The following is a 57,671-nucleotide window of genomic DNA, read 5'->3' as shown; positions in this document are numbered from 1 at the left end:
CCCAAGGATGTTGCGCGACCAGGTCTCCTCCAGGAAGCCGGTGGCGAGCGAGATCTGGGTCTGGTGGACGAGGTGCCACAGGACGGTGCCGCTCAGCAGGTAGACGGCCACCGCGGTGGTGGCGCCCGGACCTTCGCCCGCGGCCTCGGCGGCGAACAGGCCGATGGAGCCGTACAGCAGGGTGTCCACGAGTGGCCAGACCAGCACGTCGAAGAAGCGGTGCGGGCTGCGCTTGAGCACCAGCCAGTGCCGGCGGGCCACCGCGCGTACCCGGTGGACGGAGGCGGCGGCCGGGGAGCGGAGGGCGGGGCCCTCGGCGCCCGGGGGTGCGAGGGCGTCCTGGGCGGGGCTGCTGCTCATGCGGTGGACGCCCTTTCGCTGTCGCGGGCCTTGTCACGTTCGGCGGCGAGGTGCAGGAAGACGCCTTCGAGGTCGCTGCGGCCGAAGGAGCTGGCCACGTCGGCGGGGGCGCCGTCGGCGGCGACGCGTCCGGCGTGCAGGAACACGACCCGTTCACAGAGGCGTTCCACCTCGGTCATGTCGTGGCTGGTGACCAGGAGGGCGGTGCCGCGCTCGGCGGACAGGGCGAGCAGGGCGGTACGCACCCGGAGCGCGATGTCCGGGTCCAGGGAGGCGGTGGGTTCGTCCAGGATCATCAGGCGGGGGTGGTGCAGGGCCGCCTTGGCGATGCCGACCAGGGTGCGCTGGCCGCTGGAGAGCTGGGTGCCGATGGCGGCGGCCAGGTGCTCGATGCCGAACCGCCGCAGGGCCTCGGCGACCGCCGCGTGCGGGTCGCGGAGCCCGTACAGGTCCGCGTACAGCCGCAGGTACTCCACCACCCTGACCCGGTCGGGCAGCGGCAGGTAGCCCGCGACGAAGCCGACGCCCTGCATGGCGCGGGCCCGGTCGTCGGGCAGCCGGTGGCCGAGTATCTCGACGCTGCCCGCGTCGGGTTCGACCGCGCCCAGGCACATCAGGAGGGTGGTGGTCTTGCCCGCTCCGTTGGGACCGAGCAGCCCGAGGCGTTCGCCCGTACGGACGGTGAGCGTGACGCCGTCGACCGCGCGGCCCCGCACGTACTCCTTGACGAGGTCGCGGACCACGAGCACCGGGGGACGCGGGTCGTCGGCGGCCGGGGTCAGCACGCGGGCTCCAGGGGGGTGCGGGGCTCCAGTGACCAGACCAGTTCGGCGCGCAGGGGGCCGCCGCGGGCGAGGAAGTTGCCGTGGTCGGCGGCCAGCGGCGCGAGCTGGGAGCCGTAGCACTGGACGGCTGCCCGCTTGGCGGCCCACCGGTCGTCGTCCAGGACGAGCTGGTGGCGGACGGCGGTGCGGTGGGTGCGCAGCAGGTCCTGGTACGCGAGACCGCACATCGGGCTCCGCGCGAGGGCCTTGCTCGCGGCGTCGGTGCCCCACTCCGGGAGGTGGCCGGTGTACGGGAGGTCGGCGTAGACCAGGGGCAGGGGTGCGCCGAGCCGGTCGAGGACCTGGGTGGCGCGGCGCCGGACCGCCTCGTGGTCGGGCTGGTTGCTGCCGAGCGGAACCCATACGCCGGTGCCCGGGGGCAGGCCCTGCAGGAAGGTGTCCAGGCCGGTGAGCTCGGCGCCCTGGGCGTAGGGGCCGTCGGGGTGGTCGAGCACGACCTGCTCGACGCCGATGCGGGCGCAGGCGGCGGCGTCCTCGGCGACGCGGGCGCGGTGCGCCTCGTGCGCGGAGGAGAAGCCGCAGCTGTCGTCCCACCAGGAGACGGGGGCTCCGGCGGCGGGTGCGCCGCCGTGCACGGTGACGACGGCGGTCGGGCCGGGCAGGGCGGCGAGGATTCCCGCGAGGGAGAAGACGGCGTCGTCGAAGTGCGGGGAGAGAACGACGGTGTGCCAGGGAACGCGCGGTACGGCGGGCATGAGGTGGTGTTCCTCCTGGGGCGGCGGGCAAGGGGGCGAGGGAGCGAGGTGATGGTGAGGGGCGGGGCGGAGTGGGGGCGGGAACGGGGTCAGGAGGGCCACAGGGAGCGCGGGTCCAGGGCGTCGAACACGCGGTCCCACGCGGCGTCGGAGCCCTGCCAGCGCCCCGGCACCTCGGGAACGGTGTCCCAGACGACGCCGGGCGGCAGCGCGGCCACGCTCCCGGGCGGGGTGCGGCGCAGCCAGAGCACCGCGAACCGGTGCTGCGGCCGGCGGGACGCCAACAGGTCCCGCAGCCTGCCGAGATCGGTGTCCTTGAGCTCGTCGAAGGCGTCGTGATGGACGTAGAGAACCCGCGCCGGCGAGCGGTCCAGCTCGCGCCAGCGATCGGCGAGATACGCGAACTTGCTCCGCACAGCCGGGATTTGCTTCTCGATGTCGGCCTGGGTGATCGGTTCTCCCGGGGCGGGGTGGAACTCGTGGAAGAACCGGATCCCGGTGCCGCGGTCGTGCGCGCACAGCCCGTCGCTGAAGGGCTCGGACCGTCCGGGCAGCAGTACGTCCCGGAAGTCGGTGTCGAGGAGTGCGAGCACCGACTCGAAGTCGAGGTCGAGCCAGTCGAAGAAGTGGGCACGTTCCTCGCCGGTGATGCGGCGGATCTGATGGGTCGACTCGCAGTGGTACCCGAGCCCGGCACAGACGTCGTACGGGGCCGGGGGGCGCGGGGCGGGGCGGGACGCGGGGGGCACCGGGGTCACACGGCTCTCCAGTTCAGGGTGGGGGAGGGGGGGAGGAGGGGAGGAGGGGAGGAGGGGAGGAAGGCGCAGGCCGGGGCCGCGCGGGCAGATGCGGCCCTGCACGGGTTCAGGTGCGCGGGCCGACCCGGGGGCGGCGGCCGGTGGGCCGCTTCGCCGGGGTCATCCTGCGGGTTCGGGTGCGCGGGGGCCGGCCCAGAAGCGGCCGGTGGGCAGCTTCGCCGGGGCGGTCCCGCGCATTCGGGTGAGCGGGGCCGTCCCGGAGGTGGCCGGTGAGCAGCTCCACCCGAGCGGGCCCTCGGTCGCAGGTGCGCGGGGGCCGGCCAGAAGCGGCCGGTGGGCAGCTCCGCCCGAGCGGGCCCTCGGTCGCAGGTGCGCGGGGGCCGGCCAGAAGCGGCCGGCGGGCAGCTCCGCCGCGCGGACCCTCGGTTGCAGGTGCGCGGAGGCCCAGAGGCGACCCGTGCGCCGTTCCACCGGGGGCGGCCCCTCGGTCACAGGAGCGCGGAGGCCCAGAGACGACCCGCGGGCCGTTCCACCGGGGCGGCCCCTCGATCACAGGAGCGCGGAGGCCCAGCGGCAACCGGCGGGCAGCTCCGCCCCGGCGGTCCCGCGGGTTCAGGTGCGCAGGGGGCCGGCCCAGAGGCGGCCGGTGAGCAGCTCTGCGGCGGCCATCGCGTTCGCGAGTCCGGCGCCACGGGTCAGGAGGGTCGGCGCGGTCGGCGCAGGGACGGGCGTCAGGCCCATCTCGACGGCGATCAGGCCGGGCCGCCTGGCCCGCAGGGCGGCCAGCGTCTCCTGCTGCCAGGGGTCACGCGCGGCGTCCCGTACGACCACGACCACCGGGCCGTACCCGTGCTCGCCACCACGCCCGTCCTCGCCAAAATGCTCGCCACCGCGCCCATCTCCGCCCGCGTCCCCGCCTTCGTCCCCCGGCAACGGAATCCGGCGGTGGTCCGTCCCTGGCTCGACATCGGTGGCGGAACCGAGCCGGCCGAGCCGCTCCAGGCTGTGCGCCAGTCCCCAAGGGGCCTCTCCCACCGCCAGGTTGGCGCCGACAACCAGCCGCAGGACGTGCACGGGCCCTGTCCGCGGCAGGACCGGGAGCCCCACACCGGTCAGGGCACGCCTCGCGGCGGCGAGGCCGACGCCGACCGGGTCCAGAGCGGTGCGGGCGACGGCAGCGGAGGGGGCCGCCCAGGCACGCAGGTCCGCGATCCTGGCGGCGGCCTCCTCCAGCCGGTCACGCGCCAACTCCCCCGTGGCGAGGGCGCGTTCCACGGCCTCGTACACCTCGGGCAGGATCTTCTCCCCGTCCGTCGCGCCGAGCAGGACCAGGTCGACGCCCGCGGACCAGGCGAGCACGGCGGCCCCGCCGAAGCCCCAGCGGTCGAGGATGGGTGCCATCTCCAGTGCGTCGCTGATGACGACGCCTTCGTAACCCATTTCCTCGCGCAGCAGCCCGGTGACCACGCGCCGGCTCAGGGTGGCGGGCAGGTCGTCGACCTGGGGCAGCCTGATGTGACCTGTCATCACCGCCTTGGCCCCGGCCGCGAACCCCTCGGCGAAGGGCGGGAGTTCGAGCGCACGCAGCGAGTCGAGCGGACGCGGGATGTCCGGCAGCCAGGAGTGCGAGTCGGTGCCGGTGTCGCCGTGGCCCGGGAAGTGCTTGAGGGTGGCGGCCACCCCGCGCCCCTGGAGACCGGCCACGAAGGCACGTGTGTGCCGGGCGACCAGGCCGGGGGCCGCGCCGAAGGAACGTACGCCGATGATCGGGTTGGCGGGCCGGGAGTTGACGTCCGCGCACGGTCCGAGGCAGAGGTTGACGCCGGCGTCCCGCAGGTCGTCGGCGACGGCCTCGGCCACCTCCCGGGTCAGGGCGGTGTCGTCCACGGCTCCGAGGGCGTGGTTGCCCGGGTAGACGCTGCCCCGGTGGTAGTCGAGCCGGGTGACGTCACCGCCCTCCTCGTCCAGGGCGATCAGCGCGTCGGGGCGCACCGCGCGCAGCGGATCGACGATGTCCGTGCGGAGCGGGCCGCCGGGTGGCAGGAGGTTGGTGCCGAAGAGCCCGACCCCGGCGAGGCCCTGGTCGAGTGCGCGTTTGACCCAGTCGGGCGGAATCCGCCCGTCGTACGCGGGCAGCAGGCAGGCGTTCACCAAGGACACGAGAGAACTCATCGAAGGTCACCTTCGGCAGAGGGGGGTGAGTCATCAGGGCAGCGTGTTCGCGGAGCCCTCAGGCGGCCGGTCGGCAGGACGACAGGTCGACAGGTCGCGTCACACGATCGACCTGCGCAGCACCAGCCCGGTACTTCCGCGCTTGCTCAGATAGGCGCGTCCGCCGCACACCGGCTCCAGGGCCGGGGCGACCAGCACGCTCTCGTCCACCAGGTGCCACCGGGACGTCCCGGCCAGCCACGGGCGGACGCGCTCGGCCAGTGCGGCGGGTTCGAGGGCCAGGAACACGACATCGGTCGGCAGGTCGTCGAGGAGGTCCAGTTCCTGGCCGTAGTAGAGCATTTCGACCAGGAGGTACGCCGCCCCCGGCAGCCGTCGTGTCCGCGCCAGCTCCTCCAGCGGGTCCGCGTGCACACGCACCCCGTCGTGGCCCGTGGCGACGTTCCCGGTGAGCCGCGCCCGGAAGAGGGCGTTGGGTTCGGTCGCGTCGACCTCGAACCCCTTGGCGGCGAGCCGCACCGTGAGCGCGCCCTCGCAGGCACCCGCCTCGACCAGCTGCCCCCCGTCGGGCTCGCGGTGCCGGGCCACCCACGCGGTGGTGGCGTCCAGCCTGGTCCGCTCGTAGGCGGAGGTCTCGAACTCCCACGGGTCGGCGACCGTGGCCGCCTCCTCGTCGAGGCTGGCCAACAGGGCGTACAGGCCCTCACGTTCGCGCGGCCCCGCTGTGGTGAAGAAGCGCTCCGTGGCCGGTACGCGCGCCGTGTAGACCATCGTCTCGGGCTCGTCCGAGCTCAGCAGCGCACCGCAGTGCCGGTTGACGAAGTCAAGCTTGGCGGCGACCTGGGCCCGGTCCAGCGGACGGTCCTCGTCGCTGACGAACTGGAGGTACGGGGAGTAGCCGACGGCGTGCCGCACCGGCAGCCCGTGATCCCCGGCCGCGACGTCCCGGCCGATCCGCCCGCGACCGCGGCGGTTGTCCGCGGGCGAATGGGTCCACACCCGGGCGCCGCGCTCGCCGGCGGCCTCGCGGAGCAGCCCGGACAGCTCCTGCGCACCCGGCGGGGCGCTGTGCGCCTGCGGCGGGCGCACGTGCGGGGCCAGGGCGGCCAGCCGGTCGGCCAGGGAGCCACCGGCCGGCAGGTCCACCCACTGCCCGGTGTCACAGCACAGCACCCGGATCTCTCCGCGGGGCCCCGCGCCGGGCACGGGATCCACAGCCGTGGGCCCGCCGAGTACGGAGAGGAAGTCGAGGGCCGCGTCCTCGGCCCTCGACACCACCACCAGGTCGAGTACGTCTTGCACGGTCCATCCCATCGGCAGGCTGAGCACAGCAGAGGCAGAGGCAGAGGCAGAGGCAGAGGCAACGCGGGGCGAAGGCCCGGGCGGGCGAGCGGCCGGGCACGGTGGAGAGGGGCGGGTCGAAGCCGTTTCGCGGGCCGGATGCGCACGATCTTGAGCCGAGCCTAAGGGCTACCGAGCGGTATGGTCCAGACCAATTTTTCGGCCGGAAACGGGAACCGGAGGGCCCGAAATCCCGTACGGGGCAACCGAGTCCGGACCCCGGGAAGCGCGTCCCAACACGACGACCGCGGCCCGTTGCACAGGGCGCAGCGGCGACTTTCCGCCACCCGGAAGGGCTCCGCGGCGACCGGTGGAGAGTGTGACCTTCGCCGCTCCGGCCGTGGGGGCTGGGCAGCCTGGTTACTCGTAAGTAGCATGGGGCAGTGCGGTGCGCCCACCTCGGCGTACCGCGTACCGGCAGCAGCACCACCCCGCACCCCGGAGGAGAGCCAATCGTGCCTCGTACCGTCAGGGACGTCGTCTTCGTCGACGGCGTCCGCACCCCGTTCGGCAAGGCGGGCCCGAAGGGCATCTACCACGAGACCCGGGCCGACGACCTCGTCGTGAAGGCGATCCGGGAGCTGCTGCGCCGCAACCCGGACCTCGACCCCGCGCGCGTCGACGAGGTCGCTATCGCCGCGACCACCCAGATCGGCGACCAGGGCCTGACCCTGGGCCGCACCGCCGGCATCCTGGCGGGTCTGCCGACCTCCGTGCCCGGCTTCTCCATCGACCGCATGTGCGCCGGCGCGATGACCGCCGTGACGTCCGTCGCGGGCGGCGTGGCCTTCGGCGCGTACGACATCGCCCTCGCGGGCGGCGTCGAGCACATGGGCCGCCACCCCATGGGTGAGGGCGTGGACCCCAACCCGCGCTTCGTCTCGGACAAGCTGGTCGACGAGTCCGCGCTCTTCATGGGCATGACCGCCGAGAACCTGCACGACCGCTACCCCGGCATCTCCAAGCAGCGCGCGGACGAGTACGCGGTGCGCTCGCAGGAGAAGGCCGCCAAGGCGTACGCCGACGGCAAGATCCAGGCCGACCTGGTCCCCGTGTCGGTGCGCCGCACCAACGCCGAAGCGGGCGAGACCGGTTGGGGCCTGGCCACCGCCGACGAGCCGATGCGTCCGGGTACGACCCTGGAGTCGCTGGCCTCCCTGAAGACCCCCTTCCGCCCGCACGGCCGGGTCACCGCCGGTAACGCCGCCGGTCTGAACGACGGCGCCACCGCGTCCCTGATCGCCGCCGAGGACGTCGCGCGCGAGCTCGGTCTGCCGGTCAAGATGCGGCTGGTCTCCTACGCCTTCGCGGGCGTCGAGCCCGAGGTCATGGGCATCGGCCCGGTCCCGGCGACCGAGAAGGCCCTCGCCAAGGCGGGCCTGTCGATCGACGACATCGGCCTGTTCGAGATCAACGAGGCCTTCGCCGTCCAGGTGCTGGCCATGCTCGACCACTTCGGCATCCCCGAGAACGACCCGCGCGTGAACCAGTACGGCGGTGCCATCGCCTTCGGTCACCCGCTCGCCTCCTCCGGCGTGCGTCTGATGACGCAGCTGGCCCGGCAGTTCGAGGACCAGCCGCACGTCCGCTACGGCCTGACGAGCATGTGCGTCGGCTTCGGCATGGGCGGCACGGTCATCTGGGAGAACCCGCACTTCAACGGAGGCGACGACAAGTGAGCACCACCACCACCGATCTCCTGAAGGGCGCGGCCGAGCTGTTCCCGGACGAGGTCGTCACCCAGGCGCACGTACGCCACCTCGAACTCCCGGGCGGCGGCGGCAACTTCGCCCTCATCACCCTGGACAACGGCCTGGACCACACCAAGCCGACCACCTTCGGCCCGCAGTCGCTGGCGAACCTGAACGCCGCCGTCGACCAGGTCGAGAAGGAGGCCGCCGAGGGCACCATCGTCGGCATCGGCATCACCGGCAAGCCGTTCATCTTCGCGGTCGGCGCCGACCTCAAGGGCGTGGAGCTGCTGAAGCGCCACGAGGACGCGCTCGCCATCGGCAAGGGCGGCCACGACGTCTTCCGCCGCCTCTCCCACCTGGCCGTGCCCACCTTCGCGTACTACAACGGTGCGGCGATGGGCGGCGGCGTCGAGGTCGGCCTGCACTGCTCGTACCGTACGGTCTCGACCTCCATCGCGGCCTTCTCGCTCCCCGAGGTCTTCCTCGGCCTGGTCCCGGGCTGGGGCGGCTGCGCGCTGCTCCCGAACCTGATCGGCGCCGACCGGGCCGTCTCGGTCATCATCGAGAACTCGCTGAACCAGAACCGCCAGCTCAAGGGCGGCCAGGTCTTCGAACTCGGCATCGCCGACGCCATCTTCGAGGGCGCCGACTTCCTGGAGCAGTCGCTGCTCTGGACCTCCGCGGTCCTGCGCGGCGAACTCCAGGTGCAGCGGCCGGAGATCGACCGCGGCGAGGGCTGGGACGCCGCTGTCGCACGCGGCCGTGCCGTCGCCGACTCCAAGGTGCACGGCGCGGCCCCCGCCGCCTACCGCGCACTCGACATCATCGAGGCCGCCAAGTCCGGCGACCTGGCGGCCGGCTTCGACGCCGAGGACCAGGCGCTCGCCGACCTGATCATGGGCGGCGAACTGCGCGGCGGCATCTACGCGTTCAACCTGGTGCAGAAGCGCGCCAAGCGCCCGGCCGGCGCCCCGGACAAGAACCTGGCCCGCCCGATCACCAAGGTGGGTGTGGTCGGTGCGGGTCTGATGGCCTCGCAGCTCGCGCTGCTGTTCCTGCGCCGCCTTGAGGTGCCGGTCGTGCTGACCGACATCGACCAGGAGCGCATCGACAAGGGCGTGGGCTACGTCCACACCGAGATCGAGAAGCTGCGCGGCAAGGGCCGGATCAACCAGGACAAGGCCAACCGCCTCAAGGCCCTGGTCTCCGGCGTGCTGGACAAGGCCGACGGCTTCGCCGACGCCGACTTCATCATCGAAGCGGTCTTCGAGGAGATGTCGGTCAAGCAGCAGGTGTTCGCCGAGGTCGAGGCGGTCGCCCCCGCCCACGCGGTCCTCGCCACCAACACCTCCTCGCTCTCCATCACGGAGATGGCATCGAAGCTGAAGAACCCCGAACGGGTCGTGGGCTTCCACTTCTTCAACCCGGTCGCGATCCTGCCGCTCCTGGAGATCGTCCGCGGCGAGAAGACGGACGACGCCTCGCTGGCCACGGCCTTCGGTGTGGCCCGCAAGCTCAAGAAGACTGCGGTGCTGGTGAAGGACGCCCCGGCGTTCGTCGTCAACCGCATCCTGACCCGCTTCATGGGCGAGATCCAGAACGTCATCGACGAGGGCACCCCGGTCGCCGTCGCCGAGAAGGGCGTCGAGCCGCTGGGTCTGCCGATGTCGCCGCTGGTCCTCCTGGAGCTGGTCGGCCCCGCCATCGGCCTGCACGTCTCGGAGACCCTGAACCGCGCCTTCCCTGACCGCTTCACGGTCTCGCCGAACCTGGCCGCGGTGGTCAAGGCGGGCAAGCGCGGCTTCTACGTCTACGACTCCGGCAAGCCGGAGCTGGACCCCGAGGTCGCGGCGCTCCTCAAGCAGGGCGACACCGTCCTGACCGAGGAGCAGGTGCGTACCCGGGTCATGGACGCGGTCGCGCAGGAGATCGCGCTGATGCTCGACGAGGGTGTCGTCGCCGAGGCCCAGGACATCGACCTCTGCCTGATCACGGGCGCGGGCTGGCCCTTCCACCTGGGCGGCATCACGCCGTACCTGGACCGCGAGGGCTTCTCGGAGCGCGCCGCCGGGAGGAAGTTCCTGCCGCAGGGCGTAGCGAGCGTTCCGGCATAACGCCGCCGCACAGCAGCCGGGAGGCGGGCCGCACGGAGACTTCCGTGCGGCCCGCCTCCCGGCATTTTCGCGGGTCCGTCTATTTGATTGGTCCGTCGGTTCCGCGGTTCCGTCGCTCAGCCGAGGTCGTGGTGCACGGCCACCGAGAGGTCGTGCTGATCCGTGAAGTACGCGACCGCGCGGTGCGTTCCCCGCTCCGTGGTGAGCAGCCCGTGCGGGTACTTCTCGACGCGCTTGCGGTCGATGAAATCGCCCGACAGCTTGCCCAGTCGCGCACGCGCGGCGGGGCTGCCGGAGGGCCCGGAGCTCACCCACATGTCCCAGATGTCGGACTGCTGGGACGGGGCGTGGTCGACGAGGGTCCGGTGCGGGACCGAGACCGTCAGCAGGTCCTGGCCGGCCCGGTGCGCGGGCAGTTCGAGCAGGATGTCGGGCCGGGTGCGGTGGCGCAGCAGCACGGTGGGTGCCTGGGCCGGATCGTCACCGCGGTGCGCCGGTTCGCCGCCGCACAGCGTGACGCTGACCGTCAGGGCGTCCGCCCCCACGTGCAGCTGACGCACCTCGGCGTGGTGCGGGCGGTACCAGGTGCGGACCGCGACGAACCCGTCCATCGTGCGGTACGGGATGGCGTGCGACGCCCCGTCGGCCCGCACCGACGGCCCCCGGGTCGCGAGGTGCCGCAGCTCCACGGGCCCGGCGACCACGCGCCGCTCCTGCTGCCCGGCCTCGTCGTCGAGGTAGAGGTCCCAGATGCCCTCGTGCGGCCGGAGCAGCGCCGGGTCCACCACCGCTTGCGCGCAGTGGCTCCCCCGGGCCTCCTCCGCACCGTCCGCGGCCTCTTCGGACAGCGGGAAGGTGACCTCTGCCCGTACCTCGCCGCGCAACCTGGCGGTCAGCCGGCTGCCGGGCCCGACCGGGCCGTAGGAGGTGAAGGCGAGCTGCAGCCGGCCGTCGGGGGTGGCCCGGCAGCGGGCCTCGGCGCGCAGGCCTCCCTGCCGGGAGGCCCCGGTCCGTGCGCGCTCCCGCAGCAGCTGGTCGAAGAGGGCGTCGTAGCGCTCCGCGTTGCGGTCAGGCGAAAAGCGCAGCGCCTTCGCGCGGGCCGCCCGGCCCATGGACCGGCGCTTGTCCTCGTCGTTGATGAGGCTGAGCAGTCCGGCGGCCAGCGCCGCGTCGTCACCGACCGGGACGAGCAGGCCGTCCACCCCGTGGTCGATGATCTCCCTGGGCCCGAAGGGGCAGTCGGTGCTGACCACCGGCAGGCCGGCGTGCATGGCCTCGATGATGTTCATGGGGAGCGCCTCGGACCTGGAGGAGGAGGCCGCGATGCTGCCCTTGGGCCACTCCGGCTCGATGGGCGAGTAGGCGCCCATCAGCTTCACGTGGTTGTAGAGGCCCAGCTCGTCGATCAGCGCCCGCAGTTCCGCCTCCTTCTGGCCCGCCCCGTAGATCCGCAGCGACCAGTCGGGGCGCTCGGTGGCGACCCGTAGGAAGGCCCGCACCAGCACGTCGTACCGCTTCACGTCGATGAGGCGGCCCACGGCCAGCACGATCCTGGAGTCGCCGTCGGAGGGTTCGGCGGTGGGCCGCGGCACCCCGTTGGGGATGCTGAAGATCTTGTCCTTCAGCTGCGGCAGGACGTCCCGATAGACCTGAGCGTCGTTCGAGGACACCGTCACGAAGGCGTCGAGGTCCTTGATGACCGCGTTCTGCGCGACGCGCTGGGCGGGGATCTGCGAGTCGTGGGTGAGGTGTTCCTGCCCGATCCGCAGGTACCCGTTGTCACCGAAGTGCGAGAGGTACATGTTGAGCACCGGACGGGTGCCGATGACCACGTCCGCGCGCGTCGAGTGCAGGTAGGACTCCACCCGCTCGTCCAGCAGCCGGGTGTAGAGGCTGGAGAAGGAGGGCGAGTCGGGCAGGATCGCCGACGGCTGGGAGGCCAGCGGGTTGTCCCGGTCGCTTCCCGCGTGCAGGTCCACGAGCGGCACGATCCGCACGCTCCGGTCGACGGCCACCCGCGGGGTCTCCCGGCTGCGGAACATCGAGACGATCTCGACCTCGTGCGTCTTCGCCATGGCTCGGGCGAGGTTCACGGTGGCACTCACCGTGCCGCCGAATCCGTAGACGTCGTGAATCAGGAAAGCGACCTTCATGGACTGCGCACTTCTCCTCGGTACGGCGCCCTGGTCCGGGCACCTGGATGGTTCGGCCTCGCCGCTGCCCGCGGCCCTCATGCCGCGCTGCGACCGTGCCGGCCGTCGTGCCGCCGGTCAGGTGTGTCGTGCCGCAGGTCGGTGCCGTGCGGCAGTTCGGGTGTGTCGTGCCGCAGGTCAGGTGTGCCGTGCGGCAGTTCGGTCCCGGCGTCCCGCTGCGCGGGCAGCGCGGCGGGGCCTATGTCGTTCGCCCGCATGATCCGATCCAGCAGCCGGCCGGACGCGCCGCCGTCGTCGTAGTCGCAGAACTGCTGCTGGAACCACCGGTAGCGGGCCCGGTAGACGCGGGACACCTGGTCGATGTCCCGTACCGCCCTGATGAGTTCGGCCGAGGTCGACAGCAGCGGGCCCGGGGCGCTGCGCTCGAAGTCGAAGTAGAAGCCCCGCAGGGTGTCCCGGTAGTGCTCCAGGTCGTAGGTGAAGAAGAGGATCGGCCTTCCGGTGACGGCGTAGTCGAACATCAGGGACGAGTAGTCCGTCACCATCACGTCGGTGATCAGCGCCAGTTCGGCCATGTCCGGGTACTCAGAGACGTCCCAGACGAATCCGTCACCCGCCTCCGGCACCGGGTCAACCACATTGGGGTGCCGTCTGACCAGCAGGACGTGGTCCGCGGCCAGTTCGGCGCGCGCCTCCTCCAGGTCGATGCGGAAGTCGAACTTGTACCTGCCGGGTGCGTAGAACTGGTCGTCGCGCCAGGTGGGGGCGTACATGATGACCTTCTTGCCCTCGGGCAGGCCGATCCTGCGGCGCACCTGTGCGGCGCGCCGTTCGCTGTCCGCGCCCAGCAGCAGGTCGTTGCGGGGGTACCCGGTCGTCAGCAGTTCGCCCTCGAACCCGAAGGCCCGGCGCAGGATCGGGGTGCTGAAGCTGTTCGGGGAGACGAGCACGCTCCACTGCTTCACCTCCTGCTCCAGCCTTTCGAGGTACCTCCGGTCGGCGAAGTGCACGGCCTCGATGTCGTGGCCGATCTTCTTGAGGGGCGTGCCGTGCCAGGTCTGCACGACCACCTGGTCCTCGCGCCGCTCGAACCAGTCGGGCAGGTGGTTGTTGGCCACGATGTAGCGGGACGCGGCCAGCGCCTCGTACCACTCCTTCGACCACAGGCGCACCGCGCGGCAGGTCGGGGGCACGTCGACCTGGTCGTCCCTGACCACCCAGAGCTGTTCCAGGTGTGTTCCGCGCCGCACCAGTTCCTCGTGCAGCGCACGGGGGCTGTCGGAGTACTGGGTGCCCTTGAACGCGTCGAAGAGGATCGTCTCGCGCAGCGGCTGCCTGCGGACGGCCGGGTAGGTGCGGGTGCGCAGCAGCTTCTGGCGGTAGGGGCCGCGGGCGCTGTCGGGCATGGCCGAGTGGACGAGCAGGGTCAGCCGGTCGTACGCCTGGGGCTGGATCTCGTAACGGCGCTCGTCGATCTCCTCCTGGCCCGGCAGGCCGGCGAGCAGCCCCTGGTCGAGCTTGACCATCAGGTCGGTGTGCGGCGGGCCCTGCGACTGCCCCTGGCGCGCCCCCGGGCCGGGAACCCGCAGGTAGAAGTCCCAGCGGCCGGCCGTCAGCGGAATGTCGCCGGCGAAGGTGCGGACCCTGGCGGGGTGCAGTTCGCTGACGAAGGTGTCGCCCTGCCAGTCGACGGGGAAGGTGCGCTCGACGCCGTGGGCGCGGGAGCGGACCACCAGTTCGCAGCCCATGAGCGGGGCCGCGGGGATCGTTGAGGCAGCCGAGTAGCCGCAGGTCAGACGCAGGGCGCCGGTCTCGGACCAGGACAGCGCGGTGGCGATGGGCAGGGTCTCGCGCTCGAACAGCACGACATAGCCGTTGCCGTTGCGGTGCACGACGCACTCACGAGCGCCGCCCTCGGGCCGCAGCCGTGCGGGCAGCGGGTAGTGGCCGTCCTCGGTCCCGGGCGCCATCACCGGGTAGAGCGGCGCGCGCCGGCCCTCGATGCTCAGGGAGGTCTTCCAGCCGTTGCTGCCCATGGTCCACGCCTTGGGTACGCCCGAGCCGTCGTCGAAGCGGCCCTCGGGCACCAGCCGCGCGACGGGTATCCGGGTCCTGAAGGTGCACCAGCCGTCGCCGCCGGGGGTGAAGCGCACGTCCGCCCGGTACTGTCCGGCGCCCTTGAGGCTGCGCACCTGGAAGGTGCCCGCCGTGGGCACCTCATCGGCGAGGAGCACGCCGCGGAGCTCCAGGTCCTCCCCGACCAGCTGGTGGCGGGTGATGCGGCAGCGGACGATCTCCACCCGCAGCTTGAGCGTCCCGTTGACGAACAGCGGGACCAGCCGGGTGTTCTTGTCCACGTACCGCACGGGCGGATGGGCTGCCGTCCCGGCGGCTCCCGCGCCGATGCTCTTGTAGCGGAAGAGGCCCCTGCTGTACGCGCCCATGGCGACGTCCCAGGTGCCCTCGACCCACTTGCCCTTCTCCTGCAGGCGCTTGGGGTCGAAGTCGACCCGGAAGCCCGACCAGTCGTAGCAGTAGCGGCTCTGCTGGGAGGCCTCCGTGGCCTGCGGCGCGTAGGTGGTCCTGGCCCGTATCACCATCCTGCGTCCGGTCTTGCGGTTGCGCAGCGCGAGCGCCTTCACCGACATGCGGCGCTTGTGCACGTTGAGGAACTTGATGTACGCCGTGCCGTTCAGCTGGAGGCGGTCGTCCTGCCAGTGCGCCGAGCCGAGCGAGGCGTGCAGCGCGAGTTCCTTGTCCACCCGGTACGTCCTCTTGCCCAGTCCGACGGAACGGTCGCCCAGGTAGGGGTAGTCGAGGTAGCGGCGGGCCCGGCGGCGCACCGGCAGGGCGCCGCCCTTGCGCTCGAACGCCAGCACCTCAAGCAGTTCCGCCAGCTTCTCCTCGCGCACCAGACTCCACTTCAGGCGCTGCACGGCGGGCAGTTCGTCGACGAGCGAGGGGTCGGCCTCGTCGAGGAACTCCTTCGCCCGCCGCATGAAGAGGTCCTGGAACTCCTCGTCGGCGTCGGGCAGCACATTGAGGTGGATCATCAGGTCGGACTTGAGACAGGCCTCGTCGTACCAGCGCTTGTACGTCTCGTAGGCCCGCGCCCGGTGCCCGGCGAGGAAGCCGCTGACCGAGCGCACCGCGGAGATCCGGTCCCGCAGGCACGCCACCTCGGTGTGCCGCTGGGTGATGGAGGGCGCGGAGGCACCGTCGCGGCGGCGCCAGAAGTACACGTGCTCGTTGACGACGTCGACCTTCGCGGCCCGGAAGTGCGCGACGAGGTTCACCCAGGAGTCCTCGTACATGACGCCCTCGGGGAACTCCAGGAAGTGGTGGTCCCAGAACTCGCGGCGGAAGACCTTGTTCCAGACCGTGCGGTCGTAGATGAGTTCCCGCTGACGGGTGATGTGGGTGCCCCGGCGGGCGCGTTTCATGGGGGCGCCGTGCAGCGGGGACTGCCAGGTCTTCGTGGAGTTCATCATCTGCACGTTGCCGGAGACGAAATCGGAACCGGACTGACGGAGGGTGCGGACGAGCAACTCATAGGCGTAATGCGGGACCACGTCGTCGCCGTCGACGAAGGCGAGGAATTCGGCATCGGAATAGGCGGCGCGAATACCGGTGTTACGGGCGTGGCCCGGCCCGTTCGCCTCCTGGCGAAGCAGTCGGAAACGGCTGTCCCGACGGCAGTAGGATTCGGCGATCTCCGTGGAGCCGTCGGAAGAACCGTCGTCAACCATGATCACTTCGAAGCGGGAGAAGCTCTGCCGCCTGATCGACTCCAGGCATTCGTCGAGGTACTCCTGCACGTCCTGGAACGGCACGACAATGCTGAGCTCTGGCGGCATCCGGGGCTGCTCCTTCGGTTCGCGGTTTCCGGAGCACACGGCACAGCCCGGCCCTTGCATACAACGACTTCATCAAAAGTAGCCGATCCGCCGAACCGAATAAGAGCCGAAAGACCCGCCCGGCAATGCGATGGATCACGGTGTGTTCGCCGACGGTCCCAATTTCCGCCGCTGTCGCGGGGGCGGCGCCCTCCTGTACCGGGACTTTGGTCCCGGGAACAGGTGACTTTTGCCATGCCACCTTTTTCCCGACGGCCGCCGTCCTCCCTTTTGTGGCCGAGGAGGACTGTGGGACAGCCGACACTTGTAAGCGGTCGTGGACCCTTCGCGGACTCCTTTCGGATTTCCCTGCGGACACCCTCGCGACCCCTCGGGACGCCCCGCAGGACGTCGCGGTCCAGAACACCGGGTCCGACGCACGAGCACCCGCCCCAGCGAACAGGTAAGTGAATGCCGATACGATCAACCGGCCGGAGACCAACCGGCCCGCGGCCCGCCCGGAGCAGGGGCCGCCGCACCGTCCGCGCGCTCTGCTGGACCCTCGCGGGCGTGCTGGTACTCGGCGGCGGGGTGGCCTACTGGGCCTACACCCGGCTCGACGGGAACCTCACCAGCATCGACATCGACTCCGCCCTGGGCGGCGACCGGCCCGGCAAGTCGGACACCGGGGCGCAGAACATCCTGATCCTCGGGTCCGACTCCCGGTCGGGGAGCAACAAGACCCTCGCGAGTGGCGACACGGGCGGCACCGCGCGCTCCGACACCGCGATGGTGGTGCACATACCCGAGGGCCGGAAGAAGGCGACCGCGGTGAGCATCCCGCGCGACACCCTGGTCACCCGGCCCGCGTGCACGAAGACCGAGGGCGGTGAACTCCCCGCCGCGCGGCGGGTGATGTTCAACTCCGTGTACACCTCCGGCGGACCCGCCTGTGTGGTCAGGACCGTCGAGGCCATGTCGGGGATCCGGATGGACCACTACGTCGAGATCGACTTCGCGGGCTTCAAGGACCTGGTGGACGCGCTCGGCGGGGTCACCGTCACCACCGACCGGGCCATCGACGACAAGCAGAGCGGGCTGCGGCTCTCGGCCGGTACGCACAAGCTGGACGGCACGCAGTCCCTCGCGTTCGTACGCACCCGGCACGGCGTGGGCGACGGGAGCGACCTCGGGCGGATCGAACTCCAGCAGAAGTTCATCCTGGCGCTGCTCGACGAGATCAAGCAGCAGGGTGTGCTCTCCAGCCCCACCAAGCTCTACGAGGTGGCCGACGCCGCCACCAAGGCCCTCACCACCGACTCCGACATCGGCTCCCTGACCGGGCTCGTCTCCTTCGCGAAGAGCATGCAGGGGCTGGACACCGGGAGCATGGAGACGATCACACTGCCGGTCGGCTACGACAAGACCGACCCCAACCGGGTCGTCGCCGCACAGCCGCAGGCCGACGCGCTGTGGAACGCGCTGCGGGACGGCCGCCCGGTGCCGGACACGGCGAAGAGGTCGCCTGCCGAGGGCAGCAGCTGACTTCGGCCGTCGGGGCGCGGCGGGACCTGGGAGGCTCAGACGCGCTGCCAGGCGGCCAGCGCGAGCCCTTCCTCGTCCGTCCGCTGCCGCGCCACGTGCAGTGCGCCTTCGGCGCCGATCACCGCCATGACCACCCGGTCCGCCGCGTCCAGGGCGAGGGCCGGTGCGCCCACGCACTCCGGGCCGGTCTCCGCCCACCACACGCCCTCGTGCTCGGCGAGCGTCCGGGAGGCGGCCAGGGCGGGACGGCCGCCCGTGGTGCGGTGTGCCAGGACCGTGCAGTCGTGGCCGTCCATGGTGGCGCGCAGGGCGGCCGGGCGGACGCCGGGCTCGGTGGCAGGAGTGCCGCCCAGCGGGACGGCGGACGGTGCGGAGGCGGGGTCGGGCCCGAGGCCGAGCCGGAAGGCGGTGACTTCCTGGCGGTGCGGGACGGCCCCGTCCGACGGGGCCTGGGCCGGGACGGTTCCGTCGGCCGGCACCTGGCCCGGGGCGGTTCCGTCGGCCGACATCTGGGCCGCGACCTGGCCCGGGGCGGTCCCGTAGTAGGTGAGGCCGTCCTCGGAGGTTTCCAGCGCGGTGACCGTGCCCGCCGTGACCGTGAACGGGATGACCGTCACCGGTGAGAAGGCCGCCCCGGGCTTCTCCTGCGTCCAGCGCAGCACCGTGCCGTCCTTCTTCACCGCCAGCAGTTCCAGCAGGCCCGACGACAGACGCGTCGGGACCAGGGCCTCCTCCGCCCGCGAGCCGATCAGGTCCTGCCAGCCGCCCCATTTGCCGCTCGCGGCCTGGCAGCGCATCAGCACCCCGCCGAAGGCGTTCCGCAGGAAGACGTGGACCGCACCCTGTGCGCCGACCGCCACCGCGGGGCGGCCGAGCTTGGCCGTCTGCGCCGGGTCGGGGTAGCGGAAGCTGCCCAAGGAGTGCCAGGAGCCGAACGGACGGCCCGACTGGTACTGCGTCGCGTGCACGTAGTCGGGCGATCCGTCCTTGGCCGTGCCGCGCCCCACCACGTGCACGAAGCCGTCCGGGCCCTGTGCTGCCGTGAGCCCCTCGGCGGCCGGCGCCTCGAAGAAGTCGGGCCCCTGCCAGTCCGGCCCGCCCGCGCGCGTCTCGGTCCAGCGCAGCAGGCCGCCGTCGGTGGTCGCGTACGCACTGAGCCTGCCGTCCTTGCCGCGCAGCAGCCAGCTCTCGCCCGACAACGGCGCGATGGCCCTCGCCCTGGTCACACCCGCGGTACCGAGCCCCATGACGCGACAGCCGCCTTTCCGATTAACTCGCTCACTGGTTCGACTTGCGCCTAAAGAATAGGGGGCCGGTCGGACATCCGGGGCGTGGGACGCTGGCCGCATGACATCCCCCACACCGCTGCCCACCCTCGTCGTCGTCGACGCCGCCAACGTCGTCGGCTCGGTGCCCGACGGCTGGTGGAAGGACCGGCACGGCGCCGCCGAGCGGCTGCGCGACCGGCTGCCGGTGTACGCGGCGCAGGGCGTCGCCGGAGTTCCGGGCCCGGTGGAGCTCGTGCTCGTCGTGGAGGGCGCGGCCCGGGGCGTGGAGTCGGTGCCGGGGGTACGGGTGGTGGCCGCGGCAGGCAGCGGCGACGACAGGATCGTGGCGGTCGTGGCGGAACGGGAGGCCGGCCGGGACTGCCTCGTCGTCACCGCCGACCGCGAGCTGCGGCGCCGGGTGGAGGCGCTCGGCGCGCAGTGCACGGGTCCGCGAGCCGTACGGGGTCAGGGCGCGCCGGGCGAGCGTACGTAGACGACCGCGCCGTCGACCGTCGCGGCCGGACGGTAGTCCTGCGCCAGGATCCCGCGGAGCGTCGGCATCCGGTCCGGGCCGTACGGTTTGCCGCGCGAGTCGTCGACGATCACGGCCGGCGGGTGCGCGGCGAGGTCGGTGCGCAGGTATGTCCAGCTGCCTTCGACGCCGTACTCCTCCCCCACCCGGGAACCGTCGCGACCCCCGCTGAAGTTCGTCAGCAGGCCCGCGGTGAGGTAGCGGCCGGCCGGGGTGCGGTCGGCCAGCCAGTACGTCTCGGGGTGCATGCCCCAGATCAGTACGCGGTCGGTGGGTGCGGTGCGCTCCCGGACGGCCTCCGCGACGCGCTGCGCGTGGGCGAGTTCGGGGCGGGGCGCGAGGAAGCCCCAGACCAGGAAGACCGCGCAGGTGCAGGCGGTGACCGTGAGGGCGGTGGCCGTCCGGCGGCGGGGCAGTCCGTGGAGCGCGGCTGCGCCCAGGAGGGCGAGGGGCGGCATCAGCTGCAGGTAGTAGTGGCCGAAGAAGTGGAACCCGACCATGACGGCGACGGCGGAGGCAGCCAGCCAGATCCACAGGTCCGCGCCCGGCACCCTGAACCGTCGTACGAGCGGAACCAGCAGGCCGATGCAGGCGCCCGCGAGGATCAGCGCGTTGCCCAGGCCCCGGCCCAGCGCGTGCAGCCCGGAGCCGGTGAGGTCGGCATACGAACCGGAACCCGTGACCACCCAGAAGAGGAAGCCGGAGGGACCGGTGAGCAGCGCCACTGCGACGACGGGGACCACGAACCCCACGGCGATACGCAGCAGCGCCAGGACCCGCGGCTCACCGGCGCCGACCGCGGCTTCCTCAGCGGTGGCGGCAACCGGGGTGGTGACGGCGCCGACCGCCGGGGCGACGGCGGTGGTCCAGGCGAGCCACAGCACCGGTGCCAGCACCGCGCCGCCCGTCTGTTTCGTCAGGAACGCCCCGGCTACCGCGGCCCCCGCCCAGGTCCAGGCCCTGCGGTCGGCGCACCACACGGCGAGCGCCGTGAACGGCAGCGTGAAGAGCCCGAAGCCGGCCGCCTGGGTGTCCTCCGGGTGCAGCCCGACCGAGATGAGCAGGAACGCGACACCCGCCACCGCCCCCGCACGGTCGCCCCATCTGCGGCGGGCCAGCGAGGCGAGCAGCACCGCGGTGCTGAGGAGCGCGAGGACCGCGAGCACCTTGAGGGGAACGAGGGAGCCGTCGCCGAAAACCGCGAAGGCGCCCTCGTACAGCCAGGGCAGGAACGGCGGCTTGCGGTCCACGACGGTGTCGTAGAGCACTCCCCCGGCGGCGAGCTGGCGCGCCTGCACGGCGAGGAAGCCCTCGTCGGGGTTCCAGAGGGGGTGCAGGAAGGACGGCAGCCGCGTGACGGCCGCCAGCAGGAGCAGCACGGGGAGCAACCGCCGCCAGTAGTGCCCTGGGGCGGAGAGGGGCGCGGGGCGCTCGGGGGCGGACTGCTCGGCGGGCATGGGCCAAAGTTATCCGGCCGGGCACCACCGCCTCCCAGCTGCCCCCGCTACAGCCCCGCCCCTCCAGCTGCGCCCGCTACGCCCCCGACCTGCCCCCGCTCAGCCCTTGCCCGGCCGCTGCTCGAGTTCGCGCCCGAGCTTGCTGTGCTTCTTGCCGTACAGGAAGTACACGGCCACGCCGATCACCATCCAGACGCCGAATCGCAGCCAGGTCTCGGCCGGCAGGTTCAGCATCAGCCACAGCGACGCCAGCACCGACAGCGCCGGAACCAGCGGGACCAGCGGCGTCTTGAAGGAGCGCGGCAGGTCCGGGCGCTTGCGGCGCAGGATGACGACGCCGAGCGCTACCACGACGAACGCGAACAGGGTGCCGATGTTGACCAGTTCGGCGAGCTCGTCGATGGAGGTGAAACCGGCGACGACCGCGACGATCACACCGAGCAGGATGGTCGAGCGGTACGGGGTCCCGAAGCGAGGGTGGACGTGCGAGAAGGTCTTCGGCAGCAGGCCGTCGCGGCTCATCGCGAAGAAGACCCGAGACTGCCCGAGCAGCAGGATCATGCAGACCGAGGTCAGGCCCACCGCCGCGCCGAAGCTGATCACGCCTGCCCAGAAGGGGTGACCGACCGACTTGAAGGCGTCCGCGAGCGGTGCGTCCGTCGATAGTTGGCTGTACTTCTGCATACCGGTGACGACGATCGAGACGGCCACGTAGAGCAGGGTGCAGATGATCAGCGAGCCGAGGATGCCGCGCGGCACGTCCCGCTGCGGGTTACGGGTCTCCTCGGCGGCGGTCGCGACGATGTCGAAGCCGATGAACGCGAAGAAGACGACCGCGGCGGCTGTGAAGACGCCCATCACGCCGAAGCTGGTCGGCGTGAAGCCGAAGATCAGCTGGACGAGGGGGGCGGTGAGCCCGGAGCCGCCGTCCGAATCCTGGGACGGCGGGATGAAGGGCTTGTAGTTGGATCCGGTGATGAAGAACGCGCCGACGATGATGACGAGCAGTACGACGGTCACCTTGATGCCGACGATGATGCTGGTCACCCGGGAGGAGAGCTTCATCCCGGCGACCAGGATCGCGGTGATGACCAGCACCAGGATGCAGGCCAGCAGGTCGAAGCCGAACTTGCCGTCATGGGTGCCGGAGAGGAAGTCCGGCAGGTGGACCCCCGCCGTGTCGAGCAGCGAACGCATGTAGCCGGACCAGCCGACGGCCACCACCGCGCAGCCCAGCGCCAGCTCCAGGACGAGGTCCCAGCCGATGATCCAGGCGGGCAGCTCACCGAGGGAGGCGTACGAGAAGGTGTAGGCGGAGCCGGCGACGGGGACGGTGGACGCGAACTCGGCGTAACAGAGGGCCGCGAGACCGCAGACGACACCGGCGACGACGAACGCGAGGGCGACCGAGGGCCCCGCCGTCTCCTTGGCGATCTTGCCGGTCAGGACGAAGATCCCGGTGCCGATGATGACACCGACGCCGAAGACCGTCAGGTCGAGTGCGGAGAGGGACTTCCTGAGCGCGTGCTCCGGCTCCTCGGTGTCCCGGATGGACTGCTCGACCGTCTTGGTGCGCAGCATCCCCGCGCGCGCCCTGTCCGCGCCTCCGTGCGGGTCTCTGCCCGTGCCACTGCCCGTGGATCCCTGGTGTTCTGTACTCACGAAGCACCTCCGCCTGTCGGCCGTCGCCCACGTTCCGGGTGTGTGTGAGAGGACGGGTCTCCGCAATCATCGTGATCATTCGTCCCGGTGCGCGAGAGGGGCGGAGGGGTTTCACTCGATGGGACGAATGTACGAAAAAGGTCCGGGCCGGAGGTTTCCCTCCGGCCCGGACCCTGAAGGGCGCGGTGACCGCGCGTCAGTCGCGGGCGACCTCTGCGGCGGCGCGCTCCAGCCGTCCGTCGATCCGTGCGACCAGGCCGGTGACCTGACGTGCGATGTCCGGGGCGGTCAGCCCGATCTCGGCCATGACCTCCTTGCGGGAGGCGTGGTCCAGGAACCGCGGCGGGATGCCGAAGTCACGCAGCGGCACGTCGACGTCCGCGTCCCGCAGTGCCTGCGCGACGGCTGAACCGACGCCGCCGGCCCGCGAGTTGTCCTCGACGGTGACGACGACGCGGTGCTGCTCGGCGAGCGGGGCCATGGCCTCGTCCACCGGCTTGACCCAGCGGGGGTCGACGACGGTGGAGGAGATGCCCTGCGCGTCGAGCAGCTCCGCGATCTCCAGGCACATCGGGGCGAGGGCGCCGACCGAGACCAGCAGGACGTCCGGGCGGGCCACGTCGGTGACGGGCCTGCGCAGGATGTCCATGCCGCCCGCCTTGCCGACGGCCTTGACCGCCGGGCCGACCGCGCCCTTGGAGAAGCGGACCACGGTCGGGGCGTCCTCGACCTGGACGGCCTCGCGCAGCTGGGCGCGGACCTGGTCGGCGTCGCGCGGCGCCGCGATCCGCAGGGTCGGCACGCACTGGAGGATCGACATGTCCCACATGCCGTTGTGCGAGGCACCGTCGGTGCCGGTGACGCCCGCCCGGTCGAGTACGAAGGTCACACCGCACTTGTGCAGGGCGACATCCATCAGGACCTGGTCGAAGGCACGGTTGAGGAAGGTGGCGTAGACGGCGAAGACGGGGTGCAGTCCGCCGGTGGCCAGGCCCGCCGCGGAGACCGCGCCGTGCTGCTCGGCGATGCCCACGTCGTAGACCCGGTCGGGGAACGCCTTGGCGAACTTGTCCAGGCCGACCGGCTGGAGCATCGCCGCGGTGATCGCGACGACGTCCTCGCGCTCCTTGCCGAGCTTGACCATCTCCTCACCGAAGACTGAGGTCCAGTCGACGCCCGAGGAGGCGATCGGCAGGCCCGTGTCGGGGTGGATCTTGCCGACGGCGTGGAAGCGGTCCGCCTCGTCGGCGAGGGCCGGCTGGTAGCCGCGGCCCTTCTCGGTGAGGCAGTGCACGATGACCGGGCCGCCGAACCGCTTGGCGCGCTGGAGCGCGGATTCGAGCGCCTCGATGTCGTGGCCGTCGATCGGGCCCACGTACTTGAGGCCGAGGTCCTCGAACATGCCCTGCGGGGCGATGAAGTCCTTGAGGCCCTTCTTCGCGCCGTGCAGCGTCTCGTACAGCGGCCGTCCGACGACCGGGGTGCGCTCCAGGAACTCCTTGCCGCGGGCCAGGAAGCGCTCGTAACCGTCGGTGGTGCGCAGGGTGGCCAGGTGGTTGGCGAGGCCGCCGATGGTGGGTGCGTAGGAACGCTCGTTGTCGTTGACCACGATGACCAGCGGGCGGTCCTTGGCGACGGCGATGTTGTTCAGCGCCTCCCAGGCCATACCGCCGGTCAGGGCGCCGTCACCGATGACGGCGACGACCGCGTCGTCCTTGCCCAGCACCTCGTTGGCCTTGGCGAGGCCGTCCGCCCAGCCGAGCACGGTGGAGGCGTGGCTGTTCTCGATGACGTCGTGCTCGGACTCCGCGCGCGCCGGGTAGCCGGAGAGGCCGCCCTTCATCTTCAGCCGGGTGAAGTCCTGCCGGCCGGTGAGCAGCTTGTGGACGTAGCTCTGGTGGCCGGTGTCCCAGAGGACCTTGTCCTTCGGCGACTCGAAGACCCGGTGCAGCGCTATGGTCAGCTCGACCACGCCGAGGTTGGGCCCCAGGTGGCCGCCGGTCTTGGACACCTCGTCGACGAGGAAGGTCCGGATCTCCGCAGCCAGCTGGTCGAGCTGCTCCGGGGACAGCCGGTCCAGATCACGCGGTCCCTTGATGCGGGTCAGCAGCGCCACCCGTGCCTCCTTGCGGTTGAAACGGCTTACTTGCACATCAAGTGCTTGGACGTTCGTGCCGATCTGCCGAGTCTAATGTTCCGCGCGCGGCGGCGGTCGGCGGGTTGTGCGACCTGCGTCACTCGTACGGACCCACGGGCGCACAGATGTGCCCGGCACCGGGGTGACCGGTGCCGGGCACATCAGGGTTTGACGCCGACGACAGGCGCTGGTCCGGTCGGCTGACGCCCCGGACCGCCGCCAGGCCGTCCGCTAGGCGCGTCCGGCGCTCTTCTGGGTCCTGCGGGAGACCGAGTCGATCACGACGGCGGCGAGCAGCACCGCGCCGGTGATCATGAACTGGATCTCGCTGGCCATGCCGAGCATGTTCAGGCCCTGCTGGATCGCCTGGATCACGATCATGCCGAGCAGCGCGGACCAGACCTTGCCCCGGCCGCCGAAGAGGCTGGTGCCGCCGATGACGGCCGCCGCGATGACGAGCATCAGGGTGTTGCCCGCGCCGAGGCTCTTGGTGGCACCGCCCGAGAGGCTGGCCACGAAGAGTCCGCCGAACGCGGCGAGCAGACCGGACAGGCCGAAGACGGTGATCCGGATCCGGTCGACGCTGATGCCGGCCCTGCGGGCGGCCTCCGCGTTGCCGCCGACCGCGAAGACCTGACGGCCGAAGGTGGTGCGGCGCGCCACGAAGTCGGCGATCAGCAGGACGGCCAGGAACAGCACCAGGGCGAGCGGCAGACCGCGGGCTCCCTGCGGCTCGTTCAGGACGTACGCGACGACCAGGCACAGCACCCCGACGACGGCCGTACGGAGCACGATCTCGCTGACCGGCCGGGCGGGCAGGGCGGCGGCGCGGCGGCGCTTGCTGTCCAGGAACAGCGAGAGGGCGTAGACCGCGATCGCGACGACGGCCAGGCCGTAGGCGGCGAACTTGTCCTCGAAGTAGTAGCCCGTCAGGTTCTCGACGATGCTGCCGGTGGGGGTGTTGATCGACCCTTCCTTGCCCATCAGCCAGATCTGCAGGCCGCTCCAGCCGAGGAAGCCGGCCAGGGTGACGACGAAGGCCGGGACGCCGATCTTGGCGAAGAAGAAGCCGTGCAGCAGGCCGAGCGCGAGGCCCGCGAGCAGTGCCACGACGATGGAGAGCCAGTCGTTCCAGCCGTTGGAGACGTTGAGCACCGCCCATATCGCCGCGCCGACGCCCGCGACCGAACCGACCGAGAGGTCGATCTCGCCGAGGATCAGCACGAAGACGATGCCGACCGCCATGATGCCGAGGCCGGAGGTGTAGACGGCGATGTTGGCGATGGAGCTGGCGGAGAGGAAGTTGCTGTTCTGGGTCTGGAAGACGATCGCGATGACGATCAGGCCCAGGAAGACGGGCAGCGAGCCCAGCTCACCTCCGCGCACCTTGCGGGAGAACTCGGTCAGATAGCCCTTGAAGCCCTCTTCGCGGACGAGGAGGCGGGGGTCGACCGCGGGGCCCGCGGGGGCCGCGGCGGCGTCCGCAGCGGGGGCCCCGGGGGTCGTTTCGGTCTTATTCTCGGGGGTCTTGGCGAGGTCGCTCACTTCGCGTCCTCCTTCGTTGCCGTGGCCGTGGCCGAAGCCGTGGCGGTACGCGCCTTACGACGGGTCACGGCGTTGTCCGTGGCGCCGGTGATGGCAGAGATGATCACTTCGTGGGAGGTCGTCCTCACGTCGAAGACGCCGTTGTTGCGGCCCAGGCGCAGTACCGCCACCTTGTCCGCCACGGCGCGCACGTCCTCCATGTTGTGGCTGATGAGGATGACGCCGTGGCCGCGCTCGCGCAGCCGCTCGACCAGGTCCAGGACCTGCGCCGTCTGCTCGACGCCGAGGGCGGCGGTCGGCTCGTCGAGGATGACCACCTTCGGGTCGCCGACCAGGGCGCGCGCGATGGCGACGACCTGGCGCTGACCGCCGGAGAGCGAGGCGACCGGGATGCGGACGCTCGGGATCCTGATGGACAGCGTGTCCAGCAGCTCCTTGGCGCGCTTCTCCATGGCGATCTCGTCGAGGACCGAACCGCGGCGGATCTCGCTGCCGAGGAAGAGGTTGGCGACGACGTCGAGGTTGTCGCAGAGCGCCAGGTCCTGGTAGACGGTGGCGATGCCGAGGTTCTGGGCGTCCTGCGGCCGGTTGATCTGCACCGGCTTGCCGTCCCACTCGATGGCGCCCTCGTCGATCGGGTGGACACCCGAGATCGTCTTGACGAGGGTGGACTTGCCGGCGCCGTTGTCGCCCACGAGGGCGACCACCTGGCCGGGCTGGATCTCCAGGTCTACGTCGGTGAGCGCCTGGACGGCGCCGAACCGCTTGGAGACTCCGCGCAACGCCAGCACGGGCGTAGCGGACACGTGAATCATCTCCTTCGCCGCCTGACCGGCGGGGATGGTGGTGCATGGTGCACAAGGACTTGACGAGGGGGGGGAGGTGCCGGCCAGGTGTCCCGCCCGCGCGGGAGCGGGACACCTGGCCGGCCGGGTACGGGTGACCGGGCGCACTGCTGCGCCGCGCGTCACCTGCCGTACCGAAGGAGCGAGTTACTTGATGCCCGCCGCGTCACAGGCCTTCTTGAAGTCGGCCGTGCAGATCTCGGACGCCTTGTAGACGTTGTCCTTGATGACCGTGTCCGCGATGTTTTCCTTGGTGACGACCTGGGCGTCGTACAGCTTGGAGGGCGTGCCCTTGAAGTCGCCGCTGATGCTGTCGACCTTGATCGGGGTCAGGTCGTCGAACTTCTTGCCCTGGAGGATCCGGACCGCGATCTCGGCGGTGGTCTCGGCCTCCGGCTTGATCTGCTTGTAGATCGAGAAGGACTGCTTGCCGCTCAGGATGCGCTGCAGACCGGCGAGCTCGGAGTCCTGGCCGCCGACCGGGACCTTGATGCCCTGCTTCTCCAGGGCGGTGATGATGCCGCCCGCCATGCCGTCGTTGGCCGCGTAGACGCCCTGGAACCCGGTCTTGCCGAGCGAGTCGATGGCGGCGCCCATCTTCTTGTTGGCCTCGTCCGGGGACCAGTCCGGGATGTCCTGGGAGTAGACGACCTTCTTCGTCTCCTTCTTCAGGATGTCCTCGGCACCCTTCTTGAAGAAGCCGGCGTTCGGGTCGGTCGGCGAACCGTTGATCATGACGACGTTGGAGTCCTTGGCCTTGGCGCCGAGCGCCTTGACCAGGGCCTCACCCTGGAGGTTGCCGATCTTCTCGTTGTCGTAGCTGACGTACGCGGAGATCGGACCCTCGGCGAGGCGGTCGTACGCGACGACCTTGACGCCCTGCTTCTCGGCGGTGGTGATCCAGGACTTGGTGGCCTTGAAGTCCACCGCGTCCAGGATGATCACCTTGACGCCCTGCGTGATGAGCGCGTCGAACTGCTTCTTCTGGGTCTCGATGTCCTGCGCGGCGTTGTTGTACTTGACCTCGCAGTCCGCGCACAGGGCCTTGATCTTCGCCTCCATGATGGGGCGGTCGAAGGTCTCGTAGCGCGTGGTCTTGTTCTCCGGCAGCAGCAGTCCGATGGTCTTGCCGAGGTCACCGCTGCCCTGCGAGGAACCGCCGTCCCCCTTGTCGCTGTCGCCCGCCTTGCCACAGGCGGAGAGCGAGACGGCCATGGAGATGGCGGCCGTGGCTATGACGACGCGGCGCGTCATTGCGTTCATGTGGAAAGCCTCCCTGACGAGGCCGCGTCGTTGCGGCCGAGGTGTCTGGAAGTCAACTCGCGCGCCGCCATAGCGTCAAGGAGTAAATGCTTAACGAGATGACAACGGTGCCATTCGTTATCTAAGTGAAGGCGGGGGTGGAACGCTGCCCCTCGCCAAGGGAGTTGGCCTCCATCGAGGTGTCCAACAGGGTCGAATCGCCCATTTCGCTCAATACGAGCGCCAGTGCGCCCAGCACCTCGGCCCGGCCCCCCAGCGCCCCCGGCAGCACGCTCAGCTGTCGCGCCGCGCTGGGGATCGCGTAGCGCGACACGGAGTCGCGGATCGGGCCCAGCACCAGCTCGCCGGAGTCCGCCAGGTCGCCGCCGAGCACGACCCGGCTGGGATTGAGCAGGTTGCAGAGGTTGGCGACGCCGCTGCCGATGTGCCGGCCCACGTCGGCGATCACCCGGCGGCAGCCCGGATCGCCCTCCCGGGCGAGCTGCACCACGCGCTCCATGGTCAGGTCGGGGCCGTGCCCCGGCATCAGCAGCGGCAGTACGTACCGCGCGGCGGCGAAGGTCTCCAGGCAGCCGCGGTTGCCGCAGCGGCAGACCGGGCCCGACTCGTCGAGCGTGATGTGGCCGATCTCCCCGGCCGTGCCGCCGGGGCCCCGGTAGACGCGGCCGTCTATCACCAGGCCCGCACCGACACCGCTGGCGACCTTGATGTACGCGAGGTCGCGCACCCCCCGTCCGGCTCCCCAGACGAGCTCGCCCAGTGCCCCGAGGTTGGCGTCGTTGTCGACGTACACCGGCACACCGAGGCGGGCCGAGAGCTCCTCGCTGGGGTTGATCCCCTGCCAGCCGGGCAGGATCGCGGTGGAGCCCAGCCGCCCCGACTCCACGTCGATCGGCCCCGGCACACCGAGACCGACGCCGATGACCTTGTCCTGACTGACGCCGGTGGCCTCGATCAGACGCTTCACCAGCTGCTCGGCCCGGTCGAAGCCCTGGGCCGCCGAGGCGTCCACGTCGAGGGGCTCGGACTCTTCGGCGAGGACCTGGTGGGCCAGGTTGCCGACCGCGACGCGCAGGTGCGTATGGCCGAAGTCGACGCCGATCACGACGCCCGCGTCACCGCTGAGCGAGACGCTGCGCGCCCGGCGCCCGCCCGCGGAGGTGGGCGTGACCTCCACCGTCCCGCCGTCCTTCAGCTCACGGACGATGTTGGAGACCGTGGCGGCGGAGAGCCCGGTGCTTCTCGCGATCTCGGCCTGGGTCAGCGAGCCCGCCATGCGCACCGCGCGCACGACCCGCTCAAGGTTGGCCCGGTGCAGAGACGTCTGCGACCCCGGAGTCTCCATCGACTCATCCACTCCCGTTACCGGCGGCCGGCTCGACGGCCGTCCGCACCGGGGCCACAACTGTGGGGCCCCGCCGTTCTTCCAACATATGAACCCTAAGCAGAGTCTTTGCCGCCCTCTCCCGTCAAGACCTTGAGCAAAGAGGGGCCGGAACGCAACGAAGCGCCCGTCGGCCGGGGCCGACGGGCGCTTCGTACGTAACAAAAAGGGCACCGAGTCCGTACGGAAACGGATCGCCGCTACTTCACGGACCCCGCGGTCAGTCCCGACACCACGTGCCGCTCGATGAACGCGAACAGGATCACGACCGGCACGATCGCCACCACGGAGGCGGCGAAGAGGTAGTTCCACTGCACGGTGTAGGCGCCGATGAAGTTGTTGATGCCCACCGTCAGCGGCTGGCTGGCCGGTTCCGTGGTGAGGGTCAGACCCATCGCGAACTCGTTCCACGTCGTGATGAACGTGAAGATCAGCGCGGTCACCACCCCGGGCAGGGCAAGCGGGAGCGTCACCTTGATCATCGCGCCGAACCTGCTGGTGCCGTCCACCATCGCCGCCTCCTCCAACTCCGCGGGGATGGAGCCGATGTAGGCGGTCAGGATCCACACCGCGAAGGCCAGGTTGAAGGCCGCGTTGGTGATGATCAGCGTCCAGACCGAGTTCAGCATGCCCAGTTGGTAGAACTCGCGGTAGAGACCGACCAGCAGCGCGGTCGGCTGGAACATCTGGGTGACCAGCACCAGGAGCAGGAAGATCTTGCGTCCCCTGAACCGTATGCGCGCCGTGTAGTACGCGGCCGGCAGTGCCACCAGCAGGACCAGCACCGTCGCCCCGCCCGCGACCAGCAGCGTCACCTGGAGGTTCTGCCCGAGCTCGGACTCCTTCCAGACGTCGATGAAGTTCGACCACTCGAACTCGCTCGGCAGATAGGTGCGGTCCCGCAGCTCCGACTTGGGACGCAGCGCGGTGACGATCATCTCCAGGTACGGAGCGAGGAAGATCGCGGCGAGACCCCAGGCCACCACGGTGATCACCAGGGTGCGCGGCTTGAAGGTGCGCCTCGGGGCCTTGACGGTGCGACCCGTCGTCGGCCGTGCGGCCGTCGCGGTGGCCATCAGTCCTCCTCGTTCCAGCGGCTGACCTTCAGGAAGATCAGCACGAGCACCACGACCATCAGGAAGTTGACGACCGACATGGCGGCCGACTCCCCGATGTCGGTCTCCTTCAGCTTGTACATGAACACCATCGACGTGGAGGTGTCGTAGCCGGGACCGCCCTGCGTCATCGCCCAGATGATCGGGAAGGAGTTGAAGACGTTGATGAGGTTGATGACGACGCCGATCAGGAACGCGGGGCGCAGCATCGGCAGGGTGATGTGCCGGTACGTCTGCCAGGGCCCGGCGCCGTCGATGCGCGAGGCCTCGTACACCTCACCGGGGACGGTCTGGAGCCCGGCCAGCAGCGTGTACGTGGTGAAGGGCAGCGACACGAAGACGGCGACGGCCATCATCCAGGGCCAGGCGGTGTCCGCCTTGCCCAGCCAGTCCTCGGAGCTGTCGATCAGACCGAGGTCCAGCATCACGGTGTTGAGCACGCCCGCGGTCTGGTTGAGCATCCACTTGAAGCCGATGGCCGTCATCAGCACGGACGCCGCCCACGGGGCGATGAGCGCCCAGCGCGTGAAGCGGCGGCCGGGGTACTTCTGGTTGAAGAGCTGGGCGAGGCCCAACGAGATCAGCATCGTGAAGGTCACGACGACGACGGTCCAGATCACCGTCCACAGCAGGACGGAACCGAAGTCGGTCTCCTCGAAGAGCTTCTTGTACTTGTCGGTCCCGGCGCTGCCGCGCACCTTGCCGGCGATGGAGATCTTGAGGAACGAGGTGCGGATCAGCTCGACGACCGGCCAGACGACCACGACGAGGATCAGCAGGATGACGGGCGCAATCCAGGGCAGCGGGCCGAGCCTGGCCAGTCCGCTGCGGCGGCTTACCGGCCTGGGGGTGCGCCCGCCCCGTCCCCGGCCGGCTTCGGCCGGGGACGGAGGGGCCTTGAGTGACACGTTTTCTCCTGGGAGAGGGTGCGAGAAGCGGGGCTGACGGGCGGGCGCCGGCTGCTACTTGGCTGCGGCGGCCGCGTCCTCGGCCTTCTTCTGCAGGGCGTCCAGGGCGGTCTTCGGGTCCTCGCTGACCGCCTTGCCGCCGGTCTTCTTGATCTCGGCGGAGATGACGTCCCAGGCGGTGTCGTTGACCGGGTAGAACTTCGCGGTCGGCAGCGCCTCGAAGAAGGGCTTCAGGGACGCGTGCTTGGGGTTGGCCTGCATCTCCGCGACGGCGTCCGTGGTGACCGGCATGAAGTTGTACATCTCGGCGAACGAGACCAGGTTCTTCTTGGTGTACGTGAAGTCCAGGAACTTCTTGACGGCTTCCTTCTCGGCGCCACCGTCCTTGAAGGCCATGGTCCAGTCGGCCACGCCGAGGGTGTTGGCCAGCGGCCCGTCCTTGCCCGGGATCGTGGTGACGCCGTACTCGACCTTGCTCTCCTGGGCCATCTGGATGACGCTCGGGTGCCCGTTCATCATCCCGACCTTGCCGGCGGCGAAGTCGGCGAAAGCCGTCTTGCGGTCGGTGGAGGCGGGGTTGGGATAGGTGAGGCCGGGCTTGACCAGGTTCTCCTGGAGCCACTTGAAGGTCTCGACGTTCGCCGCGCTGTTGATCGTGTACTTGCCGGAGGCGTCGGTGTACCCGCCGCCGTTGCCCATCTCCCACATCATCGTCTCGCCCTGCGCCTCCTCGGGGCCGAGCGGGAGGGCGTAGGGGGTGTCGGCCGCCTTCTTGTCCTTGATCTTCTTCGCCGCGGCTGCGACCTCGGCCCACGTGGTGGGCGGCTTGTCGACGCCCGCGGTGGCAAGTGCCTTCTTGTTGTAGAAGAGCACCCGACTGGAGGACACCCACGGGATGCCGTAGGCGGCGCCCTTGACCTCGCCCGCCTTGGCGAAGGCGGGCACGATGTTGGCCTTGGTCTTCGGCGACATCACGTCGTCGACCTTGTAGAGCAGGTCGTCGGCGACCTTGTCGGCGTATCCGCCGGTCTGCAGGATGTCCGGCTCGTTGCCCGTCTGGATCATGTTCTTGACGGTCTTGTCGATGTCGTTCCAGTTGATGACCTGGACGTCCACCTGGTAACCGGAGTTGGCTGCCTCGAAGTCCTTGGCGACCCGGTCCCAGAAGATCTTCGACGCGTTGGACGCCTTGTCCCCGTAGTCGGCGGCGACGACCTTGATCGTCTTGCCGCCGCCCTCGCCACCGCCTTCACCACCGTCGCCGCCGCAGGCGCTCAGGCCCAGTGCCATCACGAGCGTTGCCGCACCGGTGGCGATTACGCGATTCCTCATACTGTCCAACCCTTCGACTTCCAAGTCGACTTGCTGCAATTTCCGGGGGTAGGCCCCCGGACCCACCGGCCGGGCGAAGATCTGCCGCAGCGCCGTGGCGCAGACACTACTCAGGGCCCGGGAGACTGCAACAGGCCTAGACCACTTTCGTGTCCAAGCCGAAATCAGCCTTCAACAGGGTTCTTGCACAAGTCACTTCGCGGCACTTGTGCAGCCTCCCACAGTGCCTCACTTCAGGGCGCCGGCGGTGAGTCCCGCCTGCACCTGCCGCTGGAAGACCGCGTAGACGACGAGCACCGGGACCATCGCGATCGTCAGACCCGCGAACAGCGCACCCCAGTCACCCCGATAGCCCTGTGCCACGGCCAGCGAGGCGAGGCCCTGCGGGAGGACGTAGCTGCCCTCGTTCTCGTTGTTGAGCAGCAGCGGCAGCAGGTACTGGTTCCACTGGCCGAGGAAGTTGAAGATGCCGATGCTCACCAGGCCCGGCCTGGCCATCGGCAGCATGATCTGGAAGAACGTACGGGTGTGCGAAGCGCCGTCCACCATGGCCGCCTCCTGCACACCGGTGGGCAGCGTGCGGAAGAAGGAGGTCAGGAAGAAGGTGGTGAAGGGCAGCGAGTAGGCGATGTACGCGATCATCAGACCGGGCCGCGTGTCGAGCAGCTGGAAGTTCTCCATGACCGCGAACAGCGGGACGAGCGCCAGGATGACCGGGAACATCATGCCGCCGGCGAACAGCAGGAAGACGAACTTGTTACCCGGGAAGGTGAATCGGGCGATCACGTAGGCGGCCATGGACCCCAGCAGCATGGTGCCGGTGAGCGAACCCGCGAGGATGACGAGCGAGTTGATCGCGTACTGACCGATGTGCGCCTCGGTCCAGGCGTGCGCGAAGTTCGCCCAGTGCAGTGAGGACGGCAGCCCCATCGGGTCGCTGAGGATCTCGGTGGAGGTACGGAACGCGGTGATCGCGACCCAGATCAGCGGGCCGGCCGCCATCACGGTCCACAGGACGAGGAACCCGTGCGAGAAGACGTTGAGGGTGCCGCCGCCCTCCTTGACCTTGATCTGGTCGGCCTTGGCCAGTGTGCTCATGGTGCGTCTCTCCCACGCTCTCAGTATTCGATCCGGTCGCGGTTGCCGATCCGCATGACGATCAGGGAGAACGCCACGCTGAGCAGCAGCAGGACGACACCGATGGCGGTGGCGTAGCCGAACTGGCCCTCCCGGAAACGCTCGTAGAGGAAGACCGGCGTCACCTTCATGGCGTGCGAGGGCATCATCACCAGGACGATCGCGAAGGAGTCCAGGGCCTGGATCCCCATGTAGATCCACCCCGTCCGCACGGTGTCCCAGATCAGCGGGAGCGTCACCTTGAAGAAGGTGGCGCCCCGGCCCGCGCCGTCCAGCAGCGCGGCCTCGTAGATGTCCTTGGGGATCGCCCCCATCGCGGCGGAGAAGAGCACCACGTAGAAGCCGACGAAGCTCCAGCAGATGACGGTGAGCACGGCGATCAGGGCGAGGGCGTACTCACCGCCCAGCCAGGCGGGCCCCTCGACGCCCACGGCGTTCAGAGCGCCGTTGATCAGACCGGCGTTGGTGTTGAAGACCCGCCCCCAGACCACGGCGACGATGGCGACCGAGAGGACCTGCGGGAAGAAGTAGACGACCTTGTAGAACGCGGAGCCGGCCACGCCGGCGATCGCCTTGCCGTCCCGGTGCCGGCCGCCCGCGGTGATCATGTAGGCGAAGAAGATACCGAGGACGAGCGTGACGAGCGGGGCGACGACCAGCAGGGTGAGGCTGGTCAGGGTGGAGTCCCAGAACCGCTCGTCGTTCCACATTTTGACGAAGTTGTCCAGGCCGACGAAGTTGGCGATCGGCCCGCCCGACCAGTCGGTGAAGGAGTAGTAGATCGCCTGAATGAAGGGCGATATGACGAATACGGCATAGAAGGCCAGTGGAATCGCCAGGAATCCCGCGATGAACCGGTATTTGTCGAGCGTCCGGTACCTGCGGTCGTAGCGCACACTCGCGGGGGTGAATCGGGGCGGCAGGAGTATCGCCGCGAAGAACAACAGCCGGTTGGGGGGCTTGGCCGCCCGCTTCTCAATACTCACGCCGCTCCGATTCCACCTGTTTCTCACGCGCGCGGAAGCGCGCGCCCTTCGCGCGCGGGGGCGCGCGGCACGTACGCGGACCCGCCGGTGCTCAGACCTTCTCGACCTTCGTGATGTCGGGGTCGCCCGCCACCCGGTCCGAGGCCTTCTGCATCTCGTCGACGGCCTGCTTGGCCGACAGGTCGCCCATCATGAAGCGGCCCATCACCTTGTTGAAGTCCTCGTCGAAGAGCTCGCTGTACCACTCCTTGAAGAAGGGAATCACGATGTTGTCGCCGGCCGCGGTGATGGCCTTCTGGGCGCTGTCGGTGCCGGGCGGCAGCGAGAGGCCGTCGATGGCGCCCTTGAGCGCGGGAATGCCGCCGGTCTCCTTGAAGAGGTTCACGGAGGCCTCCTTGCTGTACATCATCCGCATCCACTCCAGACCGCCCTGTACGTTCGCGGCCTTGGCCGGGACGATGAAGGGCTCGCCCGGCGGCGCGTACAGCGTGCCGAAGGGCAGCGCGTCGCTCTTGGAGAGCGAGGGCGTGGCGCCGACCGTCATGCCGAAGCCCTGCGGAGTGGTGTCCTTGGCCTCGTTCTCCACCCAGGAGCCGTTGGGCACGAAGACGCACTTGCCCTTGGTCCAGGCGGTCTGCATCTCGGTGTGGCCCTGGGGGCCGTCGAAGCCCGTCAGTACGTACTTCTTGGCCACGAGCTCCTCGAACGCCTCGAAGACGGACTTCACCGCGTCGTGCTTCCAGGCGTTCGGCTCCAGGTAGTCCATGGCCTCGACGACCTGGCGGCCACCGGCCTGGGCGAACATCGCGTACATCGAGAAGAGCATGTAGCGGGGGTGGCCGCCGGGGTAGCTCCAGCCGTGGACGCCCTTGGCCTTGGCCTTCTTGCAGACCTCGACCATCTCGTCCCAGGTCTTGGGGTACTGGCTCTCCAGGGTCTCCTCCAGCATCCGCCGGGAGTACCAGTTGCCGTACACCGTCATGGCGATGTTCAGCTGGTAGCAGCCCTTGGTGCCGAAGGCGCCCATCGGCTGCATCGCCGGGTAGAGGCTGTCGCGGACGGTGACCTTCGGGTCGTCCCAGGAGGGCGCGTCGAGCATCTCCGTGAAGTCGGCGACCTGCTTGTTCGCCACCAGCTTGCCGATGTTCATGTCGTCGGCGCCGGAGTTGTTGATGACGTCGGCGGAGGGGTTGCCGCGGACGATCTTCGGCTGGAGCTGGGTGGCGATCTTCTCCGTCTTCTTCTGCACGGCCTTGGACCGCGGATACGCCTTCTGGTACTTGTCCGTGACGAACTGGGCGTACTTGTCCTTGTAACCGCCGTTGAAGATGTAGACCGCCAGCGCGGCGTCCTCCTTCACCCCCAGCGGATTCTTGGCCGACTTCGTGCCCTTCTCGGCCTTGTCCTCACCGCTGCCGCCACCACTGGCGCAGGAACTGAGGGCACCGACTCCGGGTACCGCGAGGAGACCTGCGGCGGCCGTCCTCCTCAGCACATCACGACGGTTCACGTTGATGGGTCCCATGCTGGGGTCCTCGCCCTCTCCAGGACTCAGGCGGTGTACCGGTGCGCCCGCACAAGAATTCACCTCGGACGAAGGGCCCCGCCACCGCGGTCGACGACAGACTCGTTTCTGGATTCAGCTGGTGCAGCGGGATTTCCGGGGTGCGCGAAGGAGGCACTCGATGCCACCCCCGTGAACCCCTCGCCCTCTTGGCCCGCGCCGGTTTACCGAGCAGTGCGGACGCCGATAGGTATAGTCCACTTCCCGCCAACTGGGCAAGATCGAAAGCAAGGTTGAGCGGCGTTCTTTCCCGAGTTGAGACCTCTTGGATATCTGGGCGCACAATTGTCCAACGGGCGTGCCCTTGAACACCCTTGACACCACTGGCCACTTGGCTCCCTACTGGTGTTACGCACGCTTCTGACAACGTTGTCTGATTAAAGGAAGCACTCGGGATGCAGCCCAGACCCAGACCCGCCGGCCTCAGGCCTTCCGGAACCGGACGCGGCCGGAGTGCCGGCGCGGCACTCGCCGGCCTCACCGCGGCCGTTCTGACCGTGACCGTGCTGGCCCCTTCGGCCGCGGTCGCCGTACCGAAGCGGCCCGCCCAGCCGTCGCAGCCCGCCCGACCAGGGCCCCCCGCCGGGGAGTTCAGCTCCTCCTTCGAGGCGGACGAACCCGCCCCCACCTGGCGCAACACCGTGGAAACCGATGCGAAGGGGCGCAAGAAGGCCTCCGGGGTCGACGGCGGCGACACCGAGGGGATCCCCGGCGCCGTCACCGACCGGGTCACCAACCTGCGCGCCAGCGCGGAGAACACGGCGGGCGGTGAGGTCAAGGAGAACCTGATCGACGTCACTCCCGGCAGCAAGTGGCTGTCCTTCCTGCCGGTCGGCTGGGTCGAGTTCGACCTCGACGAGGGCGCCAAGGTCGTGACGTACGCGCTGACTTCGGCCAACGACCACGCCGAACGGGATCCGAAGGACTGGACGCTCCAGGGCTCCGCCGACGGCAAGACGTGGACGACGCTGGACACCCGCAAGGGCGAGACCTTCGCCTCGCGGTTCCAGACCAAGACCTACGACTTCGCCAACGACACCGCCTATCCGCACTACCGGCTGGAGATCACCGGCAACGGGGGCGGCGACGCCCTCCAGCTCGCGGACGTCCAGTTCTCGACCGGGGGCACCTCCTCGCCGGCCCCCGAGGAGATGCGCAGCCAGGTCGACCGCGGTCCGTCCGGCTCCCCCACCGCGAAGTCCGGCGCGGGCTCCACGGGCAAGCGGGCGCTGCGCTACGCGGGCACGCACAAGCCGGACGGCCGCGCGTACTCGTACAACAAGGTCTTCGACGTGAACACCCGGATCGGCCGCAACACCGAGCTGTCCTACCGGGTCTTCCCCTCGCTCCCCGCTGACGACAAGGGCGCCGACCTCAACTACCCGGCCACGAACGTCTCGGTGGACCTGGCCTTCACCGACGGCACCTACCTGAGCGACCTGCGCGCCCTCGACCAGCACGGCGCCACGCTCTCGCCGCAGGGCCAGGGCGCCTCCAAGACGCTGTACGCCAACCAGTGGAACCACAAGGAGTCCCGGATCGGCTCGGTCGCGGCCGGCAAGACGGTCGACCGGATCCTGGTGGCGTACGACAACCCGAAGGGCCCGGCGAAGTTCCGGGGCTGGATCGACGACGTGAAGATCGCCGAGAAGGCTCCCGAGAAGCCCCTCGCGCGGCTGTCGGACTACGCGGACACCACCCGGGGCACGAACTCCAGCGGCTCGTTCTCCCGCGGCAACAACATCCCGGCGACCGCGGTGCCGCACGGCTTCAACTTCTGGACGCCGGTGACCAACGCGGGCTCCACGAGCTGGCTCTACGACTACGCGCGGGGCAACAACGCCGACAACCTCCCCACCCTCCAGGCGTTCAGCGCGAGCCACGAGCCGAGCCCCTGGATGGGTGACCGGCAGACCTTCCAGGTGATGCCGTCGGCCGCCGCCGGCGCCCCGGACGCCTCGCGCACCGCCCGCGCGCTGCCCTTCCGGCACGAGAACGAGACGGCGAAGCCGCACTACTACGGCGTGACCTTCGAGAACGGCCTGCGCACCGAGATGACGCCGACCGACCACGCGGCGATGATGCGGTTCACCTACCCCGGCGACGACGCCAGCATCATCTTCGACAACGTGTCGAACGACGGCGGTCTCACCCTCGACCCGGCCACCAGCTCCTTCACCGGCTTCTCCGACGTGAAGAGCGGTCTGTCGACGGGCGCGACCAGGCTCTTCGTGTACGGCGTCTTCGACGCACCGGTGACCGCGAGCGGAAAGCTGAGCGGCGGCGGGGGCGAGGACGTCACCGGCTACCTGCGCTTCAAGCCGGGCAAGAACAAGCAGGTCACCCTGCGCCTCGCCACGTCGCTGATCAGCGTGGACCAGGCGAGGCAGAACCTGGCGGCGGAGATCCCGGCGGGCTCCCGCTTCGAGCGGATCCAGGACCGCGCCCAGGACGCCTGGGACGACATCCTCGACCGGGTGAAGGTCGAGGGCGCCAGCCACGACCAGCTGACCACCCTGTACTCCAGCCTCTACCGCCTCTACCTCTACCCCAACGCCGGGCACGAGAAGGTGGGTTCGACGACGAAGTACGCGAGTCCCTTCTCACCGCAGACCGGCCCTGACACCCCCACGCACACCGGCGCGAAGATCGTGGACGGTGAGGTGTTCGTCAACAACGGCTTCTGGGACACCTACCGCACGACCTGGCCCGCGTACTCCTTCCTCACCCCGAAGAAGGCGGGGAAGCTGGTCGACGGCTTCGTCCAGCAGTACAAGGACGGCGGCTGGATCTCCCGCTGGTCCTCGCCCGGTTACGCGGACCTGATGACCGGCACCTCCTCGGACGTCGCCTTCGCTGACGCGTACGTCAAGGGTGTGGACTTCGACGCGAGCGCCGCGTACGAGGCGGCGCTGAAGAACGCGACCGTCCTGCCGCCGTTCTCCGGCGTCGGCCGCAAGGGCATGGCCACCTCCCCCTTCCTGGGCTACGCCTCCACCGAGACCCACGAGGGCATGTCCTGGTCCCTGGAGGGCTACCTCAACGACTACGGCCTGTCGAAGATGGGCGAGGCGCTCTACAAGAAGACGAAGAAGGCCCGTTACAAGGAGGAGTCGGAGTACTTCCTCAACAGGGCGCAGAACTACGTGAAGTTGTTCGACACTAAGGCCGGGTTCTTCCAGGGCCGCGACCTGGCCGGCGACTGGCGGGTGCCGTCGGAGAGCTACGACCCGCGCGTCTGGGGTTACGACTACACCGAGACCAACGGCTGGGGCTACGCCTTCACCGCCCCGCAGGACAGCCGCGGTCTGGCCAACCTGTACGGCGGTCGCTCCGGCCTCGGCAAGAAGCTGGACACCTACTTCTCCACGCCGGAGACGGCGTCGCCCGAGTTCACCGGGTCGTACGGCAGCGTCATCCACGAGATGACCGAGGCGCGTGACGTACGGATGGGGATGTACGGCCACTCCAACCAGGTCGCCCACCACGCCACCTACATGTACAACGCCGCATCGCAGCCCTGGAAGACGCAGGCCAAGGTGCGCGAGGTGCTGTCCCGGCTGTACACGGGCAGCGAGATCGGCCAGGGGTACCACGGCGACGAGGACAACGGCGAGCAGTCCGCCTGGTTCCTCTTCTCCTCGCTCGGCTTCTACCCGCTGGTCATGGGCAGCGGCGAGTACACGATCGGCTCCCCGTTGTTCACCAAGGCGACGATCCGCATGGAGAACGGCCGCACCCTGACCGTCCGCGCCCCGAAGAACAACGCGAAGAACATCTACGTTCAGGGCCTGAAGGTCAACGGCAAGCAGTGGAACTCCACCGCGCTCCCGCACGACCTGATCGCCAGGGGCGGCACGCTGGACTTCACGATGGGCGCCACCCCGTCCGCGTGGGGTTCGGGCCGGGGAGCCGCCCCCGTCTCCATCACCAAGGACGACAGGACCCCGGATCCGCGCACCGACGCGCTCACGGGCGCTGGCCCGCTCTTCGACAACTCCTCCGCGACGGAGGCGAAGCTGGCGGCGGAGACCGCGCTGCCGGTGAGCGGCGCCACGCGTGCCCGCCAGTACACGCTGACCTCGGCAGGCCACGCCTCGGCCCCGACGGGCTGGGTCCTTCAGGGCTCCGCCGACGGAAAGAAGTGGGACGTGCTGGACGAGCGCCGCGGCGAGTCGTTCAAGTGGGACCACCAGACCCGGGTCTTCACGGTGGCCGACCCGGGCAGCTACCGGCAGTACCGGCTGGTGACGCCGGGCGCGCCGACCGTGGCGGAGGTGGAGCTGCTGCGGTGACGGCACAGGGCCCGGCACAGCGCTGAGCCGGGGCGCGGGCCGTACCGAGCGATTCGGTGCGGCCCGCGCCTTCGTTTGTGCCCACCCCAGGGCCCGCTGCCCCAAATTTCGCTGGTGCCGGGACAGTTGGCATGTGAAGATGTCGTGTACTAAACAAGATGAACCCGTGCCGCGGCCCTTCACGCCTGCCGCGCCACGGCCTTCAGCACTGGAGACACGCATGGCCCGACTCTCTTCCCGTAGGACCGGCAATCCCGGCAGACGCGGACGCGCCCTTTCCCGGATCGCCGTCGCCGCACTCGCCGCCGCCCTGGTGGGCACCACGGCAGGCGCGGCGCACGCCGACCCCGCCCCGAGGCCCTCGCGCGACTCCGTCATCGAGGCACAGGCCGAGCTCCAGGCCAAGGCCAAGGCCAAGGCGGCGCAGGACACTTCGCGTGCCGCGACCTCCCGCGCCGCAGCGGGCGCGGCCGCCGTGTTCCAGCCCCTGTTCGGTCTCAGCGGTCCGGAGCTCCACTACTACGAGCCCGACTGGCTGGGCGGTTACCAGCCCGGCGTGTTCGAGAACGACACCTGGGGCTTCTCCAAGACCGTCACCCAGACCGACCACAACGCCGACGGTTACGCCGACGGCCTGTGGGAGATCACCATGGACGGCCACCTCTTCTACCAGGACTCCCTCACCGAGCCCTTCCACGTCGGCGGCGGCTGGAACATCTACAACCGCGTCTTCTCGCCGGGCAACCTGGCCGGCGCCCAGGGCTACGACCTGCTGGCCCGTGACGGCGCGGGCGTGCTGTGGATCTACCTGGGTTACGAGACCGGCACCGTCACCGCCCGTACCAGGGTCGGCGCGGGCTGGGGCGAGTACACCCAGATCGCCGGCACGGGTGACATCAGCGGCGACGGCAGGGCCGACATCGTCGCCCGCGACGGCTCCGGCGTGCTCTGGCTCTACCAGGGCACCGGCAGCTACAGCGCGCCGTTCAAGTCCCGGGTGAAGATCGGCGCGGGCTGGAACACGTACAACAACCTCGTGGGCGCCGGCGACCTCGACGTCGACGGCATCGCCGACCTGGTCGCCCGCGGCAACGACGGCACGCTGTGGCGCTACTCGGGCAACGCCAACCCGGCGGCCCCGTACAAGAAGCCGGTGAAGATCGGTACCGGCGGCTGGAACAAGTTCCGCAGCCTGTTCTAGACCGCTCCGGCAGGCGAGTGCGCCGGTCCGCGGGACCGGACCGCACGGCGGACATGACGAAGGGCCGCACCCCCGTCCGCGGGGGTGCGGCCCTTCGTCATGTCCTGCCCGCGACTAGCTGCGGATCAGGCTGCGCAGCACGTACTGCAGGATGCCGCCGTTGCGGTAGTAGTCCGCCTCGCCGGGGGTGTCGATACGCAGCTTCGCGTCGAACTCGACGTCGCCCGCCTTCACCTTGAGCGTCTGCGGGATGCCGCCGTCGTTCAGACCGGTGACGCCGGTGACGGAGAACGTCTCCTCGCCGGTCAGACCCAGCGACTCGGCCGACGCGCCCTCCGGGTACTGGAGCGGGAGGACGCCCATGCCGATCAGGTTCGAGCGGTGGATGCGCTCGTACGACTCGGCGATGACGGCCTTGACGCCGAGCAGCGCGGTGCCCTTGGCCGCCCAGTCACGGGACGAGCCAGAGCCGTACTCCTTGCCCGCCAGGATGACCAGCGGGGTGCCGGCCGCCTGGTAGTTCTGCGAGGCGTCGTAGATGAACGAGACGGGGCCGTCCTCCTGCGTGAAGTCACGCGTGAAGCCGCCCTCGGTGCCCGGCGCGATCTGGTTGCGCAGGCGGATGTTGGCGAAGGTACCGCGGATCATGACCTCGTGGTTGCCACGGCGCGAGCCGTACGAGTTGAACTCGCGGCGCTCGACGCCGTGCTCGGTGAGGTACTGACCGGCAGGGGTGTCGGCCTTGATCGCACCGGCCGGGGAGATGTGGTCGGTGGTGACCGAGTCGCCCAGCTTGGCCAGCACCCGGGCGCCCGCGATGTCCTCGACCGGGGTCGTCTCCATCGTCATGCCCTCGAAGTACGGGGGCTTGCGCACGTAGGTGGACTCGTCGTCCCACTCGAAGGTGTTGCCGGTGGGGATGGAGAGGGCCTGCCACTGGGCGTCGCCCGCGAAGACGTCCTGGTAGGACTTGTTGAACATGTCCTCGCCGATGGAGTTGGCGACGACGTCGTTGACCTCGGCCTCGGTCGGCCAGATGTCGGCCAGGAAGACCGGCTTGCCGTCCTGGTCGGTGCCGAGCGCGTCCTTGGTGATGTCCACCTTCATGGAGCCGGCGATCGCGTACGCGACGACCAGCGGCGGGGATGCCAGGTAGTTCATCTTGACGTCGGGGTTGATGCGGCCCTCGAAGTTCCGGTTGCCGGAGAGGACCGACGTGACCGCGAGGTCGTTGTCGTTGACGGCCTTGGAGACCTCGTCGGGCAGCGGGCCCGAGTTGCCGATGCAGGTGGTGCAGCCGTAACCGACCAGGTTGAAGCCGACCTTGTCGAGGTACGGGGTGAGCCCGGCCTTGTCGAAGTAGTCGGTGACGACCTTGGAGCCCGGGGCGAGCGTGGTCTTGACCCACGGCTTGCGGGTCAGGCCCTTCTCGGTGGCCTTCTTCGCGACGAGCGCGGCGGCGACCATCACGTACGGGTTCGAGGTGTTGGTGCAGGAGGTGATGGCCGCGACCGTCACCGCGCCGTGGTCCAGCTCGTACGTCGAGCCGTCGGGGGCGGTCACGGTGACCGGGTTGGACGGTACGGCGGCACCGGTGGAGGAGCCGTGCTCGGGTGCGCCGGCGCCGTTGTCGTCGCTGCCGTAGGCCGGGGCGTCACTGGCGGGGAAGGACTCGTCGCTCGCCTCGTCGACCGGGGACGCGCCGTGCGACTTCGGCTGCGGGGCGGGCGCGTCGACGTAGTTGAGGACGTCGACGGCGAACTGCTCGGCGGCGTTCGCCAGGACGATGCGGTCCTGCGGGCGCTTCGGGCCGGCGATGGAGGGGACGACCGTCGCGAGGTCCAGCTCCAGCTTCTCGGAGAAGTCGGGCTCGGCGGCCGGGTCGAGCCAGAGGCCCTGCTCCTTGGCGTACGCCTCGACGAGCGCGACCTGCTGCTTGTCGCGGCCGGTCAGACGCAGGTACTTCAGCGTCTCGTCGTCGATCGGGAAGATGGCCGCGGTGGAGCCGAACTCCGGCGACATGTTGCCGATGGTGGCGCGGTTGGCGAGCGAGGTGGCGGCGACGCCCTCACCGTAGAACTCGACGAACTTGCCGACGACGCCGTGCTTGCGGAGCATCTCGGTGATCGTGAGGACGAGGTCCGTGGCGGTGGTGCCGGCCGGGAGCTCGCCGGTCAGCTTGAAGCCCACGACGCGCGGGATCAGCATGGAGACCGGCTGGCCGAGCATCGCGGCCTCGGCCTCGATGCCGCCGACGCCCCAGCCCAGCACGCCCAGGCCGTTGACCATGGTGGTGTGCGAGTCGGTGCCGACGAGGGTGTCGGGGTACGCCTGGCCGTTACGGACCATGACCGTGCGCGCGAGGTGCTCGATGTTGACCTGGTGCACGATGCCGGTGCCCGGGGGGACGACCTTGAACTCGTCGAAGGCGGTCTGGCCCCAGCGCAGGAACTGGTAGCGCTCCTTGTTGCGGCCGTACTCCAGCTCCACGTTCTGCTGGAAGGCGTTGGCCGTGCCGAACTTGTCGGCGATGACGGAGTGGTCGATGACCAGCTCGGCCGGGGCGAGCGGGTTGATCTTCGCCGGGTCGCCACCCAGCTCCTTCACGGCCTCACGCATGGTGGCGAGGTCGACCACGCAGGGCACGCCGGTGAAGTCCTGCATGATCACGCGGGCCGGCGTGAACTGGATCTCCTGGCTGGGCTGTGCCTGGGAGTCCCAGCCGCCGATCGCCCGGATGTGGTCGGCGGTGATGTTCGCGCCGTCCTCCGTGCGGAGCAGGTTCTCCAGCAGCACCTTCAGGCTGTAAGGGAGGCGCGCGGAGCCCTCGACCTTGTCCAGCTTGAAGATCTCGTACGACTCGTCACCCACGCGCAGCGTGCTGCGGGCGTCGAAGCTGTTCGCCGACACGACAGTCTCCATTCGTTCAAAATGTGCGCGTCAAAAAAGTGCGCGTTCTACCGCAATACAGCAATCCTGCCGCCACGACTCCGGGCAGACCCGCTAAGGTAAGGCTTAGTTAGGTAACCCTTACCGAGCAGTGGCGACTGCGGCGCGCTGGGCAGATATCTCGATGTCGAGATAACTCTAGTACATGGCCGCAGTACGGTCATGCCCGGCCGCCCCTGACCGCTGTCATCCAATCGAGGCGTTTGACAGCGAACCCAGTCGTTTCGCCTTCCTTGCCAGCGAACCTAGTCGTACGGGGTGACGCGCTGGGGGTGCTTGAAGTGGCCGTACCGGTCGGAATGGATCTTGCAGAGCCGTACGTCGAGCTCTCGTACGTAGATGCTGTACGCGAGCGTCAGCGGCGTCCATTGCTGGACTGTGTGACGGCCCGGTTCGAGGACGCGGCCGCCGTACGGCCGTTTCGCTGGTCGCGTGGTGAGCGTCACTTCTCGGGCTGGTACTGGGCGGCCACGACCGGGCAGCACGTCGGGTTCGAATCGTGGCTGGAGCGGGACCGGCTTCTGCTGATGGACTTCGACCCCGAGGTTACGGGGGTCGCCTCGCAACCGTTCTGGCTGCACTGGCACGACGGCAAGCGGGAGCGTCGGCACGCTCCGGACTATTTCGTACGCCGCGCAGATGGCTCGGCGGTGGTCGTCGACGTCCGCGCCGATGAACGGATCGAGCCGAAGGACGCCGAGGCGTTCGAGGTCACTCGCCTGGCCTGCGCCCAGGCGGGATGGGGCTTCGAGCGGGTCGGGGTGCCCGATGCGGTACTTCTGGCGAATGTCCGGTGGCTGTCGCGCTACCGGCACCCGCGGTGCCTGCACGGACCGGTAGTGGACCGGCTCCGGGCGGCCCTCTCAGCCCCGGTCCCGCTGATGGCCGGAGCCGATGCCACCGGGGACCGGCTGGAGACGCTGCCTGCCTTGTTCCATCTCCTCTGGCTCCAGGAGGTGGCCGCCGAGGGACTGGCGGTCGAGTTGCTGGGTCCTTCCACCATCGTGCGTCTGGCGGACAGAGGTGGACGATGACGGAGAAAGCGCGACGGGTGCCTCCGACGGGCCGGATCGCGGAATTCCCGGAGAGCGCCGCCGAACAGGCCCGCTGGTGGGAGAGCCACATTCTGGAGGTTCTGGACGGCTTACCGCCGGATGCTCCTGCGGGGACGGCACCACGGCCGGAGTTCGATCCCGAACGGAACTCGCTGGCCCAGCGGGAGCGGGCCAAAGCCGCCGAGCTGACGGCGGCCGGGCACGTGATGACGGCCAGCGGGATCAAGCAGCGGCGCCAGCGTTACCAGCGCGACGGACTGGTCGGGCTGGCCGATGGCCGGTCGGCCAAACAGATGCCGTCGTTCGGCCGGGTCGCCCCGGCGGTGGTCGAGGCGATGCGGGAGGCGATCGAGGAGACCGCCGAGGCGTCGTCGAAGACGATCGGTTTCGTGGTCTGGCGGGCGACGCAGATCCTGAACGCACGCGAGGACGCGGAAGATGTCGAGGTCCCGTCCGAGCGCACGCTCTACCGGCTGTTCGACAGGCTGGCGGCCGGCACCCACGCCACGGGCTCGGCGACCACGCGACGCTCGGTGAACGCGCGCCCGACCGGCCCATTCGGGGAGGTGCCCGCCTGCGCGCCGGGCGAGTGGATGCAGATCGACTCGACTCCGCTGGATGTCCTGGTGCGGCTGGACGACGGTATTGCCGAGAAGGTCGAGTTGACGGCCATGATCGACCTGGCGACCAGGTCGCTGGCCGCTGTGGTGCTGCGACCGACGACGAAAGCAGCCGACGCCTCAGCTCTCCTGGCTCGGAGCGTCACCCCGGAGACGATGCGTCCTGGCTGGTCGGACGCGCTTCGGATGTCGAGGTCGGCGATGCCGCACCGACGGCTGCTGGCTTTGGACGAGCGGCTGGAGCACGCGGCCGCGAAACCGGTGATCGTGCCGGACACGATCGTCTGTGACCACGGCAAGGTCTTCATCTCGAACAACTTCCGTGCCTCATGCCGCTACCTGGGCATCAGTCTTCAGCCGACACACAAGGCGTCCCCCTTCGAGAAGGGCGCGATCGAAAAGACGCTGGGGTCGGTGGCGACGCTGTTCGCGCAATTCGTCGCGGGCTACACAGGCAGGTCAGTGGACCGCCGGGGCCGGGGCCTGGAGAACGGGCCGCTGTGGTCCTTGCCTGAATTGCAGGGCCTGCTGGAGGAGTGGACGGTCGCCGTCTGGCAGAACCGTCCGCACGATGCGCTGCGGGACCCGGACTCTCCGAAACGAGCGTTCTCACCCAACGAGAAGTACGCGACGCTGCTGGAGTCGTGCGGATACGTTCCGGCCCCGCTCAGCGGCGAAGACTACATCGAGTTGTTGCCCGAACGGTGGCAGGCGATCAACGCCTACGGCATCCGGATCAACCACCGCACCTATGACGCTCGCGAGTTGACCCCCATCCGCCGCCAGCACTCCGGGGTAGTGGAGAAGAAGGGGCTGTGGGAGATCCACTACGACCCCTACGACGTCTCCCGCATCTGGGTACGCGACCGCCGCAGCGAACCCGCCCGGTGGATCACGGTGTTCTGGAAGCACCTGCACCGCGTCGGCGTCCCGTTCGGTGAGATGGCCTGGGACCACGCCCGTGAACAGGTGCCCGGCGGGAGTGAGGAACAGATCGCCGACGCTGCCGCTGCCCTGCTTCGGCGGGCTCACGACGGCCCTGCCACGGAAGCAGACCAGACGGTCAAACGCTCAAAGCGAGACCGGCGGATCGCCGCCCGCACCCGGGCCACCATCACCGATCGGCCGAGCCCTGACTCCTCGGACGCCGAGGCCCCGCCCGACGATGCGGACACCGAGGTGGCGAAGGTCATCCCGCTGGGCCTGTTCGATCCCTTGGCCAACCCTTGGAGGCGCACGTGACCATCTCCGACTCGACATCCCGACAGGTCGCGTTGGGCGAGATCGACACCGAGGCCAACTGGCAGTTGACCACCCTGGAGGGGTGGCGGAAATCCATCGAGGCCCCGCCCGCACCCCCAGTTCTGTTGTCTGCCGGCGAACTGAAGCAGCTGTCCGGGACCGAGCGGGAGCTCGACGACGAATACCGGCTCGACCACCATGCCCGGATGCTCGTGGTCGCTACCTCGTTCGTCGAGAAGACCGTGGTCTGCGGGCGTCGGCTGGTCCTACTCAACCGCCACGCAATTAGCGCCCGCCGCGGCCTGATGGTCTCCGGGCTTCCCGGAACGGGCAAGACCAGTGCCATCACCCAGCTCGGACGAGCCCATGAACTCCTCGATCGGGCCCGCCACCCAGGCGTCACCGACCGCATCCCCGTTCTCTACATCACCGTCCCTCCCGCCGCGACTGCCCGCATGGTCGCAGCCGAGTTCGCCCGCTTTCTGGGCCTTCCGGTCCGGGCGCGGTCAAACATGACGGACATCATCGAGGCCGTCGTCGGAGTCTGCACCGACACTCGCACCGGTCTCGTGCTCGTCGACGAAATCCACAACGTCTCGCAGATCACCCGGGCAGGCGGCGAGGTCTCCGACACCCTGAAGTACTTCTCCGAGCGCATCCCCGCAACGTTCGTCTACGCAGGCATCGGATTGGAGACCAGCGAGCTCCTGGCCGGCACCCGGGGAGCCCAGATCGCGGGCCGCTTCACCTTGGTCCCCACCCGCCCGTTCCCCTACGGCGACGAGTGGAAAGGGCTCGTAGCGACCATGGAGGACACCTTGCTTTTGCACAACCACACACCGGGGAGCCTGGTCAAGCTGGACCGCTACCTCCACAACCGGACCTCCGGGATGATCGGCGCGTTGTCTCACGCCATCCGGGGCGCCGCGATCGACGCGATCCTCAGCGGCACAGAACGCGTGACGAAGGCAGGGCTCGACGCAATCCCCCTGGACCACGCCGCGGAAACCCCGAAGAAGGGGCCGAAGAAGTGAGCCGACCAGTACCAGAAATGCCTCGCCCGCTGGCTCCGCTGCCCGTTCGAGTGCGCCCCTGCATGGGCGAGATCACCGACTCATACGTCCGTCGGCTCGCCCACGCGAACCATCTCAGACCGAGCTATCTCCACTGCTTCCTCAACGGGCCGCCGTTCTGGTTCGGCAAGCCCCAACTCGACCGTCTGGCCAGGATTTCCGGTCGCTCCGAGGAAGCTCTGGACCGGGCACTCGCTGACGCCAGTTCCCCGCGCGGCCGCATGAAGCCCAACCCGCGGACAGCTCGAACAGATCCATTCGCCGACGACCCGCAACTACCTCTCTTCATCTACGTCGGCGCCCTCCGAGGCCACACCGTTCAGGAGTTGGCTCTCCGACACGAAGTCCCCCAACGTCTCGTTCGCCTCGCCCTGGACACGATGCAGCCTCCTCCCCGAGGAGTCGAGCGGAGCCACTCAGACCTCGACAGCGACCTCATGGAGGCCATCTACACCATGGCGGGTGAAGGGCTCGGGCCGAAACAGATGTGGTTGCGGCTCATGGATGACTACGAGGTCTCGCTCTCCTACTCGTCGCTTTACCAGTACGTCCGTCGGTACTGCCCTCGGCGACCGCCGCGTGATCGTTTGCCATCGAAGTTAGTCGAGCCAGGCCAGAGCGCCGCTCTCGACTAAGTTCGATGTCGAAGGACAGCCCCCTCCTGTCGGCCGTGGCGCGCGGCGGACGCCCCGTATGTCCGGTTCCGGCACGCGGAGGGTGCCCTGCGGGTGCCGCGCCCCGCCTCCGCGCCTGCCTCCGGTGGCGCTCCGGACCGCATCGCAGCGGCGTATGCCCTGGTGAAACTGACGAGTCGACAGCTCCGTCACTCCTCTGGATCACCCGGGTGAGTGACATCTCATATCTGAGATAGCCTTCCGCCCATGGCAGACGACTACCTCGTACGTATCGGCAAGCTCATCCGTGACGCGCGGCAGCACAGGGGCTGGACCCAGACCCAGCTCGCGGACGCGCTCGGCACCAGCCAGAGTGCGGTGAATCGGATCGAGCGCGGCAATCAAAACATCAGCCTTGAGATGATCGCTCGAATCGGTGAAGCCCTCGACAGTGAGATCGTGTCGCTGGGCTACTCGGGGCCGATGCATCTGCGAGTGGTCGGCCGCCGCCGTCTGTCCGGCGCCATCGACGTCAAGACCAGCAAGAACGCCTGCGTGGCGCTGCTCTGCGCCACCCTCCTCAACAAGGGCCGCACGGTCCTGCGGAAGGTGGCGCGCATCGAGGAGGTGTACCGCCTTCTGGAGGTACTGAGCTCGATCGGCGTCCGTACGCGCTGGATCAACGACGGCAAGGACCTGGAGATCGTCCCGCCGGCCGAGCTGGACATGGCGTCGATGGACGCGGACGCCGCCCGCAGGACCCGCTCGATCATCATGTTCCTGGGCCCGCTGCTGCACCGCATGGACCACTTCAAGCTGCCCTACGCGGGCGGCTGCGACCTCGGTACGCGCACGATCGAGCCGCACATGATCGCGCTGCGCCGGTTCGGCCTGGACATCACCGCGACCGAGGGCATCTACCACGCCGAGGTCGAGAAGCCGGTGGGCCCCGAGCGCCCGATCGTGCTGACCGAGCGCGGCGACACGGTGACCGAGAACGCCCTGCTGGCCGCCGCCCGGTACGACGGCACGACCGTCATCCGCAACGCGTCGTCGAACTACATGGTCCAGGACCTGTGCTTCTTCCTGGAGGCACTGGGCGTCCGGGTCGACGGCGTCGGCACGACCACGCTGACCGTGCACGGCGTGCCGCAGATCGACGTCGACGTCGACTACTCCCCCTCCGAGGACCCGGTCGAGGCGATGAGCCTGCTGGCGGCGGCCGTCGTGACGGAGTCCGAGCTGACCATCCGCCGCGTGCCCATCGAGTTCCTGGAGATCGAGCTCGCCGTCCTGGAGGAGATGGGGCTCGACCACGACCGCTCCGCCGAGTACAGCGCGGACAACGGCCGCACCCGCCTCGTCGACCTGACGGTCCGCCCCTCGAAGCTCGAAGCTCCGATCGACAAGATCCACCCGATGCCCTTCCCGGGCCTCAACATCGACAACGTGCCGTTCTTCGCGGCGATCGCGGCCACCGCACAGGGCCAGACCCTGATCCACGACTGGGTGTACGACAACCGCGCGATCTACCTCACCGACCTCAACCGGCTCGGCGGCCGTCTGCAACTCCTCGACCCGCACCGGGTGCTGGTCGAGGGCCCGACCCGCTGGCGGGCCGCCGAGATGATGTGCCCGCCCGCACTGCGGCCGGCCGTGGTCGTCCTGCTCGCGATGATGGCGGCCGAGGGCACGTCGGTACTGCGCAACGTGTACGTGATCAACCGCGGTTACGAGGACCTGGCGGAGCGGCTGAACTCGGTGGGTGCGCAGATCGAGATCTTCCGGGACATCTAGCCACCCGGCGGGGCCGGCCCCGAGGGGCTCCTACGGCAGGGGCCCCTCGTTCAAACCGGCCCAAACGAGGTGGAGCCGGTCATCGAGCTTGCGTTCGAGGGGAGTGCGCGTGGTGGGATAACGCGATGCGACCCCCCACACGCATGAACCCCCGTCCCGCAGGCCCCCACACACGGAACGGATCGAGCAGATCCGACAAGCCGCGCAACCCCTACGAAGAGCTGGCCCAACTCGCCCCACCCGAGCCCGACTACGCGTCCTACGAGCCGGACGAAGACCTCCTGGGTCTGGCACTGAAGTCGGACCGTGACGACGAGGACGACGGGTGGCAGCCGCCGAACCACCGGGGCCGCAGCCGTTTCGGCGCGGTTCCGGTGGTCTTCAAGGTCGCCGTCACCGGAGTCGTCGCGGTGGCGTTCCTGCTGCTCGCGGACCGGTTCGCGTTGCTGTACGCGCAGGACAAGGCCGAGGACCAGCTGAAGAAGTCCATGAAGCTGGCGACCGCACCCGAGGTGAAGATCCACGGTTTCCCGTTCCTCACCCAGGTCTTCGACAAGCGCATTGAGCGCGTCGACGTCGCGGTGCCGGACGTCGCGGCCGACCGGGTGTCACTCGCGGAGGTACGGGCGACGGCCCGTGACATCCGCATCGTCGGCAGCCTGCCGTCGTCGATCCAGGGCGCCGTCATCGGCAGCGTGGAGGGGGACGTGCTGCTCTCCTTCGACGACCTGAACCGTGAACTCGGCTCGTCGCAGGCCACGTTCGAGAAGGACGGCCACGACCGCATCAAGGTCAGCGGCGAACTCCCGATCGCCGGCACGAAGGTGCTGGTCGGCGCGGAGGCGAGGGTCAGACGCGACGGCGACCGGGCCGTCTCCACCACCGTCGACAACATGCGCGTCGACCTGCCCGGCATCGTGACGTACCGGCCGGGCAAGGACCGTGCCACCTCGGGCCTGCGCCTGCACCCGCAGGCCGCGGCGGCGCTGGCCGAGCAGGGGGAACGCATCAAGGCACTACTGGCGGTTCCGGCGGTCGTCCAGCGGCTCGGTGTGCCGCAGGAGTATGTGAAGAAGGCACTGAGCAGCGAGGCGGAGCTGCACAGGCTGACCGGGTCGCCGCAGTTCGTCAAGCAGCTGATGGGGCTCAACCTGGTGGACGTGGTGGTCGACCACCCGTGGCTGCTGGAGAAGGTCGGCATCGACCCGAAGATGATCGCCTCGCTGCTCGCGATGCGTCCGCCGCAGCTGTCCGAGCAGCTCTCGATGTCCTTCCGGCTGCCGAGGACGCCGGGCGAACTACGGCTGCGGGACATCAACGTCGAGCCGGAGGGCATCCGAGCCGACCTCGCCGGAACCGGCCTGACCTTCGGAGACGTGGCCGGCAAGGGCGAGTGAGGCTGCGGGGCGCGGGGCGGAGGGGACGCCCAGGGGCGCGGGGCGGAGGGGAGGCTCGCGGGGCGCGGGGCGGAGGGCAGGGGGCATGGGTAAGAGGAGCGGGCAGGAGGCGCGGGGCGGCTGGTGCCGCTGTTCCCCGCTCCTGCCGTGCGCCCTGTCTGTCGGCGCGTCCCCGCTGAGCGCCTTGCCTGTCGGCCCGTCTCTGCCGATCCCCTTGCCCGTCGGCCAGTCCCTGCCGTGCGCCTTGCCTGTCGGCCCGTGCCCAGGGGCCTGCCGGGAGCTCATTCAGCGCTGGTGTGCCCTCGGGCCTCGTGGGCGTCGCGTGCACCTGGGCCTCGCGCGGCCTCGTGCCTCGCAGGTGTGCGCGCGCCACGCGCCTCGCAGGCGCCTCGTGCGTCGCATGCGCCCCCTGCCTCGCAGGCGTCGTGAGCGCCCAAGCCTCGCGCGGACTCGTGCCTCGCGCGGCCCCCTGCCTCGCGCGCGCCTACCTCTCACTCAGCGGTGCCGGTGCTTCCTGGAGCACCCAGCCGTTCCCGTCCGGGTCCTTGAAGTAGGCCCAGGAGTTCCAGGTGTCCCCCGTGCCCTGCACCCAGCCCTTCTCCCCCAGGTGCAGCACCGGGCTGATCTCCACCCCGCGGGCCGCCAGCTCCTCCCGGCCCGCGGTCACGTCGCTCACGCACATCTGGAGCCCCTGCAGCGAGCCGGGCGTGGCCGGTGTGACCCATTGCGCCGGGGGGTCCATGCCCTCGGTGAGGGCGATCGAGCACCGGGAGCCCGGTGGGGTCAGCTGCACCACCCTGGACGTCTCGGTGAAGCGCATGTCGACGTCGACTCGGAACCCGCACTTCTCGGCGTAGAAGACCTTCGCCCGCTCGATGTCCGAGACCGGCACCGTGACGACTTCCAGGGTCCATTCCATGAGGTCCTCCGCTGCTCACGTACTGCTCGGGCCGAGCGGCCGAGCGGGGCCCATCCTGGTACGGCGGGCCTGCCGCCGCTAGCGGACGCCCAGCTTCCGGGCGCCGGGAAGCTGGGTCCGCGCCGGTTCGTCGCGGGACTGCGCCCAGAGCGAGCGCACGTGCCCGAGGTGACGGGCCATGCAGGCCTCGGCCGCCTCGGCGTCCCCGGTCAGCATCAGGTCGAGGAGCTCGATGTGCTCCTCGGCCGACGGCACCAGCTCGTTCCGCTCGTCGAGCCGCGTCAACCCGTAGAGACGGGAACGTTTGCGCAGGTCACCCACTGTCTCAACGAGTCGTTCGTTGCCCGCGAGGCCCAGCAGCGTCAGATGAAAGCGGCGGTCGGCCTCCAGGTAGCCGATCAGGTCGTGCTCGCGCGCTGCCGCGACGATCTCGTCGGCGACCGGACGCAGTGCTTCCAGCTGCTCCCGGGTGGCGGTCCTGGTGACCTGGCCGATCACCGGCACCTCGATGAGCGCGCGGATCTCGCTGTACTGGTCGAGGTCGCGCTCGCTCACCTCGGTGATCCGGAAACCCTTGTTGCGTACGGGTTCGACGAGCCCTTCGCGGGCCAGATCGAGCATCGCCTCGCGCACCGGCGTGGCGGAGACACCGAAGTCCGCGGCAAGCCCGGGAGCGGAGTAGACGGACCCCGGGCGCAGTTCGCCCGCGATGAGGGCCGCGCGCAGGGCGTTGGCCACCTGGTCCCGGAGCCGTTCCTGGGCGGTGATCAGGTGGCGCTGCTGCTTGAGTTCGCCCATGGCGGCCCTCCGGGTTGCTGCGGGCTGCCAGCGTACGATGTCACGTTGCGCACCACGGAGCCGGTGCGCAGGTTACGCGGACGACGAGGAGCGCAACTCACTTGCTGCACCGTCGCGTTCGCGCTCGCGTTCGCGCTCGCGCTCGCGCTCGCGTTCATCGGCGTGACTACCGGCTCACAGCAGGAAGCCCGCCGGAAACGGGTCGGTGGGGTCGAGGAAGTACTGGGCGGTGCCGGTGATCCAGGCCCTTCCGGTGACCGTCGGGACGACCGCGTCGATCTCACCCACCGTGGTCTCACCGACGAGCCGGCCGGTGAACTCGGTACCGATGAAGGACTCGTTGACGAAGTCCTGGCCGAGCGCGAGTTGGCCGCGGGCGTGCAGCTGGGCCATGCGGGCGGAGGTGCCGGTGCCACACGGCGAGCGGTCGAACCAGCCGGGGTGGATGGCCATGGCGTGCCGGGAGCGCACTGCGTCGGAGCCCGGGGCGGCGAAGTAGACATGCTTGAGGCCGGCGATGCGGTCGTCCTCGGGGTGTACCGGGCGGTGTGCCGCGTCGCCGTTGACCGCTGCCATCAGGGCGAGCCCGGCCGAGAGGATGTCGTCCTTGCGGGCGCGGTCGAAGGCGATGCCGCCGGGGCCGACGGTGTCCAGCGGGACGAACGCGTAGAAGTTGCCGCCGTACGCCAAGTCGTAGGTGAGGGCGCCGAGTCCGGGGACGTCGATCTTGCGGTCGATGGCGACGCTGAAGGCCGGCACATTGGTGAAGGTGACCGCGGTGGCGGCCCCGTCCGTGACCTGTACGTCGACGGAGACGAGGCCTGCCGGAGTTTCGAGGCGCACCGTGGTGACGGGCTCGTGGACCTCGACCATGCCGGTCTCGACGAGGACGGTCGCGACCCCGATCGTGCCGTGCCCGCACATGGGCAGGTAGCCCGAGACCTCCATGAAGAGGACCCCGTAATCGGCGTCCTCGCGGGTCGGCGGCTGGAGTATCGCGCCGCTCATGGAGGCGTGGCCGCGCGGCTCGTACATCAGGAGGGTGCGGAGGTCGTCCCGGTGGGTGGCGAGGTGGTGGCGGCGTTCGGCCATGGAGGCGCCGGGGAGGGGGCCGATGCCGCCGGTGATGACCCGGGTGGGCATTCCCTCGGTGTGGGAGTCGACGGCGTGGAAAATGTGGCGGGTGCGCAACATGACCTCCGGGCGGGGGAGTTGGGCCTGCACGGCGATAGGTCCGTCAGGTACGTCCAGATACGTCGGGCGGCGGCCGGGTCAGTGATGGCCGTCGGCGATGAGCTTCTCGGTCAGGGTGCGGATGGCGGCCGCCTGGTCCTCGGGGAGCGGGAACCGCGGCGGCCGGGTGGGTCCGCCATGCTGTCCCGCGAGGTCCATGGAAAGCTTGATCGCCTGGACGAACTCGGTTTTGGAGTCCCGGCGGAGCAGCGGGTGCAGGGCCCGGTAGAGCGGCAGCGCGGTGGCGAGGTCCCCGGCCACTGCTGCCCGGTAGAGGGCGACGCAGGACACCGGGAGCGCGTTCGGATACCCGGCGATCCAGCCGACGGCGCCGGCGATGGCGAGTTCGAGGAGAACGTCGTCCGCGCCGATTAACAGGTCGAGTCCGGGGGCGAGTTCGGCTATTTCGTACGCCCTGCGGACATCGCCGCTGAACTCCTTGACGGCGACGATGCTGCCGTCGGCGTGGAGGTCGGCGAGCAGGGCGGGCGTCAGGTCGACCCTGGTGTCGAAGGGGTTGTTGTACGCGACGACCGGCAGGCCCGCGCGGGCGACCTCGGCGTAGTGCGCCCGTACCGCGTCCGCCTCCGCACGGAAGGCGTTGGGCGGCAGGAGCAGTACGCAGCCGGCTCCGGCCTCGGCGGCCAGGTCGGCCCAGCGGCGGGACTCGGCACTGCCGTACGCGGCGACGCCGGGCATGACACGGTCGCCGCCCGCGACCTCGACCGCGGTACGGACGACTCGGGCGCGTTCGGCGTCGGTGAGGGTCTGGTACTCGCCGAGCGACCCATTGGGGACGACGCCGTCACAGCCCGCTTCGAGGAGGCGGGCCACCTGGGCACCGTACGCGTCGTGATCGACGGACAGGTCGTCGCGGAACGGGAGGGTGGTGGCGACCATGATGCCTCGCCAGGGGTGCGGTCGGGGAGAGGGCGCGGTCCGCTTGCTGCCCAGCGTGTCCATGCGAGAACTCCTTATGGTGACGTGTGACATTTTATTGAGTGGCAGTACTGCCCGGCAAGGGTGCGCGGTTTCCAACTAGCCCTCACCGCCTGCGAGTTCACCAAGGGTGAGCGGACAGGCGAGGGGGCGTCGGTCGGCGGTTCCGGCAGCCGTACCGCCGGCGAGCCGGGTGACGGCGGGAGCACACAACCGTCCCTGGCACCAGCCCATCCCCGCCCGGGTGAGGAGCTTGACCGTGCGGGCGTCGCGGGCGCCGAGGTCACTGACGGCTTCGCGGACCTGCCCGACGGTGACTTCCTCGCACCGGCAGACGACCGTTTCGGGATGCAGCCAGTCGGTCCAGCCGGGGCCTGGGGCGTGTGCGGCGGCCATGGCATCGGCGAAGGCGCGCAGCCGGTCGCGACGGGCGGCGCGTCTCGTGACACGGCGGCTCGTACGGAGGCGGTCGCCGTCACCGCGCGCGGAGGATGGCGCCACGACTTGACCACCGGCACCCGCGATGTCCAGCGCCGCCAACTCACCCTCCAGCAATGCCAGTTCTGCTCCACCCACGCCACCCGTTTCCCCCGCCGCCCAGATGCCGGGAACGGAGGTGCGCTGCCGGTGGTCGACGGCCAGGGCGTGCGTCCCGTCAGGGCCGGTGCGGGTGGCGCAGCCGATCGCCGTCGCCAGCTCCACCTGCGGAACCAGGCCGTGCCCGACGGCGAGGGCGTCACAGGGGATACGGGCCGCCTCGCCGGGCACGGGCCTCCAGCCACGGTCGAGCCTTGAGACGGTGACGGCCTCCACCCGGTCGTTGCCGTGAACTGCGGTGACAGCGGCGCGGGTTCGCACCCGTACGCCGTGCCGCAGGAGGGTTGCCGCGTG

At 69.8% G+C, this 57,671-nt stretch carries 39 protein-coding genes (2 of these 39 cut by a window edge); 11 read left to right on the top strand and 28 right to left on the bottom strand.

The features are described 5' to 3' along the window. The 6 genes from ACIQM4_RS01365 to ACIQM4_RS01340 all read right to left on the bottom strand — a co-directional run. Positions 1-360, bottom strand: the beginning of a protein-coding gene (locus tag ACIQM4_RS01365; RefSeq protein ID WP_401584350.1) for an ABC transporter permease. Its footprint begins 516 nt before the window's first position; only the first 360 of its 876 coding nucleotides appear in the window; its start codon is at positions 358-360; the stop codon falls past the left edge of the window. Then, complete coding sequence (locus ACIQM4_RS01360; RefSeq protein ID WP_401584347.1) at positions 357-1,145, bottom strand: ABC transporter ATP-binding protein; 789 nt, start codon at positions 1,143-1,145, stop codon at positions 357-359. The genes ACIQM4_RS01365 and ACIQM4_RS01360 overlap by 4 nt, the downstream gene beginning before the upstream one ends. Next, on the bottom strand, positions 1,139-1,900 hold the full coding sequence (locus ACIQM4_RS01355; RefSeq protein WP_401584345.1) for a PIG-L deacetylase family protein: 762 nt from the start codon (positions 1,898-1,900) through the stop codon (positions 1,139-1,141). Before ACIQM4_RS01355 ends, ACIQM4_RS01360 begins: the two co-directional genes overlap by 7 nt. 89 nt (positions 1,901-1,989) lie before the next feature. Continuing rightward, on the bottom strand, positions 1,990-2,658 hold the full coding sequence (locus tag ACIQM4_RS01350) for a papain-like cysteine peptidase (RefSeq protein ID WP_401584342.1): 669 nt from the start codon (positions 2,656-2,658) through the stop codon (positions 1,990-1,992). Between the two features lie 612 nt (positions 2,659-3,270). Continuing rightward, on the bottom strand, positions 3,271-4,830 hold the full coding sequence (locus tag ACIQM4_RS01345) for a glycoside hydrolase family 3 protein (RefSeq protein ID WP_401584339.1): 1,560 nt from the start codon (positions 4,828-4,830) through the stop codon (positions 3,271-3,273). 99 nt (positions 4,831-4,929) lie between these two features. Continuing rightward, positions 4,930-6,132 (bottom strand): SAM-dependent methyltransferase, encoded by a 1,203-nt coding sequence (locus ACIQM4_RS01340; protein WP_401584336.1) that lies wholly within the window; start codon positions 6,130-6,132, stop codon positions 4,930-4,932. A 494-nt stretch (positions 6,133-6,626) separates the two neighbouring features. Between ACIQM4_RS01340 and ACIQM4_RS01335 the strand changes: the two genes are divergently transcribed. After that, positions 6,627-7,850 (top strand): thiolase family protein, encoded by a 1,224-nt coding sequence (locus ACIQM4_RS01335; RefSeq protein ID WP_401584334.1) that lies wholly within the window; start codon positions 6,627-6,629, stop codon positions 7,848-7,850. Further along, positions 7,847-9,979 (top strand): 3-hydroxyacyl-CoA dehydrogenase NAD-binding domain-containing protein, encoded by a 2,133-nt coding sequence (locus ACIQM4_RS01330; RefSeq protein WP_401584331.1) that lies wholly within the window; start codon positions 7,847-7,849, stop codon positions 9,977-9,979. Before ACIQM4_RS01335 ends, ACIQM4_RS01330 begins: the two co-directional genes overlap by 4 nt. A 116-nt stretch (positions 9,980-10,095) precedes the next feature. On the opposite strand, the gene ACIQM4_RS01325 is transcribed toward ACIQM4_RS01330, so the two are convergent. Together ACIQM4_RS01325 and ACIQM4_RS01320 are read right to left on the bottom strand one after the other, a co-directional pair. Continuing rightward, positions 10,096-12,132, bottom strand: coding sequence for a glycosyltransferase (locus ACIQM4_RS01325; RefSeq protein WP_401584328.1), 2,037 nt, complete (start codon positions 12,130-12,132; stop codon positions 10,096-10,098). Between the two features lie 77 nt (positions 12,133-12,209). Continuing rightward, entirely contained in the window at positions 12,210-15,989 is a 3,780-nt protein-coding gene (locus tag ACIQM4_RS01320) for a CDP-glycerol glycerophosphotransferase family protein (protein ID WP_401584325.1), read from the bottom strand. Between the two features lie 450 nt (positions 15,990-16,439). On the opposite strand from ACIQM4_RS01320, the gene ACIQM4_RS01315 reads away from it, so the two are divergent. Continuing rightward, on the top strand, positions 16,440-17,513 hold the full coding sequence (locus ACIQM4_RS01315) for an LCP family protein (protein ID WP_401584323.1): 1,074 nt from the start codon (positions 16,440-16,442) through the stop codon (positions 17,511-17,513). Positions 17,514-17,548: 35 nt separating this feature from the next. Here ACIQM4_RS01315 and ACIQM4_RS01310 read toward each other — a convergent pair whose 3' ends face one another. Next, positions 17,549-18,760, bottom strand: a complete 1,212-nt coding sequence (locus tag ACIQM4_RS01310) for a hypothetical protein (RefSeq protein WP_401584320.1) — start codon at positions 18,758-18,760, stop codon at positions 17,549-17,551. 100 nt (positions 18,761-18,860) lie between these two features. On the opposite strand from ACIQM4_RS01310, the gene ACIQM4_RS01305 reads away from it, so the two are divergent. Beyond that, positions 18,861-19,274, top strand: coding sequence for an NTP pyrophosphohydrolase (locus ACIQM4_RS01305; RefSeq protein ID WP_401584318.1), 414 nt, complete (start codon positions 18,861-18,863; stop codon positions 19,272-19,274). Here the strand turns inward: ACIQM4_RS01305 and ACIQM4_RS01300 are convergent. The 13 genes from ACIQM4_RS01300 to ngcE all read right to left on the bottom strand — a co-directional run bounded on the left by ACIQM4_RS01300 (position 19,247) and on the right by ngcE (position 36,609). Continuing rightward, a complete protein-coding gene (locus ACIQM4_RS01300) occupies positions 19,247-20,770 on the bottom strand; it encodes a glycosyltransferase family 39 protein (RefSeq protein WP_401584315.1) in 1,524 nt (507 codons plus the stop codon). The genes ACIQM4_RS01305 and ACIQM4_RS01300 overlap by 28 nt on opposite strands. A gap of 99 nt (positions 20,771-20,869) precedes the next feature. Beyond that, entirely contained in the window at positions 20,870-22,351 is a 1,482-nt protein-coding gene (locus ACIQM4_RS01295; RefSeq protein ID WP_401586010.1) for an amino acid permease, read from the bottom strand. A gap of 277 nt (positions 22,352-22,628) precedes the next feature. Then, positions 22,629-24,548, bottom strand: a complete 1,920-nt coding sequence (dxs, locus tag ACIQM4_RS01290) for a 1-deoxy-D-xylulose-5-phosphate synthase (protein WP_401584312.1) — start codon at positions 24,546-24,548, stop codon at positions 22,629-22,631. Between the two features lie 252 nt (positions 24,549-24,800). Next, the gene (locus ACIQM4_RS01285) at positions 24,801-26,114 is read right to left on the bottom strand and encodes a sugar ABC transporter permease (RefSeq protein ID WP_401584309.1); all 1,314 of its coding nucleotides are present in this window, start codon (positions 26,112-26,114) and stop codon (positions 24,801-24,803) included. Next, entirely contained in the window at positions 26,111-26,929 is an 819-nt protein-coding gene (locus tag ACIQM4_RS01280; protein WP_401584306.1) for an ATP-binding cassette domain-containing protein, read from the bottom strand. Before ACIQM4_RS01280 ends, ACIQM4_RS01285 begins: the two co-directional genes overlap by 4 nt. A 177-nt stretch (positions 26,930-27,106) precedes the next feature. Further along, on the bottom strand, positions 27,107-28,222 hold the full coding sequence (locus ACIQM4_RS01275) for a substrate-binding domain-containing protein (protein ID WP_401584304.1): 1,116 nt from the start codon (positions 28,220-28,222) through the stop codon (positions 27,107-27,109). Between the two features lie 121 nt (positions 28,223-28,343). After that, positions 28,344-29,567 (bottom strand): ROK family protein, encoded by a 1,224-nt coding sequence (locus ACIQM4_RS01270; protein ID WP_401584301.1) that lies wholly within the window; start codon positions 29,565-29,567, stop codon positions 28,344-28,346. A 239-nt stretch (positions 29,568-29,806) separates the two neighbouring features. Continuing rightward, on the bottom strand, positions 29,807-30,682 hold the full coding sequence (locus tag ACIQM4_RS01265) for a carbohydrate ABC transporter permease (RefSeq protein WP_401584298.1): 876 nt from the start codon (positions 30,680-30,682) through the stop codon (positions 29,807-29,809). Next, positions 30,682-31,629, bottom strand: coding sequence for a carbohydrate ABC transporter permease (locus ACIQM4_RS01260; protein ID WP_401584295.1), 948 nt, complete (start codon positions 31,627-31,629; stop codon positions 30,682-30,684). Before ACIQM4_RS01260 ends, ACIQM4_RS01265 begins: the two co-directional genes overlap by 1 nt. Before the next feature lie 54 nt (positions 31,630-31,683). After that, positions 31,684-32,961, bottom strand: a complete 1,278-nt coding sequence (locus tag ACIQM4_RS01255) for an extracellular solute-binding protein (RefSeq protein WP_401584292.1) — start codon at positions 32,959-32,961, stop codon at positions 31,684-31,686. 228 nt (positions 32,962-33,189) lie between these two features. After that, a complete protein-coding gene (locus ACIQM4_RS01250; protein ID WP_401584289.1) occupies positions 33,190-34,059 on the bottom strand; it encodes a carbohydrate ABC transporter permease in 870 nt (289 codons plus the stop codon). Positions 34,060-34,079: 20 nt separating this feature from the next. Further along, the gene (locus ACIQM4_RS01245) at positions 34,080-34,994 is read right to left on the bottom strand and encodes a carbohydrate ABC transporter permease (RefSeq protein ID WP_401586007.1); all 915 of its coding nucleotides are present in this window, start codon (positions 34,992-34,994) and stop codon (positions 34,080-34,082) included. Positions 34,995-35,175: 181 nt separating this feature from the next. After that, positions 35,176-36,609, bottom strand: coding sequence for an N-acetylglucosamine/diacetylchitobiose ABC transporter substrate-binding protein (gene ngcE, locus ACIQM4_RS01240; RefSeq protein ID WP_401584287.1), 1,434 nt, complete (start codon positions 36,607-36,609; stop codon positions 35,176-35,178). A gap of 434 nt (positions 36,610-37,043) precedes the next feature. Here ngcE and ACIQM4_RS01235 point away from each other — a divergent pair, with 434 nt between their 5' ends. Together ACIQM4_RS01235 and ACIQM4_RS01230 are read left to right on the top strand one after the other, a co-directional pair. Further along, positions 37,044-40,943 (top strand): GH92 family glycosyl hydrolase, encoded by a 3,900-nt coding sequence (locus tag ACIQM4_RS01235; RefSeq protein ID WP_401584284.1) that lies wholly within the window; start codon positions 37,044-37,046, stop codon positions 40,941-40,943. 220 nt (positions 40,944-41,163) lie between these two features. Continuing rightward, positions 41,164-42,144 (top strand): FG-GAP repeat domain-containing protein, encoded by a 981-nt coding sequence (locus ACIQM4_RS01230; protein ID WP_401584282.1) that lies wholly within the window; start codon positions 41,164-41,166, stop codon positions 42,142-42,144. A gap of 114 nt (positions 42,145-42,258) precedes the next feature. Here the strand turns inward: ACIQM4_RS01230 and ACIQM4_RS01225 are convergent, their stop codons facing one another. Further along, a complete protein-coding gene (locus ACIQM4_RS01225) occupies positions 42,259-45,054 on the bottom strand; it encodes an aconitate hydratase (protein WP_401586005.1) in 2,796 nt (931 codons plus the stop codon). Between the two features lie 338 nt (positions 45,055-45,392). Here ACIQM4_RS01225 and ACIQM4_RS01220 point away from each other — a divergent pair, with 338 nt between their 5' ends. From ACIQM4_RS01220 to ACIQM4_RS01200, 5 genes are all read left to right on the top strand, one after another. Next, positions 45,393-46,127, top strand: coding sequence for a TnsA-like heteromeric transposase endonuclease subunit (locus tag ACIQM4_RS01220; protein WP_401584279.1), 735 nt, complete (start codon positions 45,393-45,395; stop codon positions 46,125-46,127). Beyond that, positions 46,124-48,010, top strand: coding sequence for a Mu transposase C-terminal domain-containing protein (locus ACIQM4_RS01215; RefSeq protein ID WP_401584276.1), 1,887 nt, complete (start codon positions 46,124-46,126; stop codon positions 48,008-48,010). Before ACIQM4_RS01220 ends, ACIQM4_RS01215 begins: the two co-directional genes overlap by 4 nt. Beyond that, positions 48,007-49,044 carry an ATP-binding protein gene (locus tag ACIQM4_RS01210; RefSeq protein ID WP_401584273.1) on the top strand — a complete coding sequence of 346 codons (1,038 nt, stop codon included), beginning with the start codon at positions 48,007-48,009 and terminating at the stop codon, positions 49,042-49,044. The genes ACIQM4_RS01215 and ACIQM4_RS01210 overlap by 4 nt, the downstream gene beginning before the upstream one ends. 920 nt (positions 49,045-49,964) lie before the next feature. After that, on the top strand, positions 49,965-51,494 hold the full coding sequence (locus ACIQM4_RS01205; RefSeq protein ID WP_401584271.1) for a helix-turn-helix domain-containing protein: 1,530 nt from the start codon (positions 49,965-49,967) through the stop codon (positions 51,492-51,494). A gap of 143 nt (positions 51,495-51,637) precedes the next feature. Next, positions 51,638-52,891: a DUF2993 domain-containing protein gene (locus tag ACIQM4_RS01200; RefSeq protein ID WP_401584268.1), complete on the top strand. Its 1,254-nt coding sequence runs from the start codon at positions 51,638-51,640 to the stop codon at positions 52,889-52,891. Between the two features lie 484 nt (positions 52,892-53,375). Here the strand turns inward: ACIQM4_RS01200 and ACIQM4_RS01195 are convergent, their stop codons facing one another. The 5 genes from ACIQM4_RS01195 to ACIQM4_RS01175 all read right to left on the bottom strand — a co-directional run. Next, a complete protein-coding gene (locus ACIQM4_RS01195; RefSeq protein ID WP_401584265.1) occupies positions 53,376-53,810 on the bottom strand; it encodes a VOC family protein in 435 nt (144 codons plus the stop codon). Between the two features lie 78 nt (positions 53,811-53,888). After that, complete coding sequence (locus ACIQM4_RS01190) at positions 53,889-54,608, bottom strand: GntR family transcriptional regulator (protein WP_401584263.1); 720 nt, start codon at positions 54,606-54,608, stop codon at positions 53,889-53,891. 174 nt (positions 54,609-54,782) lie between these two features. Further along, positions 54,783-55,799, bottom strand: coding sequence for a proline racemase family protein (locus ACIQM4_RS01185; RefSeq protein WP_401586002.1), 1,017 nt, complete (start codon positions 55,797-55,799; stop codon positions 54,783-54,785). Positions 55,800-55,880: 81 nt separating this feature from the next. Beyond that, complete coding sequence (locus ACIQM4_RS01180) at positions 55,881-56,804, bottom strand: dihydrodipicolinate synthase family protein (RefSeq protein WP_401584262.1); 924 nt, start codon at positions 56,802-56,804, stop codon at positions 55,881-55,883. 75 nt (positions 56,805-56,879) lie between these two features. Beyond that, on the bottom strand, positions 56,880-57,671 hold the 3' portion of the coding sequence (locus tag ACIQM4_RS01175; protein WP_401585999.1) for an NAD(P)/FAD-dependent oxidoreductase. The gene runs 693 nt beyond the window's last position; 792 of the gene's 1,485 nt are visible here — the last part of the coding sequence; the start codon falls outside the window, past its right edge; it ends in the stop codon at positions 56,880-56,882.

The sequence above is a fragment of the Streptomyces sp. NPDC091272 genome, assembly GCF_044757485.1.
Taxonomy (GTDB): domain Bacteria; phylum Actinomycetota; class Actinomycetes; order Streptomycetales; family Streptomycetaceae; genus Streptomyces.
Note: the sequence above shows the minus strand (reverse complement) of the source record. Positions and strands in the feature narration are given on the sequence as shown.

What these genes read in the sequence shown, in the direction of transcription:
- ACIQM4_RS01275 (WP_401584304.1), bottom strand. Translation starts at nt 28,222, where the DNA reads ATGAACGCAATGACGCGCCGCGTCGTCATAGCCACGGCCGCCATCTCC.
- ACIQM4_RS01220 (WP_401584279.1), top strand. Translation starts at nt 45,393, where the DNA reads ATGGATCTTGCAGAGCCGTACGTCGAGCTCTCGTACGTAGATGCTGTA.
- ACIQM4_RS01200 (WP_401584268.1), top strand. Translation starts at nt 51,638, where the DNA reads ATGAACCCCCGTCCCGCAGGCCCCCACACACGGAACGGATCGAGCAGA.
- ACIQM4_RS01315 (WP_401584323.1), top strand. Translation starts at nt 16,440, where the DNA reads ATGCCGATACGATCAACCGGCCGGAGACCAACCGGCCCGCGGCCCGCC.
- ACIQM4_RS01280 (WP_401584306.1), bottom strand. Translation starts at nt 26,929, where the DNA reads ATGATTCACGTGTCCGCTACGCCCGTGCTGGCGTTGCGCGGAGTCTCC.
- ACIQM4_RS01270 (WP_401584301.1), bottom strand. Translation starts at nt 29,567, where the DNA reads ATGGAGACTCCGGGGTCGCAGACGTCTCTGCACCGGGCCAACCTTGAG.
- ACIQM4_RS01355 (WP_401584345.1), bottom strand. Translation starts at nt 1,900, where the DNA reads ATGCCCGCCGTACCGCGCGTTCCCTGGCACACCGTCGTTCTCTCCCCG.
- ACIQM4_RS01235 (WP_401584284.1), top strand. Translation starts at nt 37,044, where the DNA reads ATGCAGCCCAGACCCAGACCCGCCGGCCTCAGGCCTTCCGGAACCGGA.
- ACIQM4_RS01205 (WP_401584271.1), top strand. Translation starts at nt 49,965, where the DNA reads ATGGCAGACGACTACCTCGTACGTATCGGCAAGCTCATCCGTGACGCG.
- ngcE (WP_401584287.1), bottom strand. Translation starts at nt 36,609, where the DNA reads ATGGGACCCATCAACGTGAACCGTCGTGATGTGCTGAGGAGGACGGCC.
- ACIQM4_RS01250 (WP_401584289.1), bottom strand. Translation starts at nt 34,059, where the DNA reads ATGAGCACACTGGCCAAGGCCGACCAGATCAAGGTCAAGGAGGGCGGC.
- ACIQM4_RS01215 (WP_401584276.1), top strand. Translation starts at nt 46,124, where the DNA reads ATGACGGAGAAAGCGCGACGGGTGCCTCCGACGGGCCGGATCGCGGAA.
- ACIQM4_RS01345 (WP_401584339.1), bottom strand. Translation starts at nt 4,830, where the DNA reads ATGAGTTCTCTCGTGTCCTTGGTGAACGCCTGCCTGCTGCCCGCGTAC.
- ACIQM4_RS01295 (WP_401586010.1), bottom strand. Translation starts at nt 22,351, where the DNA reads ATGCTGCGCACCAAGACGGTCGAGCAGTCCATCCGGGACACCGAGGAG.
- ACIQM4_RS01255 (WP_401584292.1), bottom strand. Translation starts at nt 32,961, where the DNA reads ATGAGGAATCGCGTAATCGCCACCGGTGCGGCAACGCTCGTGATGGCA.
- ACIQM4_RS01305 (WP_401584318.1), top strand. Translation starts at nt 18,861, where the DNA reads ATGACATCCCCCACACCGCTGCCCACCCTCGTCGTCGTCGACGCCGCC.
- ACIQM4_RS01190 (WP_401584263.1), bottom strand. Translation starts at nt 54,608, where the DNA reads ATGGGCGAACTCAAGCAGCAGCGCCACCTGATCACCGCCCAGGAACGG.
- ACIQM4_RS01310 (WP_401584320.1), bottom strand. Translation starts at nt 18,760, where the DNA reads ATGGGGCTCGGTACCGCGGGTGTGACCAGGGCGAGGGCCATCGCGCCG.
- ACIQM4_RS01325 (WP_401584328.1), bottom strand. Translation starts at nt 12,132, where the DNA reads ATGAAGGTCGCTTTCCTGATTCACGACGTCTACGGATTCGGCGGCACG.
- ACIQM4_RS01230 (WP_401584282.1), top strand. Translation starts at nt 41,164, where the DNA reads ATGGCCCGACTCTCTTCCCGTAGGACCGGCAATCCCGGCAGACGCGGA.
- ACIQM4_RS01300 (WP_401584315.1), bottom strand. Translation starts at nt 20,770, where the DNA reads ATGCCCGCCGAGCAGTCCGCCCCCGAGCGCCCCGCGCCCCTCTCCGCC.
- ACIQM4_RS01265 (WP_401584298.1), bottom strand. Translation starts at nt 30,682, where the DNA reads ATGGCCACCGCGACGGCCGCACGGCCGACGACGGGTCGCACCGTCAAG.
- ACIQM4_RS01195 (WP_401584265.1), bottom strand. Translation starts at nt 53,810, where the DNA reads ATGGAATGGACCCTGGAAGTCGTCACGGTGCCGGTCTCGGACATCGAG.
- ACIQM4_RS01320 (WP_401584325.1), bottom strand. Translation starts at nt 15,989, where the DNA reads ATGCCGCCAGAGCTCAGCATTGTCGTGCCGTTCCAGGACGTGCAGGAG.
- ACIQM4_RS01180 (WP_401584262.1), bottom strand. Translation starts at nt 56,804, where the DNA reads ATGGACACGCTGGGCAGCAAGCGGACCGCGCCCTCTCCCCGACCGCAC.